Origin of the sequence: Streptococcus lactarius (assembly GCF_016642265.1) — a bacterium.
Taxonomy (GTDB): domain Bacteria; phylum Bacillota; class Bacilli; order Lactobacillales; family Streptococcaceae; genus Streptococcus; species Streptococcus lactarius.
Map to the genome: position 1 here is coordinate 1 of NZ_MRXX01000007.1, position 42,150 is coordinate 42,150.

The following is a 42,150-nucleotide window of genomic DNA, read 5'->3' on the forward strand; positions in this document are numbered from 1 at the left end:
ACCACTGCGTCTTGCTTGATAATCCAAAAACAATTGAGAGGCTAGGACTTTTGTCCCAGCCTCTTTTTTCATTATTCAATATTTGATCAATATAAATTTTGTTAGATCAATCCTTTCCTCTAGCGATGAACTGTTCATCCCCTTCTGGAATGCCTCCTTCATCTTCTATATACCGTTCTACTTCCATTCGTAAGTCGTACTTCTGGCGAAGATCTAAGATCTTTTGCATGGTTGCCGATTGATGGTGGAGATCCAGTGCTTCCTGATTGGCCCATTGGTCAATCAATAGGACCGTTTCGTTATTCTCAATCGGAAGAAAATAGTCGTATTTGAGATTCCCTTCTTTGCTTCGAATCTCAGATACAGTACCAGTTTCTATCATCTCTTTGGCAAAAGCAATCGCAGCTCCATCTTTTCCTTTGTAATAAATATTGACTGTTAAAACCATGTTATTTCTCCAATTTCTCTTTTTCTATTATTTTAAAACAAGTCTGAGGATTATCTCAGACTTGTCGTCTTATAAGGAGCAAATTAGTCATAAAGTGACTCACCATTACTTGCAATTACTTCTTTGTACCAGTCAAAGGATTTTTTCTTGTACCGAGCTAGGGTCCCTGATCCATCATCGTTGCGGTCTACATAGATAAATCCGTAACGTTTGCTCATTTCTGCAGTAGATGCAGACACAAGGTCGATACAACCCCAAGTCGTGTAGCCCCAAAGTTCTACACCATCTTCAATCGCTTCTCCTACCTGTTGCAAGTGCTGTTTCAGATAATCAATGCGGTAGTCATCTTCGACTGTTGGACCATTTGGTCCTTCTACCAAGACGTCTTTCGCTCCAAGTCCATTTTCTACGATAAAGAGTGGCAATTGATACCGATCATAGAAATCGTTCAATACTAGGCGTAGACCAACCGGGTCGATTTGCCATCCCCATTCAGAGCTGGCTAGATAAGGGTTGCTCACTCCTCCAAGAAGATTCCCCATACCGGACTCATAGTTTTCTGGATCGTGGGCTTGCACCACACTCATATAGTATGAGAAGGAAATAAAGTCAACCGTATTTTCTGCTAATAGTTCGGCATCCCCATCAGAGAAATGGATCGCAATATCATTTTCACGGAAGTAACGATTGATGTATGCTGGGTATTTCCCACGCGCATGAATATCAGAGAAAAGATAGTTTTGATTTGAGAACTCACGAGTTGCTAGGACATCTTTAGGATTTGGTGTCATTGGGTAAGCTGGCATCGCCAAGACCATACAACCGATCTTAAAATCAGGATTGATTTCATGTCCTACTTTCGTTGCCAAGGCTGAAGCGACCAATTCATGGTGAACTGCTTGATACAGATCTTGTTTCGACAACTCTTCAGCAGGTGTGGCAATCCCTCCACTCATGAAAGGGGCATGCAGGACAGAGTTGATTTCATTAAAGGTTAGCCAGTATTTTACCTTGTCTTTGTAACGGTTAAATACCGTGCGAACGTAGCGTTCATAGAACCCAATCAAATCACGATTTACCCAGCCGTTATACTGACGAGCCAAGTGCAGAGGGGTTTCATAGTGAGAAAGGGTCACCAAGGGTTCGATCCCATACTTGGCTAATTCATCAAACAAGTCATCGTAGAATTGTAGCCCTGCTTCGTTTGGCTCCAACTCATCCCCATTTGGGAAAATCCGTGACCAAGCAATAGAAGTCCGGTAAACCTTAAAGCCCATTTCTGCAAATAGAGCGATATCTTCTTTGTAGCGATGGTAAAAATCAATTCCCTCAAGTTTTAAGTTGTCAGGAGTAGGTTCTTCTGTAATCAGAGGATTGTGGTCTCCAGGTTTAGCTGGAACTCCACCTTTTGGTGTCACATCCTGAACAGAAAGTCCTTTTCCATCAACATTATAAGCACCTTCATATTGATTGGCTGCAGTCGCGCCACCCCATAAAAAATCTGTTGGAAATTTAGCCATATTCTTTCTCTTTTCTTTTGTTGTTGCTTATATTATAATAAAGCCAGAAACGACTGTCTTACACTAAACTATTCATTACTGATACTATTCTCACAAAAGGAGAACTGATGCTCAATTTAGGTAAACTCCACAAGAACATTCCTTATAAGAATGACCTGACTCCCTACTCCATCACTCGAACGATAATGGAAGAGGGCCAGCCCGACATTCTCTTTCATTGGCATACTGATATGGAAGTGGTCTATGTCCATGAAGGACAGGCCCAGTTCCATATCGATAACGATTATTTTAACAGCGAGAAAGGCGATATTATCCTCATCCGCCCCAACGCCCTCCATTCCATCCACCCAATCGGTAGAAACTATCATTTTATGGACGCAATCAACTTTCACCTGGATTTATTGGGTTACTCTACTTTAGATTACGCCTCTATCAATTATCTCCAACCTCTCTACAATGGCCAGTTGGACTTTGATCGTGTCATCAAACCTCATCAACAAGGCTATACCGAAATCCGACAACTTCTTATAGAAGCTATGGAAATCGGGTACAATCGTGAAAATTTCTTTGAGTTAGAACTAAAAAGTAAGCTCCTGTCCCTTCTTGGACTACTCTTCAAACACGGCTATGTTCACTCCAAAGAGCAGACACGTGATGCTTATCGGCGTGAAGAAAAGATCCGGACGATTATTGACTATATCAATGCCCATTACCAAGAAGAACTCACGATTGATCACTTAGCATCGCTCTGCAATTATAGTCCGACTTATTTTATGAATTTCTTTAAGAAAAATCTGGGTGTTAGCTGCATGGATTACCTCATCTCCTACCGGTTACGCAAGGCGACCGAGCTGCTCCAACATTCCAGCCTCTCCATCCTTGAGATTGCATCAGAAATCGGTTTTACAAACCTATCCAACTTCAATCGCCAGTTTAAAAAGGCCTACTATATGACTCCTAGTCACTATCGAGAAGAAAAAAGAAGCTAAAACTTATCTTAGGAAAGTATCATGATGAGATAGGATACTAGTAGAAAGATCGCATATTAAAGTGTACAATCAAAACAAGATGGAAAGGAGTTCACGAATGAGCAAGATTATTTTCCTAGATGTAGATGGAACCCTTGTGGATTATGATAATCACATTCCAGATTCAGCTAGACACGCTATTCAAGAGGCTCGTAGAAATGGTCATCTAGTCTATGTTTGTACAGGACGAAGCAAGGCAGAAATGCCAGATGACATTTGGAATATTGGTTTTGACGGCATGATCGGAGGAAACGGCTCTTACATTGAACACAGGGGTCAGATTCTTCTGCATCAGCTGATTCCATATGAGACAGCGAAACGAGTGGTCGATTGGTTGCAAGCAAGAAAGTTGGAATTTTATCTGGAAAGCAATAACGGCCTTTTTGCCAGTCGGAATTTTCGAGAAGCTGCGAGACCAACTCTACGCGCCTACGCTTTGGGCAAGGGAGCTAGCGAAGATCAAGTCTTACACATGGAGGCCGAAGATGCCTTGCATGGTTTGGTTTATGGTGGAGAGCTCTACCGCGATGACTTGAACAAAATCAGCTTCATTCTCCACTCCTATCAGGATCATTTGGATTCTAAAGAAGCCTTCCCAGAGCTAAAAGCTGGAACTTGGGGAGGACGTGGAGAAGAGGCTCTCTTTGGAGACTTAGGTATAAAAGATATTCATAAAGCCTATGCAGTTGATGTTATTCTCCAGCATCTTGGGGCCAATCGTGAAGATACCATCGCTTTTGGTGATGCTAAAGTCGATATTCCTATGCTAGAGGCCTGTCAGATTGGTGTGGCGATGGGAAATGGTGGACCAGAAATCCTTGCCATGGCGGATTTGATCACGGATGATGTCCGAGAAGACGGTATTTATAATGCTTTTGAAAAACTAGGTTTACTGTAGGAGGATCTTATGTCAAAAACTCTTTATCTCATGCGTCATGGACAGACACTCTTTAACAAACGCCATCTGATCCAAGGATGGTGCGATTCTCCACTGACAGATCTTGGAATCTACCAAGCTCAGATTGCGGGCAATTATTTTAAAGAAAAAGGCATTCAGTTTGACCAAGCCTTTAGCTCAACTTCAGAACGAGCCTGTGATACGTTAGAAATTGCCACCGATGGACAAGTCCCTTATCAACGCATCAAAGGCCTCAAGGAATGGAATTTCGGGGTATTTGAAGGAGAGAGCGAAGACCTTAATCCAGCACTCCCATACAAAGACTTTTTCGTTCATTATGGTGGAGAATCTCAACAGGAATTGCAAGATCGCATGAATCAGACGATTTCAGAACTAATGGAAAATGCAAGTGGGGAAACCATTCTCATGGTGTCACATGGAGGATCCATTGCGAATTTCGCAAGAGCCTGGAAACATTATTGGCAGGTAGACATCACCTCTCGCATGACCAATTGTTGTATCCTCAAGTTTACCTATACAGATCATATTTTTTATTTAGAAGACGTCATTCATCACGATTTCAGTGGCTGGACAGGTGATGAAACCTAGACAAGAAAAAAATCATAAACCTCGTGTGTTTATGATTTTTTTATTTTACGTATCCGAGATAGATGAATCGTCAGGTAAAGTTGCTCATCATCCGACACTTGGTAATCCCTGGTTTGTTTGAGGTGATGGGCTATTTTCTCAGTCGTCGCATAAGCAATTGGGTATTTGCATTTGAGCATGTCGAACATGTCGTTATCTTCCATCTCTCGATAGCTTGTATCCGTCAATACTCGCTCACAGAAAAATTTCAGATGAGTAATAAAGCGTTGAACATAGATATCCTCTTCATCCAGTGGAATCTCCAAGCTATACTTGACAATGGTCATGATTTCTTCCATGAGCTGTGTAAGATCACGTGCATTGGAATTCCCTTGTTGCAACTCGCTATTCACTAAGGTCAGGGCCATAAAACCAGCTTCATCATCTGGTAACTCTTGTCCTAAGTAGGTACTGAGAAGTTCTTGAGCATAGCGCCCGACTTCATATTCCTTAGGAAAGAAACGCTTGATATCCCACATGAGAAAATTTTTCATAAAAAAGCCATCACGTACTCGCTGCTCAACCCCATACATATGATCTGCGAGGCTTAAAAAAGCTTTATCCTTCAGTGAAATATCTAATTTAGACTTAGCGAAAGAAATCGCCTTATCCGCTAGCACCAAGAGTTCAACTGGAATATCTACAAACAATTCATGACTTTCTTTTGATAAGACATAGCGTTTCTCAATCGCTGACTCGTCTAGTTCTTCCCCTACTTTTTTTCCAAAGGCAAGGCCTCGTCCCATGACGATGACTTCTTGCTCTTTTTCTTCAGACAACACCACATTGTGATTGAAAATTTTAAGAATGATCATGTCTTTTTCCTTGTTCTTTCCTATCTCTAGTATATCACAATGAAAGAGCATAGAGAACGAATTCCCTACGCTCTTGATTTCTAACGAATTTCGAGGAGATTTTGCCCTAAGTCTACTTGACCACTTGCCAGTGTTTCTACCGCTTCATAGTCAGCCGAGTTGGTTACAATGACTGGTGTCACCACTGAGTATCCTGCCTCCGTGATCGCTTCGATATCAAAGGTAAGAAGCAATTGGCCTTTTTTCACTTTTGAACCTTGGACAACGTGAGCTGTAAATCCTTTGCCATCCAACTCTACGGTATCCATTCCTACGTGGATAAGTAGTTCAGCTCCATCATCCGTCGCTAAACCGATTGCATGGTTGGTAGGGAAGAGCAAGCGAATGGTTCCGTCAGCTGGTGCTACCACTTCACCCACAGAAGGCTCAATAGCGACGCCTTGACCCATAGCCCCACTTGCAAAGACTGCATCTGGAGTTTCTGAAAGCGGAACGACTTCACCTGTGATTGGGCTAGAAACGACCTGTGGTGTCGCTTCTAATTTCTTTTCGTCATTACCGTCTGCTGGTGCTACCGCTGTAGGGTCTCCAAACAAATTCGGAATCTTCACTAGCTGTGTCAAACCAAAACCTAATGCAAAGTTGGCCACAATCGCAATCAAGAAATGAACAACTGTCATGCCATTTCCAGCTTCAATGAAGGACGGAATCGCAAAGAGTCCCATACCTCCCATTGTTTGCATTTTGACATCAAAGAAGGACAAATAAGCACCGGTCAATGCACCTGAGATACAGGTCATAATAAATGGCGTACGCATTGGAAGTGTGATCCCGTAAATAGCAGGCTCTGTCACCCCAAAGAGTGCTGAAATAAAGGCTGGAATAGATAGTTGACGAACCTTCTCTTCCTTGGTACGCATCATGATGTTAACAAGAGCACCTGCCTGTGCAAAACAGATCGCGATAGAAGCAACCAAGATGACCCCTGGACCCTTTTGTAATTCCAAAATAGCCAATGGTACCAAACCCCAGTGAAGACCAAACATCACCAAAACTTGCCATGTTGCACCGAGGATAATGCCATAAATGACTGGATTGAAACCATAGATTCCTGTAAAGACTGCTCCTACTAAATCAGAAGCCCAAGACATCACTGGACCAATCACAAGGAAAGCCAATGGTACGGTTACCAAGAGAGTGAAGAATGGGACAATGAAGACCTTGACTACATCTGGAATGATCTTTTTGAAGAATTTTTCAATTTTAGAACCTGCCCAAACTGCCGCAATGATTGGAAGAACTGTTGACAAATAGCTTGAAGTTGGGAAGATAATTGGAATTCCAAAGAAGGTCGAGAAAATTTTTGATTCAATTGGAGTCCCACCAAATAAGGTATAAAGTGGCTTATCAGCTGTAAAGCTTGCGGCGATGTTTGGATACACCAAGGCAAAACCAATCGCTAAAGCTGTAAATTGATTCATCTTGAAGCGCTTAGCCGCTGTGAGGGCCAAAATCAATGGAAGAAATTGGAAAAGTCCATCTCCTGCTGCATTCAGAATGACGTAGGCCCCATCTGTTGAAGGAACCCCAAGTGCTGCCATAATAGCTACCACACCTTTGATCATACCGGCTGCAGACAAGGTACCAAGCATGGGTTGGAAGAGGCCTGATACGAGTGCAATAAAGCGGTCAAATAGATTGCCTTCAACGACATCATCGTCTGCGTCTACACTGCCTTCACCGGCAATACCAGCAACTTTCAGAACTGCATCATACACATCTGGTACATGATTTCCGATCACGACTTGGTACTGTCCTCCAGCCTTCACGACTGTGACGACACCCTCGCGTTTCATCAAATAATCTGTATCCGCCTTTGCTTCATCTTTCAATGAAAAACGTAAACGGGTGACACAGTGGACCAATTTGGTAATATTTTCCTTACCACCGACATGTGCTACAATATCTTGAGCTAATTCTGTATAATCCTTAGCCATATGGAGCCTCCTTATATTTTTTGGTTACAGGCTTGTCTCCTATTTTGAAAATAGGGTACAAAAAAACCTAAACAGATACCTAACAGAAAACAGACGCAAAAAGACTGGTTTCTATCTTGTATATGTTTAGGTTTTGCCTGCATGACCAGTAACAATCCATGAACTTAGTATACCACATAAATTTCAAAATGCAAGCGCTTTTATAAAAATATTTTGAGATTTTTTACGTCTAATCCTCTGATAGATAAAAAAATTTTTTCATTAAAGTAAAAGTCTAGTAGATTCTATCTACCAGACTTTTACTAGTCCATCACAATCATAGCTTTAATAGTCTTGCGTTCATCCATGTCTTTGTACGCCTGATCAATTTCGTCCAGGGTATAGCTATGGGTAAAGACACGACCCGGATTGATATCGCCATCAAGAACCGCTTTTAACAAAACTTGTTTGTCATAAGTAGTAACCGAGGCTGCTCCACCTGCCACCGAGATGTTTTGAGCAAAGGTCGAACCAAGGGCACGATTATTGTAATGAGGCACGCCGACAAAACCTAAACGTCCTCCATTGTGAAGAACCCCAAGGGCTTGATCGACAGCTGCTGCGGTACCGACACACTCAAGGGCGGCATCTGCTCCACCTCCGAGGATTTCACGGACCTTGGCAATGCCTTCTTCACCACGCTCAGCGACAACTGCTGTCGCACCTGACTCCAAGGCCATCTGTTGACGGTCTTGGTGACGGCTCATAAGGACGATTTGTGATGCTCCCCGCATTTTGGCTGCGATCACTGCACATTGACCAACGGCACCGTCCCCGATGACCACTACTTTGTCACCAGGCTTCACATCTGCTACACGCGCCGCATGGTAGCCCGTCGGCATAACATCTGCTAGCGTCAAGAAGGATTTGAGCATGGCTTCTGTATAATCAGACGGTTGCCCTGGGATTTTGACAAGGGCCCAGTTGGCGTATTCGAAGCGCATGTACTCCGCTTGCACCCCATCAGACCAGTTGGTACCAATATGGCGGTCACAAGTCCCATCATAGCCAGCACGACAGGCATCACACTCCCCACAACCATGGGTGAAAGGCGCAATGACAAAGTCTCCTGGCTTAACCGTTGTAATAGCTTCTCCGATTTCTTCGACGATCCCAATAGCTTCGTGGCCACTATTTTGGTGCCCCACTTCAATATCAGGATTACGGTAGTTCCATAGATCAGAGCCACAGACACAGGTACGAACGATACGGAGAATAACATCATCCGGCGCTTCAATATGTGGACGTTCTACTTCTACTAGACCCACTTGCCCAGCTTTTGTATAGACTGCTTTCTTCATAGGAACAACCTACTTTCTATTGCTTACTTATCTATAATATACACTTTTTCTCCCTTATTTTGTAAGTTCAACATCTTCTCGGTAACCCCACCACCCCATAAGAGCTGAGAAGAAAATCGCTACTGCAATAATAATAGTCATAGTCGCAGGTGTCTTGTCAGCGAAAACAGCCAAGAGAATAGATGGAATAACTCCACTACCATATTGAAGGGCACCAAGGATAGCTGCTGCAGAACCTGCCATGTCACTCGGTACTGCATTTAGAGCTGCTGCATTGGAACAAGCCGCAACAATCCCGTTCATACTAAAGAAACAAAACATGGGTACAACGATTCCCCAAAGTCCAAGGGCATTGGTCACTCCCATAAAGGCTAGAACCAAGGTAAATAGAAAGGCTAAACTAGTAGAAATCGCTAGGAGTTTCGGTAGGCTAAAGCGACTGACCAACTGACGATTGACCATACTCATCAAGGACACACCGACAATATTGACCCCAAATAAAAGTGAATAAGCTTCTGCTGGGACATGGTAAAAATTCATATAGATGTCCGAAGAACCCGTAATGAAGGCGTAGACGGCGACATAAAAGAAGGTCACACTCATGGTATAAATCATGAATTTTTTAGAAGCCAAGAGTTTGGCGTAGTTCTTAAAGCTTTGCGTTAGGGAAGCCTGGCTTCGTTCAGCGACTGGCAAGGTCTCTGGGAGAAGACGTGTCGATAGAAAGAGCATGGCTCCTACCACCGCCATAAACCAGAAAATCAGGTTCCAAGTGGAGAAACGAAGGAAGAGACCACCGAGTAGTGGCCCTAGAATTGGAGCTACAGCCATAATCATCATCAAGGTTGAAAGCATTTGTGCTCCTCGTTGACTATCGTAACGATCGCGAATCATGGCCCGACTAATCATGGGACCTGTACAAGCGCCCAAGGCTTGAAAGACTCGCCAGAAGACGACCATAGTCATAGAAGTTGATAGGGCACAACCGATGGAGCCGATAACAAACAAGAGGGTTCCAATCACCAAGGGTTTGATCCTTCCAATTCGGTCGCTAATAGGTCCCCAGATAAGTTGCGCAATGGCAAAGCCAATGACAAAGCCTGTCACTGTCAATTCTACTCGTCCGCCCAGAGCCTTTTGCATGGCCGGCATGGCTGGTAGATAAATATCCGTAGATAGGGAGGTAAAGGCCATAAAGCCACTTAGAATAATTAAAAATGATAAGGGTGTTTTTTCTATTTTTGTCATGTATGCTCCTTTTTAGTCTAGTAATGACATATATCGTTCAGCTGTTTCTGGATCCTGGTGATCATGGAAGAGACTGCTTGCTTGATCCAAGCCTTCAATGCCCTTCATTTCTTCTTCCGTCAATTCAAAATCAAACACATTGAAATTTTCTTGCATGCGTTCCTTGCGGGCGGATTTTGGAATGACCACCACATCGCTTTGGATAAGAAAACGAAGAGCAACCTGAGCTACAGACTTGCCATATTTTTCTCCGATTTCCTTTAAAAGAGGCGTATTGAAGAAATCATTGCGTCCTTCCGCAAAAGGTCCCCAAGACTCAATTTGGCACTTGTATTTTTCCAAATACTTCTTGGTTTCTTTTTGTTGCTGGAAGACGTGGGTTTCTATCTGATTGACAGCTGGTTTGATCTCTACGAAATGCTGCAAATCGATAAAGCGATCCGGTGAAAAGTTGGACACACCGATAGCACGGACCTTGCCAGCTTTATAGGCTCCTTCCATGGCACGATACGTTCCATAGTAATCGCCAAATGGTTGGTGGATGAGCAAAAGGTCAATGTAGTCGGTTTGCAATTTTTGCAAGGATTCTTCAATGGAAGCCTTGGCCTTTTCATAACCTGCGTTAGAAATCCAGATTTTTGTTGTGATAAAGAATTCTTCACGAGGAAGAACTGATTCCTTGATAGCTTCCCCAACTCCTGCTTCATTGCCATAGGCTTGAGCGGTATCAAAAGAGCGATAACCAACTTCGATAGCATCAAGCACTGCACGCTTGGTTTCATCGATCGGTGTTTGGTAAACCCCGAATCCTAATTGAGGCATTTTGACATTGTTATTTAGAGTTTTGTAAATCATGTTATTCTTTCCTTCTTTCTTTCGATGGTTCTAGTTTACATCTGATCAAGAATTTTGTACACTATCAATAAAGGAATCTACTTTTCATATAACGAAAACTAAAAGGAGTTTTTATGTTAAACCTCGAAGAACTCGAACAACTTGTCGCTTTTAAAGAATTAGGAACCCTCTCCAAAGTCGCTGAACAATTCTTGATTTCTACTCCCTCCCTCTCCCGTTCCATGCAACATGTGGAGGAAGCCTTCGGTGTACCTCTTTTTGATCGCAGTGCCAATCGGATTTCACTCAATGAAACAGGAGAGCGTGCTGTCCAAGTGGCTCGACGTATTTTGGAAACGAGCCAACAAGGCATTCATGAAGTGAGGGATTTCGACCAAAGCCTCAAGACCATCACAGTGGTCTCGGTTGCGCCAGCTCCCCTCTGGAGTCTCCTTCCAACATTAAGCAGTCTTTATCCTGACAAACAAATCCAACATAAAATTTGTACAACCAGCCAAGTGCTTGAAGCCATTGAAAAGAAGACTGCCGATCTAGTCGTCTTACCCTTTGCCTATGAGGGCGACAAGGTTGATTTTCTGCCCTATCTCAAGGAGAGTCTGGACATTGTCGTCCCTCTAGACCACGCCTTAGCTAAAGAGAGCAGCGTCAGCTTTTCAGCTATCGATGGCTATAACTTCCTTTTGATGAATCAGATTGGCTTCTGGAATGACCTTGTAAGAGAAAAGATGCCGGCTTCTAAATTCCTCGTTCAATCCAGTCGTTTTGAATTTGAAGAATTGGCCAACAATTCCACTCTGCCACGCTTTGCAACCAATCTCAGTAAAGATAGAAAGACACTTCAAGGAGAACGAGCCATCATTCCTCTATCTGACCCTGAAGCCAAAGTCACCTACTATCTGGTATCTCTAAATCCAGCTATTCAGTTATCGGAATTGACAGATGAGAAATCGGAATAAAACAAAACTCCTAGGGAATTTACTTCTCTAGGAGTCATTTTGTGTTTAATAGTGGTGAAGGGCAATTAAAAACTTAGTTCACCAATCAAAAAGCTAGCAACAACCATCTCTACGAAATATTAATTTATCATATGTCGTTTATGATAAATCAAGGCTGCTTCTAAGAGTGTAGCGATAATTGCCAAATAAAAAACTGTCTGGATCCCGAAACACTCCATCATAGAACTCATTAAAAAGACGAAAACTGAAAAAGCAAGGGTTGAAATGACTTCAAATACAGAATAAACATGCACTAACTGATTTTCATCAACCGTTTCCTGAAGGAAGACACTTTCGGGGACTTCTTTCAATTGAGACAAGAAGCCGATTCCAGCTGAAAAAAGTAAAAATGTTTCTACAGTTGAGAAAAATAGGATACTGCCTGTAATGGCTGCTATTGCGACAAGCGGAAAGAAAATACTTTTCCATTTGTGAGCTAAAAACTTTTCAGAGTAGTTGAAAACAATCATGCCTCCTAAAATGATCCCTAGAGAATAGGCTGTATTAGAGTAGCCCCAGTAGCTTTCAGTCTGTTGCAACACCTCGGTTACAAAAACAAGAATCACAGATGAAACCCAGATTGTATTAGAAAAATTCTCCAATAAATTTGCTTGTACCAATAACCTTAATGGAGGATTTTTCGCCACTAAGCTCCAACCTTTGACAAGAGTATCCAGATTGGTCTCCGCCTCTAACTGCTCTATTTTAGCCTGAGGGAGAAAGAGCATCACAAAAGTAGAGAAGAGATAAAGGAATAGGACTAGCAACATTGTAGAAAATAGGCCAACCGAAGCGTAAATAAGTCCTCCTAGCCCCCAACCAATTAATTGAATTCCCTCACCACTCATTGACAAAGCAGCATTTGCCTTTCCCAAATTTGTAGCATATCGAGGAATTACGGCATAAGAAACCGGTGCCGCAAAGCCATCTAAGATAGAAATAGCAATGACAAAGACATACATACCCAAGGCTGGTACGAATTGAAACTTGGTAAACAGGGCAACGAGAATTGCCACTAGGACTGTTTTTCCTCCTTGAGTCAAAAATAGAACTCGATTTAAGGGAATTGTTTTGGTCACCAAGGGAACTAAAAAACTTGCCACGAATGCTGACAATCCGATGAGAATTGGAACCATTGAGGTAGCAATGACCGATTTGGTTATAACAAAGAGATTTGCAATAAGGGATACCCTAAGAAAAATATCCGCTAAATTTGCAAACAATTGGGAAACTAATAATTTCACAAAGGAACGAGACATCGTATCCCTCCTTTTTATCAATCTTTACGAGATAAATCAATCACTTGATCATATTGAGCTAGGATCTCATCATCATAATGGTGAATCACCTCCACAAGGGCTTGTGGAAGACTTAGTAGGATCCTTGAAATTTGATGAGCATTCTCTTTATCCAGATTGGCTTTGACTTCATCTGCTAAAATCAAGTCACTATTGTGGTACAAACTACGAGCAATTTCTAGACGTTGCTTTTCCCCGCCAGAAAGCTGTTCCCCATATAGAAGATGTCCCTTTAAAAATGCTAAGTTTACTCGATCCAAAACCTGTTCCATCTTCAGTTTGTCTAGGGACTTCCCAAGGGTGATATTGTCTTCCAGTGACAACCCATCAAAAATATAGGAGTCTTGTAAAATATAGGAAACCGATCGTGCGATCTGCTCCTGTGCTAAAGTCTGACCATAGTAGGTCACACTCCCTGAATCTGGAGATACCTGACCATAAAGAAGGTTCAACAAGGTAGACTTCCCACAGCCACTTGGGCCAATCAGAGCAACTTTCTCTCCTTCTTTGATTTCTAAAGATAGTTTTTTAAAGAGTACTTTATCTTCAAATCGTAAAGAAACATGATCCACAACGATAGGAAAAAGAGGCACCGAAACTTGGTCACCTGTCTGCGGGCTTGTATCTTGAAGTAGAAAAGAGTAACGTGCCCTCAGTTGTTCAGTCGACTTGTAAGTATTGATAAAATAGGAAAGTTCATTGAATTGATAGCCGATATTATGGGAAACTAGATAAATTGCAACAAAGCTGGCACCAGACAAGTAATCATAATAGGTCATCACCCCACCGATAATGATTGGAACAACCGAACAAAACGCATCAATACTATTAATGAGGATATTGTTGATTGTCCGTTGTCGTTCATAGCGAATGTCTTGCTCAACTCTTTTTCCCAAAACTTTTTTAAATCGATGAAAGAAGAAATCCACGGCCCCATAATTTTGAACGACTCTTACACCACCAATTATATTGGTAGTTTGAAGGAGGTAATCCTCATTTGAGAGCGTTTTGTCATCTGAAATACGATCTAATTGTTTACTACCAATACCACTACAGAGAGCAGGAATAGAGTAAAAGCAGATAAAAATCCAACCCAGCCAAAAATTCGTTACTAGAGCATAGATCATGGAAACCATCGTAAAACCAAGAGATGAAATAATAATGACAGCTGGCTCGAGATAAGATGTTTCAAGTTGTTTCACATCGTTTTCAAGATGAGACAGAATCTCCTCTTTTTCACCATTTTTACCATACAAAAAATGGTGAAATAATTTTTCTTTCATCGTCAAGGTAAAATCTGCGACTAACCTTGCATAGTAATACCGTTTTCCAGCCAACCCAACCAGAATAATGAAATTACCAACAATCCCAACGATTAGTGCCATCCATAATTCACTCAGCGCCTTCTTTTCAAAGCTCGCCACAATCATTGATACCAACGATGGCGTGATAATAGCTTCCAGCCAGGTCACAGCAATGAAACTAAAATAGAGAAGCAAATGTTTTTTTGAAATGAATTTTTTTAACATGGCAGCTCATCCTTTCTACAGAGTCTATTAGAGAGAACTGTTCCTTATCCCATTTAGTTGGATTCTATGGACTGATTGTAAAAATTATAGCACTTCTTCTTTTGTACGGTATTTTATTCCCATATATGCTCACTAATTATTTTCATTCATCAATTTTTTCAAATGTCTTTCATAAATCGTCGCAATATGCTCGCTCCCTGCCAATTTCATGGCCTCAATACACTTTCTCATTTCGTCGATGGCACTCGTATCTCCTGTCTTTCGATAGCGATAAAAGTTTTGAGCATAGACAAATACGAGACGTTCATACATTTCCGTCTCGATGAAGAAACACTGATTTAATTGTTCCTCAAAATAGCAGGCATCTACCATTTTTTGGCGCTCAATACAAGTAATATACCCATTCAGTAACATGGTTGAAATCATACGTCGATTATTCGGAATCTCTTTGTAGAAATCCGATCTTTTAGACATCTCCCTTGCCAACACCATAAAAACCTCATGATGCAACACATCTAGGGTATTTATAAAAATTAATAACTCATAATAGCCCCAGTGCTCTACGCTGAATAGGTAATCCGTTAAATCCTTTAGGTCGTCTTCTGTATAGTAATCTTCTCCAGATAAATCCTGTAAACGAATTTTTAATAAAATGGTATTGATGTGATGAAACTTTTCCCTTTTGTCTTTCAACCCCATCTGAGAAGCAAGGAGTTTCTTCATTTCATCGATATCATGAGTCGATACAAAAAGCCTGACCTTTGTCAAGAGTTCATTCAGATCATCACGGTGAAAATCATGGACAGCATACATAAATTCATCAATCGGCACATTGATTTCATCTAAGATCAACATAAACTTTGAAATGGTTAAATCTGTCTGCCCCTTTTCAAAGCGGGAGAGTTGAGAGGTTGAAATACCTGCCTTTGCAACATCTTTCAGTCGGATACCTCTGGATTCTCGGAACTGCCTATATAGTTCTCCAAATTTCTTCATTTAGCACCTCTATCAAGCATATATGGGAAAACTTTTTCTTTTTAGTATTCTAGCATAAATTAACGAATAAAACAAAACCCCTAGAAAATCTACTTCTCTAGGAGTCGCTTCGTAATTAATGATGGTACTCTTGCTCACTTTCTAATTCCAGCTCTTCAATATTTCGCTTGTGAGCACGGTGAGTTGCTAGATCTTCATCCACTTCAATAGTGACATTTTGAAAGCCCCTCTCTTTGAGCAAGCCTCGGATAGACTCTTTACAGACCTCCATATGCTTGACATGCTCCAGACATACATGGACGATGGCATTTTTCTCCAAACCGTCCATGGTCCAAAGATTAAGCTGGTTAATACTAGCGACATGGTCCAACTCTGCCAGATCCGTCTTGATCTTCTGGATGTTCACCCCTTCCGGCACAGCATCCAGGAAAATCCTGAGCGTAGACCAAAAACGTGGAATGGCTTTTGAAAGAATAAAGAAGGAAATAGCAAGGGACAGGAGCGGATCCAGGATATACCAGTCAGTATATCGGAGAACAATGGCCATCAGGATGACGGCGACCCAACCTAGGGTGTCTTCCAAAAAGTGCAGGCTGAGAATGGATTCATTCTTGGTTTGTCCCTTACGAATGACCAGACTTGCTAAGACATTTACACTGATGGCAATGATTCCAAGCCAGAGAAGACCTTCTTCATTGACAGGTTGTGGGTGAAAGAGTTTGACCATATTTTCCAAAATCACCATACCAGACCCTGTCATCAGGATCACAGCGGTCACCATAGCCCCTAAAAGGCTAAAACGCTTGTAGCCCAAGGTATAATGGCTGTCTTCTTTCCGATTGGAAATGCTCTCTAGGAAAGCCGAGATACCAATAGCAACCGCATCCCCAAAGTCATGAACCGAATCAGCGAGAACTGCACTGGAACCAAAAATCCCTCCTGCTATAAACTCAACAATGGCAAAGCTTAGATTCAAGAAAAAAGCCAGCCAAACTGCATGTTTTGTCTTCATAATCTTGTTTCCTTTGTTATAATGGGAGTGGGACAGAATAAATTTTTATAAAAATTTATTCCTATTCCCACCCCGCAAGGCTGATTAGGTACTCTTTGAATCTAAAGAGCGAAAAAGAGACCAATCAGCTACTGCGTAAATCATTTAACTATATAGATATTCCGAGAACTGAGACTATTATCTCTTCTCTTCATTATCTATTATCCAATACTATCAACAGAAAGGGTAGAAGCAAACCGTTCGCTATGTACGTTATTGAACAGTTTGTTCAAATTGTCCATATGAAAGTTCCAGATCGTCGCATCACCAAGACTCGAAATGCTATCTATAACGCTTTTTTACAATTACTCAACCAAAAAGACTACGAAGCCATCACGGTTCAAGAAATCATTGACCTCGCTGACGTAGGGCGTTCGACCTTTTACAGTCATTATGAAAGTAAGGAATTACTCCTAGATGAACTCTGTCAACAGCTCTTTCACCATCTCTTTGAGCGTGCTGAGCACCTCTCTCCACAAGACTACCTGGCCCACATCTTTCAGCATTTCAAGAAAAATCAAGACCATGTAACCAGTCTTTTGCTTTCAAAAAACGATTATTTTATCCGGCAACTGCGAAAAGAACTGGAACATGACGTCTATCCCATGGTAGCAGACGAACTGATTCAATCACACCCCAACATTCCTCACTCCTATCTCAAGCACCTGGTCGTCAGCCACTTCATTGAAACTCTCAGCTGGTGGTTGAAAAAAGGCAAGACTTACACCGAACAAGAAGTCATCCAGTTTTATTTGGAGATTTTAAAAGTGGGCTCGAACTAGAAAGGAGTACTTTCAATGACCACCGTGCAATTTTACTTTCTATTTCCATCACTATTCATGCTTCACGAACTCGAAGAAATCGTTTGGATGCCATCCTTTGTCAAAAAAATATCAATCCAGTATCCAAACAATCGAATCCTACCTTATTACACTCCTTTTGCTTTCAATGCCATTGTCTTGGAGCAATTTCTGATCCTAATGACGTCGCTATATCTTAGTTACCAGTTTAATAACTATAGCATTTACGCGACCATCATAATCGCTTATATCTACCATGTATTAGGACATCTGATTCAAACAATCGTTATACGAAAATATGTGCCTGGATTGTTGACGGGCATTTTAACGAGTTTGTTTTCTCTATGCAATCTCAAAAATGAATTTCCAATTATACTTTATGGTTACTCTCTTTTTACCTTATTGGTTATCATTTTAAATCTTGTATTATCATTTGTGGTACTTCACAAAATGAGTCGTAGGCCTTGATATATAATCATCATATCCAAGATTTCTTCTTGAAAGGAAACCGTATGTTCTTCTCCATTCTCCTCGGCTTTTTTACAGCCTTCTTAGCCCTTGCTTTTGCTCTTCTTCATTTCATGGCTAGCCTTTCAGAATTAAGAAAGGGCAAAAATACTTTAGGAAATCGGCTTCTCCTTATCGGAAGTAGTAATGCGACCTTATCTCTCATCCTCTACTTCCTTTTGCCGATTGTTGCTTTATTCATTTGGCTAATCGGCTGTGGGTTGATTTGCTACGGAGCCTATTGGAATGGCAAGCACAAAGAAAACTTCAATCTAGCCCACCATGTCATTCGATTGGGAATCGCTCTGCTAATCACTATTTTATTAGCCCTCATATAAGAAAAGCTCAAGTTGTATCAATGAAAACTTGAGCTCTTTTATTATTCCATTCATCATCCAAAACTGCTATGCCTTTTACAGTTTATCTCCTTTTTTCTCCCCATCTTTCTATTTCTTAAAAGTAAGGACTGTTTTTCCACGTGAGCGACCATTAGCAACCTTTTCTAATGCGCTATTTACCTCTTCAAATGGATAGACTGTATCGATAGATGGTTTGATTTCTAATGTACTCAACAGGTCAGCTACTTCTTGTAATTGAGCACCATTACTTTCTACAAAAATGAAATGATAGTGAACGCCATATTTGTCCGCCATCTTATCAAATTTGCGACCTGCTAAGCCAAGAATCATCTGTTTCCATTTTGGCAGCTTCATGCGTTTGGCAAAGGCACCGTTTGGCACGGCACGAAGCGAAACAAGATGACCCCCTTTTTTCATGATAGACATTTGTTTTTCAGTCTCAGCCCCACCAAGAGTATCAAGGACGTAATCGACCTCACTGACAGTTTTTGTATAATCCTCTGTTTTATAATCGATAAAACGGTCTGCTCCTAGTTGCAACACACGCTCAGCACTATCGCTAGCGCCATTGGTGATGACTTTCAAACCTTTGGCCTTAGCAATCGGAATGCCCATACCGCCTACACCGCCTGTACCACCAGAGATAAAGATCGTCTTGCCAGCTTGAGCTCCCACGAGTTCTAGGGCCTGCATAATGGTCAAGGCAGTCAAAGGTACAGCAGCAGCTTCCTCGTCTGATAGATAGTCTGGTACCTTGGCCAGAGCCTGGCTATCGACAGCCACATATTCTGCAAAGGCACCAATATGGTCTAGTGGTAGACGTCCAAAGACACGATCTCCTACTTGAAAGTTACTAACGTTGTTCCCGATGCTTTCAACGATTCCAACGACTTCATTACCAGCAATTTGTGGGAGCTTGTACGGTACAATTATTTCAACCTCTCCACGTGAAATCATGTTATCGAGAGGATTAACCCCAGCTGCAGACACCTTTATCAAAACTTGATTTTCGTTCATAGTTGGTCTGGGCACTTCTGTGATGTTCAGTACGATATTGTTTTTATTATATTTTGTATGTTGTGCAACTTTCATGTGATTTCTCTTTTCTATTATTTTATATTTGTTGAACTTGTATCTAGTACAGATATATCTTATTTCTAGTAAAAACTGACTTGTTTAGCTTCTTGTTTTAGGCTATCAATACCATCTTCTACAGTTTGATTTGACCACTCTCTCTATCTGAAATTTTGAATGAACGAAAAGGAATGGATCTGTTTCTTAAATGTCTTTCTTCACTGGGTAATTAAGATAAATGGTATAAAGAACCGAATCCATTCCTATTGATCAAGCCATCAACACCATGAGTATGGGAATCACCACCATGGTAGCAAGGGTCGTCTCTGTCACCATGACCGCTGCGTAATCGCTATCAGCTCCGTAGAGTTTGGCGACGACTGGCGCATTGGTCATCACAGGCATGGCGGACTGAATGATAAAGACTTGCTTCATCAAGCTTGGAAGAGGTGCCCAGTAAACAATGGTCGCCATCAAGAGTGGGGCAACCACGAAGCGTCCCAACAGAATTAAGAATTGGTCTTTTTTCAGAGTCAGCTGCTTTAGTCCTGCATTGGACACTGATAAACCAATAAATATCATGGATAAAGGAGTTGTCAAATTACCCAGATACTGTAAATCACTGGCTAAAAAGGTAGGGAGCTTGATATGAAGAATCACCAAGACTAGCCCTAAGAGAAAGCCCATGAGAGGAGGAGAAAAGACTTTTTTCAGACTCGTTTTGAGATCAAACTGAGCTTCTCCCTCGCCATCCCGCTGGATCAGGTAGGTCCCCAGGGTCCAGAAAAAGGTCGTATTACACATGTAATAGATCAAAACATAGGGAATACTGGCATCCCCGAAAAGGGCTTGGTTAATGGGAAGACCCACAAAAATCGTATTGGAGTTAAAAAACATGGAAATAAAGAGGCCCCGGTGGTCTTGTCTCACTGCAAAGATCCTAGCTACTGCTGTCGCGATGCCAAGTAAAATGACCATAGACAGGGCAGGAAAACGCAGTTCTGGTAACATTTTTAGGAGGGCAGCCGCTGTAAAACGCTGTGTAATGGTGTAGAGCATATAGCAGGGCAAAGCGATTTGAGTGACTAATTTTGCGATCAAGCCACGTGACTTGTCATCAAACCAGCCTTTTTCACCTATGACAAAGCCCACTAAAATCATACCTAGAATGACCAGGATCCCTGATATACTCCTCAAAAAGATGTCCATGTTTTCTCCTTTTACTTCTTTGAAATGAGCGTTTTTCCACAAGGTCTCAAAAACTACTCTAGTATATCACAAAAAGAGGTGGAGGAACATGCCCACCTCTTGATTTTATTGATGGTTACTAGTAGCCTTTCTTGGCCGCCTTGGTCCATTGGTACCAACCAACGAGACTGTTAATAAGGTAAATCAAGAAAAACCAATAAAATGGTGGGGACTATGGCGAAAATAGATGATTCAGTTAAAAAGAAAGTTCCAGAATTGCGATTTAAAGGATTCACGGATGAATGGGAACAGCGTAAGTTGGGAGACGAAGTTCGAATAGTGATGGGACAGTCTCCTAATTCAGAAAATTATACTGATGATCCTAATGGGCGCTAAAAATGCAAAGACCTATGAAGACCTATTTTGTATTAGTCAAACAAAAGATCCAAAAGAAATGGTATATGATTATGACCATGAAACAAAGTAAAAGCAAACCGAGTGATCTGAGGAAGCACCCGATGATCATGAAACGTTATTAAACACAAAAGTCACCCATGTGAGTTCTTGCCAGAAGCTGAAGTTAATCCTTCAACCTGGAAAACCCGCAGAGGTGACTTTTTCTATACATCTCGATTTTTCTGGCAATAATCATTAACCGATAAATATGTCTGTGAATCACCCAGCGACTCCGCTATGTCCATAATCCGCGGTGGTAGTAATCCCACTCGCTGGACAAGTTCGTGATCGCTGAACAATTCCCGTGGACTGCCGGCGAAGCCAAACTTTCCGTGTTCCATAACATACACCGACTCAAACTCGGCGGCGACCCAATCCATGTCATGGGTGATGGTCACAACTTGGTGGCCCGAATCAGCCAACTCATGGAAAATTGCGGTCAACTTGCGCCGGCTTTCCAAATCAAGCGACATCATCGGCTCATCAAATAAATAAATCGCCGGATCCACTGCCAAAACTGTGGCAACGCTCAACAGCTTGCGTTCCGACAATGACAGGTCATATGGACTTTCAGCTGTTTTATCATCCAAGCCAACTCTTTTTAGAGCCGCTAAAGCCCGCTTCGTAATCGTGTCGTGGTCATCCATGACCTGCGCGACACTCCACTCCACCTCTCGTTGAACGGTCGGGTTGAAAAGCTGATCGTCAGGATTCTGAAAAGTAATCCCAACCTTCAGTAACTTTTCGACTGGTTTAAGATCATTAAAATTTTCTCCATCGATCTTAATCACACCGGTTTGTGGTGTCAGCAAGCCCGTCAACAATTTGAAGAGCGTTGATTTGCCGGCACCATTTTGGCCGACAATCGCCACCATCGGATCGGCGAAGTGTTTGTCTTCAACATCCAAGCTAAAGGACCGTTCCGGATAAGTGAACGTCAGGTGCTTCAGTTCAATTGTGGACATAACAAACCTCCTTCAGTTCAGCGTCATTCACCGGATACCGGCCATCAGCCAAGTGCCAATCCATTTTTTGAGCAAGTTGCTGGATTGTCGGGGCTGGAATCTGCCAGTCAGCTGCCAAATGATTAAACACCTCACCCGGCCTGCCCTGGGCTACCATTTGACCCTCGTGCAGCACCCACACAAGGTCGGCGACTTCGCACAAATCGTCAATTTCACTGGTGACAATGAAGACAGTCTTCTCTTTGACTTGGGCCAGCCATTGGAAAAATTGTCGGCGGCCAAGGGGATCCATCTGACTGGTCGGATCATCCATAATCAAAACAGCCGGGTTAGCCGCAATCGCCGTGGCAATTGCCAACCGCTGGATCTGACCACCGGAAAGGCTCTCGGGACGCAAATTCAGCTGTTCAATCAGCCCCATTTGCGTGGCAACTTCTTCAACCCGTTTTTGAATCAGTCCTTCAGCCATTCCCTGATTAATCAAGTCAAAGGCGATTTCATCGGCAACCGTGTCTGCCAACCCGCTTAGTTGGCCAGCTGGATTTTGCAGTACAACTCCATTCATGGCATTATAAACGGGCCAATTGTCGGACACTCGCTGGCCAAAGATGTGCCAGTCGCCCTCAATCTCAGCAGACACCATTTTGGGAATGACCCCTGCAAGCACACGGCACAAAGTCGATTTGCCGGAGTGGCTATTCCCGATAATCCCAACCACCTGGCCGGTATGAACCTCCGCGTTAATCTGACGCAGTTGTGGTTGCTCAGTACCCGGATAACGGGTGGTCAAATTTTCAATTACAATCCGTTTATCTTCGTCCATATCTTCCACCCAATCAATAAAATTGCCAATCCAGTCAGACCAATGTGCAGCGTTCGCGACAGGCGATACACGCGCTGGGAAGTTCTGACAGTCCTGTTGAGATTATCAAAACCTCTCAGCTGGAGAGAAATCGACCGCGTCATCGATTGATCCAAGGTCTTAATCACCAATGGAATTAGAACCGGCAGGACTGACTTTAATTTCTGAATCAACGTTTTTTGCGGATTGGTTCCGCGAACTTTTTGTGCCTGCTGGATTTTCCGCATATTGCGCATCATTTCCGGCAAAATATAACACACCGACATCAGAACGTAGACGGTTTTATAAGACAATCCGGACAGTTCCAAATAGGCCGCGTTTTCTGAAATACTCGTGGTCACCATAAAAAAGCCACTGGTCAAAATAATCACCAATACTCGACAACCCAGAGTGGTGGCGTAAATCAGGCCTTCTTTGTAGAACGACACCCCAAGCACAGAAAACAGCACAGTTTGATTCCGACTGTAAAATAACCCTTGGATGATCAGCATGGTGCAAATCAGAAACAGGCTGAATCCCAGCGCCTTAAAGATGGTAGAACTCAATTTGGAAAATAACAATAGCAGTGTTGCGACAAGAATTAGTCCGGCCTGAAGCAATAAATTCATACTGGCAAAGCTCAACAACGTCATGTCCAAGATGAACAAGAGCTTAGTAATCGGATCGATCACCTGGTACCACTTGAACTTGACCCGTGGCGCTCCAGAATTCAATGTTTGATCAGTCATCATTTATCATCGCTAAAGAAGTGCATCATCCGCTTCGGCAGCTGACGATAGATGAAGAATGCCAGATAGGCCACGCAGACTTTATCCAAAATATCCAAGACAAACTCATCGATAAATGAGGCCAGCCACACTGGTGCATGATTGGCGACCATTACCGCAAACAATGAGTCACCCCAAGCTATACCGGTCTGACCACCCCAAAAGATGACGTTGAGTGGCGTTGAAATGACAGCTGAAACGATGGCAATAATAATAGCAGAAACAAATACTCGTCGCGCTGACGAGAACCACCCCTTGGCGTGCAAAACTCCGACAGCAATCCCAATTCCGATGCTGGTAATCGCATACACGGTTGAAATTGGCGATAAGGTCAGCCCATAGATCACATTGTTGATGAAACCACTGATGGCACCGGCAACTGGCCCAGCCAACATGCTGGCAAGAAAGGTTCCCAAAGACCCCAGCCAAACGGGCAACTTTAACCCCTCCGCCAAGGCTTTGGCAACATAGTTAATCCCCACGGCAGCGGGAATCAAAGTCATGGTGGCAGCACTTAACTTAAACTTCCACATACTGGTACGATGAATCGGTTCTGTTTTCATATTCTTCTCCTTTTGTTTTTAAAGAGCCGTGTCTGTTTAGACTTTCGGACGCAACGCTCTAAAGATTTTTATGCTTGAACTGTCATCATTTTAGCAGAATCACCTTAGTCGACATCGGATCTTCTCCTTAAAAACACTTGTTCAACAGTTCACAATTAATCATACTCTCTTTCCCTAAAATGTCAAGGTTTTTCTGAATTTTTCTTAAAAATGTTCGGAAAATGAATTTCAACTACTCCCCTAACCCTGATAGGAAGGGTTGTAACTCCCATCATCCGATCATTTAAGGCTAGAAGAACAAAAACGAGGCTGGGACAAAAGTCCTTGCCTCTTAATTGTTTTTGGATTGTCAAGCAAGACGCAGTGGTTGAGTGGGCTCTACTACGCTGATTTCATCAGCTTTTACAGCCCTACTCAACTGTGCGGAGGTGGGACGACGAAATCGAATTCTAACGAATGACCGATTTCTGTCCCACTCTCGCTTCATTTTAGGCTAGCTTATTTTTTCTTTTTCTTCAAAATATAAGCAGCGATACTTGCCAAGACAAAGGCTAAGACAAGACTAATGATAGAGATAGTCGTACCCGTATTTGGTAAGAATCCTAAGATTTTGCCTGGTTTCTTCGGCTCTGGTTGGCTTGGTTTTTTCGGTTCAGGTTGGCCTGGTTTCTTCGGTTCAGATGAACTTGGTGGAGTTGGTTGTTTTGGAGTTTCTTTTGGAACATGTTTATTGGTAATCACCACATTTCCTTTTTCATCCTCAACTTTACTTGCTTCATAACCTTTTGGAACATCGATTTCTTTAACTGTATAGTTAATGACTTGGCCGGCTTTCTTCTCATCTAAGTCTGAGAAGGTATGGGTCCATTTATTGTCTGCTGACAATTCAACCGCTTGACCAACTTTTTCATCCCCAGCATACAATTGAACCTTAATCGTTTTTGGACGGAGGCCATCTTGGTTATTGGCATCTTCCCAGTTTTTGGTAACGGTGAGGCTTGTCTTACCAGGTTTGTAGCTATTGGTGATCGTCGTTCCATCAATCTTAGTGGTGTAATTATCCACTTTGTCCTCAGTCACTGTGTAGACAACTTTTTGACCATCTTTGTAGACTGGTAGGTCTGTGAAGGTATGCGTCCATTCATTTCCTTGACCAGCAAGATCGATTGCTTGCACTTCTTTTCCATTGGCTAAGAGGTGAACCTTGATAGTTGTAGGTCGAAGACCGTCTTGGTTATCGGCATCATCCCAGACTTTTTTGACGGTAACGGTCGTTGTCTCAGGAGTGCGTTTGTTGGTGATGGTTGCTTTTCCATCAGTGAAGCTGGCTTCTTCTGTATCAACCGTATAATGAGTTGGTACTTTCACTTCTTTGACCGTATAGGTATTGAGCTTGCCATTGCTGTCTTTATCCGGAAGGTTTGTAAAGTGGGCTTTCCAGTCTGTTGCAGCAGAGACAGCGACTGGTTTTCCTTGCGCTTTTCCATTTTTGTAGAGTTGGAATTCGACACTTTCTGGGCGAAGCCCTTCTTGGTTGTCTTGGTCATCCCAAACTTTTGAAGCTTCAAGATCGATATACTTGATATCTGCTTCATTCGCGATTTCTAGAGGAAGAGCTTTTGAGCCGACAGCTTTTCCATCCACCGTGACGTGGTAGATTTGCTTGTCTGCATCATAGGCCACAACCACTGCATGTTCTGTTGCATCCAACTTGTAATTTGCAGGTGCTTGTGTTTCTTTGAGCGTATAGGTTCCTTCTGTCAAGGTACTAAATGAAAGTTCCCCGTTTTTATCAGAAGTAGCCGTCGCAACAATTGCACCATTCGCATCTGTCAAGGTGAATGTAGCACCTTGAAGGGCTTTTTTCGGATCGTCTTTATCGACTTTCTTGACTTGGAAAGCTGCTGAGAAGATTTGTGCTGTTACGGTATTTGACTCACGGTTTCCTTGGTGGCCTTTGGCCTTGTATCCAAATTGGTTATGGGCTTGAACTACACCTGAACGTCCACCGTTGTCTTCATTATCTTTGGTACGTTTTTGCATCAAGTCTTTGACGTCTTTTGTCAACTCAGTTGGGTTGACGACTGGAACACCAAAGTTTGCTTCGCTACGTGCTGGGATCGTCGTGCCTTTATTAGCCACAAACTTGATACCCGTCACTTGGCTGTAATCTGCCACAGCTGTCATCCAGATATCTCTATCTGCAGCCTGCTCCATAGTGTCACTTGTGACGCTAGGGTCTTTCGTGTAGTAGACTGTCCAGCCTTCAGGGGCAGATACAGGTCCACGGAGGCTAACCGTATATTCAGTCAAACGATTTGAACCATCCAGAGTATTGACATCATGTACTTTTGGTAGGGCATCGTAAACAATTCCGTCTTCGACTGGCTTGTCTGTATTGTTTTTAATGGTGATCTTATAGTTAAAGGTTTCACCAGGTTTGAAGGTACGAGTAACAGTAGATGCATCGGATAGATCATCATTTTTTGCGATGTATTTGCGGGCATAGATCCCTTCTGCTGCGACAATCGTATAATTTGATTGAGCATAAGGAATCTTATCGGTTGTTGATCCATTCCCGTTTAAGTCATAGACATCTTCGGTAACTCGATCAGGGTTAGCATTTTCAAGATCGTGGATCCCGTTTCCTGCTACATAAAGCTTGTTGGTAAAGGTCCCACCGTCGTCTTTCCCTTTTAATTTTGCATAGATAAATGGTAGACGAACTTGGCTATTATTTTCAAGAGAAGCTTTAATAAACTTTTTCTGATCCAAATGCATCACAATAGCCGTGCGACCAGAGTTGTGATAGTTTTCAATGACATCATAGCTCTTGAAGGAGTTCATACCTCTATCGCCAGAGGAAAGGTATCTATCAAGATCTTTAAAATCGACATCCAAAGTATTGGGATCATAAAGATCGATCACCCGAAGATCCCCATAATTCTTATCAGGATCAAGGATAACTCTTGTTGCTACCAGACCGAAACGAATTGTCTTCCCATCTGTGTATTGGACATCGTTATAATCGGTCGTTTTTGAAATTTCAAAGCTTTCCTTCATAGGGATCAGGTTGAAAGTCCAATCCGCCGACTGATCTTTGGCAACATTTGACTGTGTTTTATAGGTCACACGTCCTGTGTTCTTGTAGACATTTTTGGTCGCATCAGCTTCATCGTAACGAGTTTTTTCTGGATCCTTAAAGCTTGTATAGCTATTGAGGCGAATTCCTTGACCAGATGGAAGGACAAAATCATCCTTCATTTCCATCCGCCAGCCTACAACCGTTCCATACTTGGTCAAATCAATTTGACCGTTTCCATCTTTATCTGCTTCTGACTGAATTTCTTTCGTACTACCATCTTCCATGGTCAGGATGATTCGTTTGACAATGGTATGGATTTGCTTCCCAATACCATAGCCTCCTTCCAGCAGACGTGTATAATCGATCTTGGTAAACTTCAAGCGAGGGTCCACAGTCTCATCGTAAAAAACGAAATTCTTCTGCGGTGCAACGGTATTGTTGGCATAACTTAAGATCCATTTATAATTAGCAGACTTGTATTCCGTTGCGTCATAAACATCCCCATCCGCCCGTTTAGCAAAGCTTCCAGCACCTTCAAGGTCACGTGAAGTCAAACGGAAAATAAGGGAATCTTCCGCTGTAATATCGGGTTCTCCCGCTCCACGGTTGGCAGGAATTCCTACGATGCTACCAGTATTGGTCAAATCCTTGCTAAGAACGTCCTTGAGGGTTTGGTCTTTTTCTAAGACCAAATCAGGGAATTTCAAGTAGAGGTAACTTGTATCCTTGATTTTGGTCATAAATTCTTGGTGATAAGCTGCTGGATTGTCATTTGCATCCGCCTTGAAAGTCTTCGTAACGGTACCATCCCCATTGTCTACCCAGCCTTCAGACTTGCTTGTATCAAGAACAGCTGTACGAGTCTTCCCGCTCTTATCTGTATAGGTTGGCAACTTATCAGTGATCGTCGCTGATTCTAACTGACGGTATTGACCACCGTATTGACCACGCATTCCGTCCAATTGGAAGGCAAATGGAACAGAAGATGGTGTCTCAATATAGTTCTTTCCATCCGCACCTTTGACAATCCCTGGCATTGCTTCCGCATAGTCCTTAGACATGGCTTCGTTCAAGTTTTGGTTGATGTACTTGGTGAAACGATAGTCGTTGTACTTAGGCTTCCAAATGATATCATTGAGCGCTGTTTCTTGCCCATTGATGTTCAAGGTTCCTGTGATATCTAGCGAGTAATTCGTCGGTGGATACCCAATTGTAAACTTCCCGATAAAGGGCAAGGTCAACACTTCTGATTTTTGGTAATTTTTAAAGCGAAGGGTGACTAGATAGTCATCACCAACTTTTGTGACCGTTGGTTGATCATGCTCTGAGGCACTATTAAAGTCTGGAATACTGACTTCTCTTAGGTACTTACCTGGCACCTTCAAGTTAATAGTGACATCGTTAATGTCGGTTGTCAAATTTTTTGGGGTAATCTGGATATAGCCAGACATGGTATCCCCTGTAAAATAGGACATGCCACCTGGATGGTCTTGTTTATCCCCGTACAAGAGGGTAACATCCAAGGCTCCATTATCTCCAACTGCTAGCTGGTTGGCAAAGGCAGTTACAGCCCCTTGACCAATCTGGCCTAGCATCATAAGAATCGTTAAAATGGCAAAACCTTTTTTCAAAAAGTTTTTCCATAATAAACTGATCTTCTTCATTATTTATCTCCTTTTGTTGTTATCCGCCTACTTCATTCAGCTTTCTTATCTATTTTATCATAGGTTTTTTCTTTAAAATAATTTTTTTGAAATACAATTGTAACATGTTTGTAATATAGACACTTTTTCCATAAATGTCTATATTACAAGTTGCTATTCGACCTGATTTCCCCTCCTTGCTATTCAAGGGCAAGAAAATAAAACAGTGATAACCTGGTAAAATAAAGATGATACAAGTGACATAGAAGGACTCCTTGTAAAGGAAATAGATCGGACAACTTCCTCCTTTCAAGCTACCTTTCCAGCCTTATTTTTGGTATACTGAATACATAATGCAACCTTCAGCTGAGTTACTCAAGCACGAGCTTACATAGCCTCCTTACAAATTCCATCAAAAACGGAGGGTCCCTAAAAGGGGTGCTCTCTCAATTTTCAAAGAAAGGATTCCTAATGAAACTGATTTTTTTACATGGACTAGGGCAGGATGTCCTCTCTTGGCAAGGCGTTCAATTTGCTCTGTCACCCCTGCACTCAAAAACCTTTGATATATTCTCTCATCCAACTGAAAGCTACCAGGAGGTCAAAGAAAGGCTAATGGAGCGCCTCCAGCAGGAGAGCGAACCTTTTATTTTGGTCGGTCTCTCTCTCGGTGGCGTTCTCGCCCTTGATCTTTCTAAACAAGACTTTCCGCAGCTCAAGGGTTTGGTACTTGCAGGGACACAATACAAACTCAACACCAACCCCCTCTATCGGCTCCAAATCCTCCTTTTTCGTCTCCTTCCCAAGCATTTCTTTGAAAAACAAGATGCCGATAAGCGCCAGATGCTCCAAATCCTAACGGAACTAAAGGGACTGAATCTAACTGCTGTTGCTAAGTCTTGTTCTCTTCCTACCCTAGTCGTTTGTGGAAGTAGGGACTGGGCCAATCGGACCTCTTCTAAAAAGTTGACCAAGCTCCTGCCTAAGGGCCACTATCAAGAAATCGCAGACGGAGGCCATCTACTCAATACCGAAAAACCCTATGAACTCGCGCAAGTCATTAAGGAGTTTGTTGCTGGGTTTTAAAATGAAGAGGCTGGGACAAAAGTCCTAGCCTCTCAATTATCTTTGGATTGTCGAGCAAGACGCAGTGGTTGAGTGGGCTCTACTACGCTGATTTCATCAGCTTTTACAGCCCTACTCAACTGTGCGGAGGTGGGACGACGAAATCGAATTCTAACGAATTACCGATTTCTGTCCCACTCTCTTTTTTTAGAAATATTTGAGAATTGCTTGATAGTTATTTGAAAAGCAAGCTGTATACTAAGAGTGTAAAGAAAACAACAAGTCATTTGGACGAAGGAGAAAACCATGGAAAAAGTATTAGAAATTTCCCATTTGAGTAAAAAATTTGGTCATCAATATGCCTTAAATGATGTGAATCTCACCATTCGCAAAGGCGACGTCTATGGCCTGATCGGTAAAAATGGCGCAGGGAAAACCACCCTCATCAAGGTCATCACCCAGCTAATTCAAGAAACTGACGGAAGCGTCTCTCTCTTTTCTTCTACAAATCGTTCCCAGTGGACACAAGCCCTGAAACGAGTCGGATCCGTCATTGAGAGTCCTGTAGCTCACAAGCATATGACCGCCTATCAAAACCTGGTCTACTATTGCAAGGCTCGCCATATTCCCAACCCCGACCAGGTCATCAAAGAAACCCTGAACTATGTGGGCCTGAACAATACTGGTAATAAGAAATTCCGTGATTTTTCACTGGGGATGAAACAACGGTTGGGAATTGCCATCGCGCTCATTGCCAAACCCGACTTCCTCATTCTAGATGAACCCATCAATGGTCTCGATCCAGTCGGAATCAAGGAATTACGTCAGATGATCAAGCGCCTCAATGATGAACTCGGCATGACCATCCTCATTTCCAGTCACATCCTGTCCGAACTTTATCTGGTTGCCAACCGCTTTGGCATTGTCGACCAAGGACGCCTAATCAAAGAAATTAGCAAGGCTGAATTCGAGGAGCAAGGTGAAGACTACATCATCCTCAAGACCAGCCAGCTAGCCCTTGCGAGTCAACTGATTCAAGATCAACTCCATCACCGTATCAAGGTCATCGATAAGGATGGAGAAATCCATATCTTTGGACAGACTCACGATATTAAAGTCATTGTCAAAGCCATCGTTCAAGCGGATATTGACGTGGACGAAATCTACTATGCCCGCCAAGATCTGGAAAAATTCTTTACGGACTTGGTAGACTAGTCAACCCACCGTCTTGTATTACTTATCCCACCCATTTCATTTAGGAGATTTATCATGTTGCATACCATTCAAGCAGATTTTTATAGACTTTTTCGCTCCAAAGGCTTTTGGATTACAGAAGCCATTCTCGTTCTCAATATCCTATCTGGAGTCATCTTTGGAGCTAGCGGACACGTCGGTGTCAATACGGAATCCAAATTACCCCAAGCGACAGAAGTTTGGACGGGCTTTAAAGCCTTGACCAACTACTCCTCCAGCATCAGTGTGACGATTCTCTTTACCATTATTGTCACCACCTTGGTCCTGGGAACAGACTTAACACAAAACTTATACAAGAATAGTCTGGCCTATGGCGTTTCTCGTGCCAGCTACTACTTTGCCAAAAGTGCCGTTGTTCTGACCATTGCTCTTTTCCAATTTCTTGTTTCTTATGGTCTCGTTTTCTTGATTGCGACCCTCTACAATGGACTTGGTACCATGCCTGAACACTTCTTCGCTCATTTTGGATTGACCCTTCTGATTCAGCTACTCTCCACCTTGGCTTGGGTCAGCATTATTTCCTTCCTCCTTTACGCCAGCCAATCCATCACCTTGGCCTTCGTTGGCTACTTCGTTGGAAATATCTTCTTAAGCCTTCCTGCGCTTTTCTTTAAAGACATCGACATTCTCCACTATCTAAACTTGGAATTCCAATATTCCATGGTCCAAAGTACGACAGCAACCAACAATACCCTCTCTATCGCCCTTGGCTTCATCCTTGTTTTCGGCTTCCTAGGACTCGCTACCTTTAAACACAAAGATTTATAAGAAAAAGGCTTGACGATTGGTCAGGCCTTATATTGAAGACAAAGTAATTTTAGAAACTTTCCATAGGTGAGTACGGACGTCAGCGAACTTCAAAGAAGTTCCATGACTTAGTTTTGAGTCTCTTCTCTCTTTAATTTCTGAGCTCAGGCTAAAACAGTTCCCCGAACTGTTTTACTCTCAAAACTCCCGAGTGCCTGAAACTATTGTGTTTCAGGCACTTTTCTCACAGCGGAAAGTTTTAAATTTTCTTAAATGACTATAAATAAAAATCTTTTTTTTGAAAAGTATCTAGCTGTTTTAATGTAAAATAATATTTTGTCTACATCTGCTCAAACCTTTTTTCTTAGTGTAATGGTCAAGATAAACCAATCTGCCTCCGTCGCCAGTTGCAAGTCTCCCCCTAAGATCTCTACAAAATTTTGAATGATGTAGAGCCCCAAGCCAGAAGACTCTTCTGTATCCGACAGATTTTCAGAGTAGAATCGACTAGCCAGTTGGTCTAAGTGCTGGATCGGTTGTTGCACAATATTGCGCAGCTCGACCCGAATCTTCTCCTCATCAGAAGTCAGGATCAACCGCGCCTGATCCTTTCCATGCTTGAGAACATTGCTGAGCATATTTTGCAAGAGGCGCCCCCAAAGCTCCGGATCGGTAGCATAATGAAGGTGCTCCTCTATCTCCACTTCTAAGGCAATCCCCGCCTCAGACAAGCTATCGTAATACTGGAACAACTGCTGGGTTAGCACTTGGCTGAGATTAATGTCTGAAATCCGAGGCTGGATGGCTCCCTCCATCAAGCGTCTGTACTCCAAGAGAGATTCCAAGCGTTTTGAGACAACTTGAAGATTGGAAGCAATTTTCTTCAGTTTTTCCTCTTCTTGCGTCCCGCTCTTGATAATTTGTTGGGTATACCCCGACGCAATGGTCAAAGGCGTCCGAATATCGTGAGCAATATTACTGATGGCCATATCTAAAGTTTTCTTCTCTTGAAAGGCAATCCGATTGGTCCGTTCGATCTGTTCAAAGAGATCACTGATCTGCTTGGTCAAGGCGACCAATTCTTTTTTTGAGACCTGAGATGTCAACCGTACCCCACTCCCATTTTGGAGCTTCTTTTGGATTTGCTCCTGCAAATCCTCTAAGGAAGAAAGTAAGCGAACATAGCCCAGTCCCAAGAGAAGGACAAGGACGACTAGAACTAGAACCAATCCCCACATTACTGGTCTCCTTTCAAGCGAACTCCCAAGCCCCAGACGGTTTCAATATAGTCCTCATCTGGATCGAGCTGAGCAATTTTCTTTCGGAGGTTGCTCAACTGGGCATTGAGCGTATTATCTCCAGGCAGATAGACTTCTTCCCAGACCGCTTCATACAATTCTTCCTTAGTAAAAATCTTCTTTGGATGCGCCAGTAAGGTCTCAAAAATTTGAAATTCTTTTTTGCCCAAGCGAAGCGTTTTTGCTCCAGACTCCAGTTCAAAGCTTTCTGGATTCAGGACTAGATTTTTAAAGGAAAGCTTTTGCGACGCTTGAGCTTCCTGTGCTGGAGAGACGTGATTTCGCAGCTGCACCGTCACCCGAGCTGCCACTTCGTCCAGATTAAAGGGCTTGACGATATAATCATTGGCACCTGCAAGGAGATACTGGCTAATGAGGTGTTTGTCTCCAAGAGCGGTCATCATGATGACCGGCACTTGACTCTGCAAACGGATCTCCTCCAGGACCTGATCGCCATTTTTCCCAGGAAGCATGATATCGAGAAGAACCAAATCAATGACTTCTTGCTGGAAGAGCCGCAACCCTTCTGTACCTGAAAAAGCCTGAAGCACCTCATGGTCTTCACTTAAGAGACTATACAAAATTTCTTGGATATCATTATTATCCTCGATTAATAAAACTCGTGCCACTTGCCTCACTCCTTTTTCCTTTGAATTCCAAATCATTTCTATTCCTCTAGCCTATCAAATAAAGGGACCTTCGTCAATGAAAATCTGATAAAATCCTATAGTACCCCTACAATTCTGCATGTTCGGTCACCACAAGATGAACTTGACTATCCTTTCTTTCAAAGGGTATAATAGGACCAATGACAAAATAGGGAGACCAGTTTATGAAAAATAATGCTAAAACTAAAATCAGCCTTGTATCCATCCTCGTCATCCTGGGCGTTGCTGCAAGAATGATGCGAGTCATCCACCGCCAGCAAATCAGGGAGCAAAACAGACAAACCATTCAAACGACTAAAAAGGTTGCAGAGTTTCAGAAAACACTAGACGAGGAAGAAACGAAGAAACGGAACGAAACCTTCAACAAGATTTATAATGAATCCCTTGTTCAGAATAAGTTTGAGCAGTGGCAAAAAGTCGATGAACTTCATGGTTTGGGACAAAGAACTGGGCAATTTTATATCTATAACTTTGAAAAAAAAGAAGAGATTCTCTTAGAGAATACTGATCAAGCATTTGTTCTACCTATTCGAGATAAGAGTGATAACGTCACATTTCAGGCTATCTTCGCCCACAAGGACGGTCAGTGGCAAATCATGAAACCAGACGGAAGTTCGCAGTTGCAACTAGGAGAAGCTAGCATTACCGCTGAATCTAAGTTTGTCATCGAAAACAATGTCTTAGATTACGACCAGTAAATCAGTAAGTACTTGCCTTAACTACAGACAAAAAGCTTAGGACCCCAACTTGTGGTTGGAATTCTAAGCTTTTTAGTTTGCTGCCAGAGAGTCATCCAGAAGATGGTTTAGCTCTAGAGGAGACTTTCATTTAACAGAAGCTCCATTGGTCGCAATGACTTCTTTGTACCAATAGAAGGATTTCTTGCGCGAACGAGCTAAGGTTCCCTTGCCTTCGTTGTCCCGATCGACATAGATGAAGCCGTAGCGCTTCTTCATTTCTCCAGTCCCGGCAGAGACCAGGTCAATACAGCCCCAAGTCGTATAGCCCCAGAGGACAACACCATCTTCGTTAATGGCATCTCGCATGGCCTTGACATGGGCAGCCAGGTAGTCAATCCGGTAATCATCCTCGATTTTCCCCGCTTCATTTGGCGTATCGACTGCTCCAAGCCCATTTTCCACGATAAACATTGGCTTTTGATACCGATCCCAGATGGTATTGAGGGTAATGCGGAGACCAAGAGGGTCAATCTGCCAACCCCATTCTGAACTTTCTAGGTAGGGATTCTTCAGAGAAGCAAAGATATTGCCCGCTGTTTTCTCCCTTTCAGCTGGATCACCCGAAGCGACCCGACTAGCATAGTAGGAGAAGGAAATAAAGTCTACCGTATGCTCTTTCAATAATTGAAGGTCCTGCTCGGTCATCTCAACCGTAATCCCCTGACGCTCCCACTCTTTCTTAGCATAGTTTGGGTATTCCCCACGCGCCTGCACATCGATGAAGAAATAGTTCTTGCGGTCTTCTTCTAGACCAGCCCAGACATCTCGCGGAGCACAGGTATGGGGATAGTTTTGCCCTGCTGCCAGCATACAGCCAACCTTGTTGTTCGGATCAATCTCATGGGACAGCTTAGTGGCAATGGCTGAAGCGACCAACTCATGGTGAGCCGCCTGGTATTTGACTTGTTCCTCATTCTCCCCTTCTTCAAAGCAGAGACCCGCTCCCATAAAAGGTGCGTGGAGGATCATATTGATCTCATTAAAGGTCAGCCAGTAGTTGACCAAGCCTTTGTAACGAGTGAAGAGCGTTCGGCAGAGACGTTCGTAGTATTCTAACATCTTACGACTACGCCAACCTCCATACTCGGTGATCAAATGCATGGGACAGTCAAAGTGGGTAATGGTCACCAAAGGCTCAATGCCATACTTGTGACATTCCTTAAAGAGGTCTTCATAGAACTGGAGACCTGCTTCGTTTGGCTCCAGTTCATCCCCTTGTGGGAAGATCCGAGACCAGGCAATGGACAAACGATAGGTTTTAAAGCCCATTTCTCCAAAAAGGGCAATGTCTTCCTTGTAGCGATGGTACATATCAATGCCATCTTTAGCTGGGTAAAAATAGCCCTCTTCAAAATCGAACATCTTTTTCTGACCCGTGATAATCGCGTGACGATCAGGTCCAATTGGTACCACATCCACATTGGCCAAGCCACGGCCATCCTCATTATAAGCTCCCTCACACTGGTTAGCAGCCGTCGCTCCACCCCAAAGGAAACCATCTGGAAATTGAAGTTTGTATGTCATCTCTCTACCTCACTTGATTTGATAGGTCTATTATATCCCTCTTTAACCCGAAAGTCTTACAAGATCCTAGGAAAAACTGATACTATTCTAAGAAAACTCCTATACATGCGCAACAGAAAAAGACCGGATTGCTCCGGTCTTTCAATAGTTCATATTCGCACATTCTGTTTTAAGAATCATTATGGTTAACTTCAAATGACTATGCGCCATTATTTCATTCTATAAAAATCAATCACTAAACCAGCAGGGCCTTTAACTAGCAGGGATTCTGTTCCCCAATCCGTCACAGCTGGCCCATGTAAAATCTCAATCCCTAATTCTTTCAAACGCTTTTGATTCTGTTCCAAATCTTCAACTTCAATGTGTAGGATGATTCCTGACTGAAAATTTTCCAGAGGTATCAAATGGCTTTGTGAGAACATAAGACAATGACTGCCAATCGTGAACTGAGCAAAACTATCATCAGCATAATCTGCCTTTTTATCCAAGATATGCTCCAGTTCAGCACAGACTTGGGGAACATTTGAAACAATAATATCCAATTGATTTAAATTCATTTACTATCCTCCAGAAAAAGACCGGATAACTCCGGTCTTTTTAAGTTCCACGAGAGAAATTATTTGATTGCGCGTGATTGCAAACCTTCTTCTTCCAAGAAGAGGCGGAATGGTACGAGTTCTTCTGCTTCGTATTTTTCCTTGAAGGCTTTGATAGCTTCTTCTGAGTGTTGTTTTGGATCCAACTCAAGTACTTCTACTGGAAGTGGACGGTGTTGAGTGATGCGGGCATCGATCACAACTGTCTTACCTTCTTTGTTGAGTTTCACAGCTTCTGCAACAACAGCATCGATATCTTCGATACGGTCAACTGTAAATCCAACAGCTCCTTGCGCTTCAGCGATTTTCGCATAGTCAGCATTTGTGAAGTCACAACCAAACAAGTGTTTGTTTGTATCTTCGTATTTGTCCTTGATAAAGGCATATTTACCATTTGAGAAGACAACGTTGATAACTGGAAGGTCGTATTGAACGTTTGTGATCACGTCTGGGTAGCACATGTTGAATGCACCGTCACCCATGATGTTCCATACTTGGCGATCTGGATTGTCTTTCTTAGCAGCGATACCACCAGGAAGGGCAATACCCATTGTCGCAAAGAGTGGAGATGTCCGCCACATGTTCTTAGGTGTCATGTGAAGGTGACGAGTAGATGTTTGAGTAGTGTCACCGACGTCGATTGAGTAGATAGCGTCTTGATCAGCGTATTTGTTGATAGCGTTGTAAACTTGATACAATTGCAATTCACCCTCAGTTTTACCTTCGAGTTTGTTCATGTAATCACGCCAGTTTTGGTTGTTCTTCACGTTAGCACGCCACCATGGAGTAGATTCAACTGGATTCACTTTGTCAAGGATTGCTTTAGCTGCTTGACCTGCGTCACCAAGGATTGAAGCGTCAAGGGCGTGACGTTTACCAAGTTTGTAAGGGTCGATATCCACTTGGATGAATTTTTCAGTGTTCTTGAAGGCTTCGTAAACTTCAGCAAATGGGAAGTTTGAACCAAGGAAAAGAACTGTGTCTGCTTCAAAGACCACTTCGTTGGCTGGCTTCCAACCAACACGGTAAGCAGAACCTGTCAAACCTTCGTAGTTCCATTCGAACGCTTCAAAGTTTTTACCAGTTGTGATGATTGGTGCTTTGATTTTACGTGACAATTCAGTGATGACATCACCAGCACCAACTCCACCGAAACCAGCATAGATCACTGGGCGTTCAGCATTGTTCAAGATTTCAACCGCTTTGTCAATTTCAGTTTCATTCAAAGCAGGAGCGATAAATGAACGTTCATATGAACCTGATCCGTAGTATGAGTTTTCGTCGATTTCTTGGAAACCAAAGTTTACTGGAATTTCAACAACCGCTGGACCTTTTTTAGAAACAGCAGCACGGCAAGCTTCGTCAATGACTTTTGGCAATTGTTCTGCGTAAGCTACACGTTTGTTGTATACAGCGATACCGTTGTACATTGGGTTTTGGTTCAATTCTTGGAAGGCATCCAAGTTCAATTCATTCACTGGACGTGATCCAAGAATGGCAAGAAATGGAGTGTTATCCATCGCTGCGTCATAAACACCATTGATCAAGTGAGTCGCACCAGGTCCACCTGAACCAACTGCAACCCCGATAGAGCCACCAAATTTAGCTTGCATAACCGCTGCAAGTGCACCAGTTTCTTCATGGCGAACTTGCAAGAAACGGATATCTTTGTCTTCAGCCAAAGCGTCCATCAATGAGCTAAGTGTTCCTGATGGGATACCGTAGATAGTGTCTACGCCCCATGTTTTCAATACGTTCAACATTGCTGCAGATGCAGTAATTTTCCCTTGAGTCATTCTAACTCTCCTTTATTTCTAATTTGATCCTGAAAAATGAAGCACAGCGCTTCTACTTCATCTTTGCGATCAAAGCTCGTCTTGAAAATGAATTTATTCTGACTATTCTCATGAAAACGATTTACAAAACGATTACAGTACTAATTTATCACAAAGAGATTCACATGTATAAGGATCTGCTCAGAGATGCTCAATCCCTATTACATAACAGATGCTGAATTTGAGAATTTTTCACAAACTATCTTATAATAGGATATTTTATTATAAAATCCATGCACCCGTTTTCCCTTGTGGTTGTAGGAAAAGACAAAAAAGTGGTACAGAATCTTAAATGAATTCTGTACCATTTTTTTATTGAGTCTAATCAATTTTCGCAACATTGAGAAGCAGCGAGCTAGTCAAAACAGACAAAGAACTAAGGGCCATGGCAAGACCTGCTAGTTCTGGATTGAGGGTCAATCCCAGTCCTACAAAGACCCCGGCAGCAATTGGAAGCCCAAGGATATTGTAGATAGAGGCCCAGAAGAGATTGAGTAAGATCCTGTGGAAGGTCTTTTGACTCATGTCAAAGGCGCGCACAACGCCAAGCAAATCATTTTGCGTGAGCACGATGCCACCGGACTCGATCGCAATATCCGTTCCAGATCCCATAGCGATCCCCACATCTGCGATCGAAAGAGCAGGAGCATCATTGATCCCATCTCCAACAAAGGCTACCTTACTGCTTTCTTGCAGTTTTTGGATGGCGCTAGCTTTTTCTTGAGGAAGGACATCAGCAATGACGGTGTCAATTCCCACTTGCTTAGCAATAGCTTGGGCCACCCGTTCATTATCCCCCGTTAACATAACCGTTTTCAAGCCCCGTTCTTTGAGCTTTTTGATCGCTTCTTTTGAGCTGGCCTTCGGAGCATCTTGAATGGCAATCAAGCCAATAACTTGCCCATCCACAGACAAACTGATAACAGTTTTGGCCTGCTCTTGCAACTCTACCATCCGTTTTTCAAGCTCCGGATCCATCGCTGTCCCGTCATGAAGTTTGCCATTTCCCAAGGTCACCAACTGCTGGTCGATCTGACCTTGGACCCCTTTTCCTTCAATCGCTTGGAAGTTTTCCACAGGGGATAACACCAAACCTTTTTCTTCTGCTTGGGATAACACCGCTTGGGCTAGTGGATGTTCTGAAAAAGTTTCAAGACTAGCAGCCAGTGTCAAGACACGCGCTTCATCTCCTACAACATCGGTTACAAGTGGTTGGCCAATGGTAATAGTCCCTGTCTTATCAAACACAACGGTTTGAATCTTTTGCACTTCTTGAAGAACTGTTCCATTTTTAATCAGAACCCCCATCTTGGCACTACGGCCGGTTCCGACCATCAGGGCTGTTGGGGTTGCTAAACCAAGGGCACAAGGACAGGCAATAATGAGGACAGAAACTGCATAGAGCATGGCCTCTTGAAGCGACGCGCCCAGAAGCACGGACCAAACCCAGAAAGTCACAATGGCCAAAATCGTCACCACTGGAACAAAGATACCTGAAATCTTATCCGTCAAATCTTGAATAGGAGCACGACTGGATTGGGCCATTTTGACAAAGTCCACAATTTGAGATAAGAGGGTCTCACTACCGACTTTTTCAGCCTTAAAGAGAATGGTCCCATTGCTGTTGATAGTGGAGCCAATCACTGCATCACCAACTGATTTTTCCACAGGTAAGCTTTCACCTGTCACCATCGACTCATCAATGGTCGTACTTCCTTCTACAATCGTCCCATCAACTGCGATCTTTTCCCCAGGACGGACCCGAATCAAGTCACCAATTTGGATATCTTCCGCCGCCACCTCGACATAGTTCCCATCACGGAGAACTTGAGCCGTTTTTGCCTGCAAATCCAACAACTTTTCCACAGCCTCGGAGGCATTGTTACGCATCCGTTCTTCAAAGATTTGCCCTAAGAGGATAAAGAAGATGATAAAACCCGCAGCCTCAAAGTATACTGGCTGACCAGTAAAAAGTGCAAATACACTATAGACATAGGCTACCAGGGTTCCAAGAGCTACCAAGGTATCCATATTGGAATGGTGCTTCTTAAATGAGGCCCAGGCACTCTTGATAAAAGGTACTCCTGCTACCAACATGATCGGCGTTGTCGCTAGAAAGTTTCCCCAGCGATTGACTGGATGAGATACAAGTCCTGCCCACATCCCGATCATCAAGATCAATAAAGGAAGGGTAAAGATACTAGTAATCCAAAAGCGATCCCGTAAACTTAAGACACGACGGCGTTTTTCCACAACCGTGTAGGAACCCTTTTGCATCTTCATTCCACAAGAAAACTCAAAGTCCCCTGTTTCTGTCGGGGTAAAGGATATCACCTTATCCACACCGACTTCCAAAGGCTCTAAAATCCCCTGATCTTCAAACAAAATTTCCTTGTAACAGCCGGAAGGATTGACCCGATGAAAGGTGATTTCAGCAGGGATCCCTTTTTGAAGTTGAAATTCTTTGGGACTATAGCCCTTTTCTGCTGTAATACGGATCTTTTGCACTCCGTTTTCCACAACTGCTTTTTGTTTTTCTACCATACCTACTCCTTTATTCCACAATCATTTGACCATGCATCATGTTCATTCCACATGAAAACCCATATTCGCCCGCTTTTTCTGGCGTAATTTCAATGACATGTTTTTCACCTAAAGGCAAATCTTCATGAACGCCAAAATCTGGAAAGATCACTTGAGCCAGACATGAAGATGGATCCTTGCGATGAAAGATGATCCGGGCTGGAACATTCTTTTTCAGGACAATGGTTTCAGGCGAATAGCCCCCCATGACTTCGACTTCAATTTCTTGATAACCTGATTTCTGACGAGCTTGGCCGCTTACCTTTTCATGCTCTGCAAAGAACCACCAAGCAATAAAAGCAACCCCAAGTAAACAAACAATACTAATTAACAATCCAAACATTGAAATTCCTTCTTTCTATTACATACAATTGCAAGGGACTGTTTCGACAGCCTCTGCTTTCTTTTCTTCCAGGACCTGCTGCAGCTGATTAAGATCTGCAAGCGTAAAGTCACTCTCCTGAATCAAGTTTTCAAGCACCTGGACAATTCTTTTTGAGCAAACCTTGTCTTTCACCTCCTCAACCACCAAGTCTAAACTCTGGTCCTGCTTCAACAAAGCCGAGTAGACAAAGGCTTTGCCAGATTTTTCTCTGGTCAGACAGCCCTTTTCAACCAAGCGCGTCAAGAGGGTCTTGATGGTCGACTTCGACCAGTCAAAGCGCTCGGACAAGACGGCAATCAAATCCGTGCTGGTCTGCTTGCCTTCCATCCAGATAATCTTCATGATGCGCCATTCTGCATTGGAAATTTGCATGACCTCTCCTTTCTAAATCTACATTTGTAAACCTTATGATGTTATTTTACACCTAAGATTTACATTTGTCAACAAAAAGTTTTAAAAAAAAAACAGAGAGTGGGACAGAAATCGGTCATTCGTTAGAATTCGATTTCGTCGTCCCACC

38 protein-coding genes are annotated in these 42,150 nt (G+C 42.7%); 12 read left to right on the plus strand and 26 right to left on the minus strand.

Annotation, left to right across the window (positions count from 1 at the left end; genetic code table 11):
- Nucleotides 1–106 precede the first annotated feature (106 nt).
- Both BTU61_RS05495 and BTU61_RS05500 read right to left on the minus strand, forming a co-directional pair.
- The gene (locus BTU61_RS05495; protein ID WP_200772684.1) at nucleotides 107–448 is read right to left on the minus strand and encodes an antibiotic biosynthesis monooxygenase family protein; all 342 of its coding nucleotides are present in this window, start codon (nucleotides 446–448) and stop codon (nucleotides 107–109) included.
- Between the two features lie 83 nt (nucleotides 449–531).
- On the minus strand, nucleotides 532–1,968 hold the full coding sequence (locus BTU61_RS05500; RefSeq protein WP_200772685.1) for a glycoside hydrolase family 1 protein: 1,437 nt from the start codon (nucleotides 1,966–1,968) through the stop codon (nucleotides 532–534).
- A 107-nt stretch (nucleotides 1,969–2,075) separates the two neighbouring features.
- Here BTU61_RS05500 and BTU61_RS05505 point away from each other — a divergent pair, with 107 nt between their 5' ends.
- The 3 genes from BTU61_RS05505 (at nucleotide 2,076) to BTU61_RS05515 (ending at nucleotide 4,503) form a co-directional block, all read left to right on the plus strand.
- Complete coding sequence (locus BTU61_RS05505; RefSeq protein WP_200772686.1) at nucleotides 2,076–2,957, plus strand: AraC family transcriptional regulator; 882 nt, start codon at nucleotides 2,076–2,078, stop codon at nucleotides 2,955–2,957.
- Between the two features lie 97 nt (nucleotides 2,958–3,054).
- Nucleotides 3,055–3,894 (plus strand): Cof-type HAD-IIB family hydrolase, encoded by an 840-nt coding sequence (locus BTU61_RS05510; RefSeq protein WP_200772687.1) that lies wholly within the window; start codon nucleotides 3,055–3,057, stop codon nucleotides 3,892–3,894.
- A 9-nt stretch (nucleotides 3,895–3,903) separates the two neighbouring features.
- Nucleotides 3,904–4,503 carry a histidine phosphatase family protein gene (locus tag BTU61_RS05515; RefSeq protein ID WP_200772688.1) on the plus strand — a complete coding sequence of 200 codons (600 nt, stop codon included), beginning with the start codon at nucleotides 3,904–3,906 and terminating at the stop codon, nucleotides 4,501–4,503.
- A gap of 29 nt (nucleotides 4,504–4,532) precedes the next feature.
- Here BTU61_RS05515 and BTU61_RS05520 read toward each other — a convergent pair whose 3' ends face one another.
- The 5 genes from BTU61_RS05520 to BTU61_RS05540 form a co-directional block, all read right to left on the minus strand.
- On the minus strand, nucleotides 4,533–5,357 hold the full coding sequence (locus BTU61_RS05520; protein WP_200772689.1) for a PRD domain-containing protein: 825 nt from the start codon (nucleotides 5,355–5,357) through the stop codon (nucleotides 4,533–4,535).
- An 80-nt stretch (nucleotides 5,358–5,437) separates the two neighbouring features.
- Nucleotides 5,438–7,354 carry a beta-glucoside-specific PTS transporter subunit IIABC gene (locus tag BTU61_RS05525; RefSeq protein WP_200772690.1) on the minus strand — a complete coding sequence of 639 codons (1,917 nt, stop codon included), beginning with the start codon at nucleotides 7,352–7,354 and terminating at the stop codon, nucleotides 5,438–5,440.
- Between the two features lie 302 nt (nucleotides 7,355–7,656).
- Nucleotides 7,657–8,694 carry a zinc-binding dehydrogenase gene (locus tag BTU61_RS05530; RefSeq protein WP_200772691.1) on the minus strand — a complete coding sequence of 346 codons (1,038 nt, stop codon included), beginning with the start codon at nucleotides 8,692–8,694 and terminating at the stop codon, nucleotides 7,657–7,659.
- 54 nt (nucleotides 8,695–8,748) lie between these two features.
- On the minus strand, nucleotides 8,749–9,942 hold the full coding sequence (locus BTU61_RS05535; protein WP_200772692.1) for a multidrug effflux MFS transporter: 1,194 nt from the start codon (nucleotides 9,940–9,942) through the stop codon (nucleotides 8,749–8,751).
- A 12-nt stretch (nucleotides 9,943–9,954) separates the two neighbouring features.
- A complete protein-coding gene (locus BTU61_RS05540) occupies nucleotides 9,955–10,797 on the minus strand; it encodes an aldo/keto reductase (protein WP_200772693.1) in 843 nt (280 codons plus the stop codon).
- A gap of 113 nt (nucleotides 10,798–10,910) precedes the next feature.
- On the opposite strand from BTU61_RS05540, the gene BTU61_RS05545 reads away from it, so the two are divergent.
- A complete protein-coding gene (locus BTU61_RS05545; RefSeq protein ID WP_200772694.1) occupies nucleotides 10,911–11,753 on the plus strand; it encodes a LysR family transcriptional regulator in 843 nt (280 codons plus the stop codon).
- A gap of 119 nt (nucleotides 11,754–11,872) precedes the next feature.
- On the opposite strand, the gene BTU61_RS05550 is transcribed toward BTU61_RS05545, so the two are convergent.
- The 4 genes from BTU61_RS05550 to BTU61_RS05565 form a co-directional block, all read right to left on the minus strand.
- Nucleotides 11,873–13,051 (minus strand): ryptide export MFS transporter, encoded by a 1,179-nt coding sequence (locus tag BTU61_RS05550; protein WP_200772695.1) that lies wholly within the window; start codon nucleotides 13,049–13,051, stop codon nucleotides 11,873–11,875.
- Between the two features lie 17 nt (nucleotides 13,052–13,068).
- Nucleotides 13,069–14,619: a streptosactin export ABC transporter GggC gene (gene gggC / locus BTU61_RS05555; protein ID WP_200772696.1), complete on the minus strand. Its 1,551-nt coding sequence runs from the start codon at nucleotides 14,617–14,619 to the stop codon at nucleotides 13,069–13,071.
- A gap of 132 nt (nucleotides 14,620–14,751) precedes the next feature.
- Nucleotides 14,752–15,615 carry a helix-turn-helix domain-containing protein gene (locus tag BTU61_RS05560; protein ID WP_200772697.1) on the minus strand — a complete coding sequence of 288 codons (864 nt, stop codon included), beginning with the start codon at nucleotides 15,613–15,615 and terminating at the stop codon, nucleotides 14,752–14,754.
- Nucleotides 15,616–15,730: 115 nt separating this feature from the next.
- A complete protein-coding gene (locus tag BTU61_RS05565; protein ID WP_200772698.1) occupies nucleotides 15,731–16,627 on the minus strand; it encodes a cation diffusion facilitator family transporter in 897 nt (298 codons plus the stop codon).
- A gap of 281 nt (nucleotides 16,628–16,908) precedes the next feature.
- Between BTU61_RS05565 and BTU61_RS05570 the strand changes: the two genes are divergently transcribed.
- The 3 genes from BTU61_RS05570 to BTU61_RS05580 are packed head-to-tail and all read left to right on the plus strand — an operon-like array spanning nucleotide 16,909 to nucleotide 18,311.
- Nucleotides 16,909–17,448 carry a TetR/AcrR family transcriptional regulator gene (locus BTU61_RS05570; RefSeq protein ID WP_234700100.1) on the plus strand — a complete coding sequence of 180 codons (540 nt, stop codon included), beginning with the start codon at nucleotides 16,909–16,911 and terminating at the stop codon, nucleotides 17,446–17,448.
- A gap of 15 nt (nucleotides 17,449–17,463) precedes the next feature.
- Entirely contained in the window at nucleotides 17,464–17,934 is a 471-nt protein-coding gene (locus tag BTU61_RS05575) for an HXXEE domain-containing protein (protein ID WP_200772700.1), read from the plus strand.
- 44 nt (nucleotides 17,935–17,978) lie between these two features.
- A complete protein-coding gene (locus BTU61_RS05580; protein ID WP_200772836.1) occupies nucleotides 17,979–18,311 on the plus strand; it encodes a glucuronide permease in 333 nt (110 codons plus the stop codon).
- 108 nt (nucleotides 18,312–18,419) lie between these two features.
- Here the strand turns inward: BTU61_RS05580 and BTU61_RS05585 are convergent, their stop codons facing one another.
- The gene (locus BTU61_RS05585; protein ID WP_200772701.1) at nucleotides 18,420–19,424 is read right to left on the minus strand and encodes an NADP-dependent oxidoreductase; all 1,005 of its coding nucleotides are present in this window, start codon (nucleotides 19,422–19,424) and stop codon (nucleotides 18,420–18,422) included.
- Nucleotides 19,425–19,676: 252 nt separating this feature from the next.
- Nucleotides 19,677–20,615 (minus strand): AEC family transporter, encoded by a 939-nt coding sequence (locus BTU61_RS05590; protein WP_200772702.1) that lies wholly within the window; start codon nucleotides 20,613–20,615, stop codon nucleotides 19,677–19,679.
- 213 nt (nucleotides 20,616–20,828) lie between these two features.
- Between BTU61_RS05590 and BTU61_RS05595 the strand changes: the two genes are divergently transcribed.
- Nucleotides 20,829–20,990, plus strand: a complete 162-nt coding sequence (locus BTU61_RS05595; RefSeq protein ID WP_001062367.1) for a hypothetical protein — start codon at nucleotides 20,829–20,831, stop codon at nucleotides 20,988–20,990.
- A gap of 224 nt (nucleotides 20,991–21,214) precedes the next feature.
- Here BTU61_RS05595 and BTU61_RS05600 read toward each other — a convergent pair whose 3' ends face one another.
- From BTU61_RS05600 to BTU61_RS05620, 5 genes are all read right to left on the minus strand, one after another.
- Nucleotides 21,215–22,015 (minus strand): energy-coupling factor ABC transporter ATP-binding protein, encoded by an 801-nt coding sequence (locus BTU61_RS05600; protein WP_200772703.1) that lies wholly within the window; start codon nucleotides 22,013–22,015, stop codon nucleotides 21,215–21,217.
- Nucleotides 22,002–22,838 carry an ABC transporter ATP-binding protein gene (locus BTU61_RS05605; RefSeq protein ID WP_200772704.1) on the minus strand — a complete coding sequence of 279 codons (837 nt, stop codon included), beginning with the start codon at nucleotides 22,836–22,838 and terminating at the stop codon, nucleotides 22,002–22,004. The genes BTU61_RS05600 and BTU61_RS05605 overlap by 14 nt, the downstream gene beginning before the upstream one ends.
- Nucleotides 22,814–23,605 (minus strand): energy-coupling factor transporter transmembrane component T, encoded by a 792-nt coding sequence (locus BTU61_RS05610; protein WP_200772705.1) that lies wholly within the window; start codon nucleotides 23,603–23,605, stop codon nucleotides 22,814–22,816. Before BTU61_RS05610 ends, BTU61_RS05605 begins: the two co-directional genes overlap by 25 nt.
- Nucleotides 23,605–24,207 (minus strand): ECF transporter S component, encoded by a 603-nt coding sequence (locus tag BTU61_RS05615; protein ID WP_200772706.1) that lies wholly within the window; start codon nucleotides 24,205–24,207, stop codon nucleotides 23,605–23,607. Before BTU61_RS05615 ends, BTU61_RS05610 begins: the two co-directional genes overlap by 1 nt.
- A gap of 498 nt (nucleotides 24,208–24,705) precedes the next feature.
- Entirely contained in the window at nucleotides 24,706–28,956 is a 4,251-nt protein-coding gene (locus tag BTU61_RS05620; RefSeq protein WP_200772707.1) for a Cna B-type domain-containing protein, read from the minus strand.
- 450 nt (nucleotides 28,957–29,406) lie between these two features.
- Between BTU61_RS05620 and BTU61_RS05625 the strand changes: the two genes are divergently transcribed.
- The 3 genes from BTU61_RS05625 to BTU61_RS05635 all read left to right on the plus strand — a co-directional run bounded on the left by BTU61_RS05625 (nucleotide 29,407) and on the right by BTU61_RS05635 (nucleotide 32,022).
- Nucleotides 29,407–30,021, plus strand: coding sequence for an alpha/beta fold hydrolase (locus BTU61_RS05625; RefSeq protein ID WP_200772708.1), 615 nt, complete (start codon nucleotides 29,407–29,409; stop codon nucleotides 30,019–30,021).
- Between the two features lie 285 nt (nucleotides 30,022–30,306).
- The gene (locus tag BTU61_RS05630; protein ID WP_200772709.1) at nucleotides 30,307–31,215 is read left to right on the plus strand and encodes an ABC transporter ATP-binding protein; all 909 of its coding nucleotides are present in this window, start codon (nucleotides 30,307–30,309) and stop codon (nucleotides 31,213–31,215) included.
- 54 nt (nucleotides 31,216–31,269) lie between these two features.
- Nucleotides 31,270–32,022, plus strand: a complete 753-nt coding sequence (locus BTU61_RS05635) for an ABC transporter permease (RefSeq protein WP_200772710.1) — start codon at nucleotides 31,270–31,272, stop codon at nucleotides 32,020–32,022.
- Nucleotides 32,023–32,351: 329 nt separating this feature from the next.
- On the opposite strand, the gene BTU61_RS05640 is transcribed toward BTU61_RS05635, so the two are convergent.
- Together BTU61_RS05640 and BTU61_RS05645 are read right to left on the minus strand one after the other, a co-directional pair.
- Nucleotides 32,352–33,239 (minus strand): sensor histidine kinase, encoded by an 888-nt coding sequence (locus BTU61_RS05640; protein WP_200772711.1) that lies wholly within the window; start codon nucleotides 33,237–33,239, stop codon nucleotides 32,352–32,354.
- Complete coding sequence (locus BTU61_RS05645; RefSeq protein WP_200772712.1) at nucleotides 33,239–33,928, minus strand: response regulator transcription factor; 690 nt, start codon at nucleotides 33,926–33,928, stop codon at nucleotides 33,239–33,241. Before BTU61_RS05645 ends, BTU61_RS05640 begins: the two co-directional genes overlap by 1 nt.
- 203 nt (nucleotides 33,929–34,131) lie before the next feature.
- On the opposite strand from BTU61_RS05645, the gene BTU61_RS05650 reads away from it, so the two are divergent.
- On the plus strand, nucleotides 34,132–34,665 hold the full coding sequence (locus BTU61_RS05650; RefSeq protein ID WP_200772713.1) for a hypothetical protein: 534 nt from the start codon (nucleotides 34,132–34,134) through the stop codon (nucleotides 34,663–34,665).
- 126 nt (nucleotides 34,666–34,791) lie between these two features.
- Here the strand turns inward: BTU61_RS05650 and BTU61_RS05655 are convergent, their stop codons facing one another.
- From BTU61_RS05655 to BTU61_RS05680, 6 genes are all read right to left on the minus strand, one after another.
- Nucleotides 34,792–36,231, minus strand: a complete 1,440-nt coding sequence (locus tag BTU61_RS05655; protein WP_200772714.1) for a 6-phospho-beta-glucosidase — start codon at nucleotides 36,229–36,231, stop codon at nucleotides 34,792–34,794.
- A 209-nt stretch (nucleotides 36,232–36,440) separates the two neighbouring features.
- Nucleotides 36,441–36,788, minus strand: a complete 348-nt coding sequence (locus BTU61_RS05660; RefSeq protein ID WP_200772715.1) for a VOC family protein — start codon at nucleotides 36,786–36,788, stop codon at nucleotides 36,441–36,443.
- A 59-nt stretch (nucleotides 36,789–36,847) separates the two neighbouring features.
- Nucleotides 36,848–38,623, minus strand: coding sequence for a pyruvate oxidase (gene spxB, locus BTU61_RS05665; protein WP_200772716.1), 1,776 nt, complete (start codon nucleotides 38,621–38,623; stop codon nucleotides 36,848–36,850).
- Nucleotides 38,624–38,983: 360 nt separating this feature from the next.
- On the minus strand, nucleotides 38,984–41,206 hold the full coding sequence (locus BTU61_RS05670; RefSeq protein ID WP_234700096.1) for a heavy metal translocating P-type ATPase: 2,223 nt from the start codon (nucleotides 41,204–41,206) through the stop codon (nucleotides 38,984–38,986).
- 10 nt (nucleotides 41,207–41,216) lie between these two features.
- Complete coding sequence (locus tag BTU61_RS05675) at nucleotides 41,217–41,588, minus strand: cupredoxin domain-containing protein (RefSeq protein ID WP_187538784.1); 372 nt, start codon at nucleotides 41,586–41,588, stop codon at nucleotides 41,217–41,219.
- Nucleotides 41,589–41,606: 18 nt separating this feature from the next.
- Nucleotides 41,607–42,002, minus strand: coding sequence for a CopY/TcrY family copper transport repressor (locus BTU61_RS05680; protein ID WP_073949806.1), 396 nt, complete (start codon nucleotides 42,000–42,002; stop codon nucleotides 41,607–41,609).
- Between the last annotated feature and the right edge of the window lie 148 nt (nucleotides 42,003–42,150).

Excerpts from the sequence above, each read along its gene's own strand:
- BTU61_RS05495 (WP_200772684.1), bottom strand. The coding sequence starts at position 448 with ATGGTTTTAACAGTCAATATTTATTACAAAGGAAAAGATGGAGCTGCG.
- BTU61_RS05500 (WP_200772685.1), bottom strand. The coding sequence starts at position 1,968 with ATGGCTAAATTTCCAACAGATTTTTTATGGGGTGGCGCGACTGCAGCC.
- BTU61_RS05505 (WP_200772686.1), top strand. The coding sequence starts at position 2,076 with ATGCTCAATTTAGGTAAACTCCACAAGAACATTCCTTATAAGAATGAC.
- BTU61_RS05510 (WP_200772687.1), top strand. The coding sequence starts at position 3,055 with ATGAGCAAGATTATTTTCCTAGATGTAGATGGAACCCTTGTGGATTAT.
- BTU61_RS05515 (WP_200772688.1), top strand. The coding sequence starts at position 3,904 with ATGTCAAAAACTCTTTATCTCATGCGTCATGGACAGACACTCTTTAAC.
- BTU61_RS05520 (WP_200772689.1), bottom strand. The coding sequence starts at position 5,357 with ATGATCATTCTTAAAATTTTCAATCACAATGTGGTGTTGTCTGAAGAA.
- BTU61_RS05525 (WP_200772690.1), bottom strand. The coding sequence starts at position 7,354 with ATGGCTAAGGATTATACAGAATTAGCTCAAGATATTGTAGCACATGTC.
- BTU61_RS05530 (WP_200772691.1), bottom strand. The coding sequence starts at position 8,694 with ATGAAGAAAGCAGTCTATACAAAAGCTGGGCAAGTGGGTCTAGTAGAA.
- BTU61_RS05535 (WP_200772692.1), bottom strand. The coding sequence starts at position 9,942 with ATGACAAAAATAGAAAAAACACCCTTATCATTTTTAATTATTCTAAGT.
- BTU61_RS05540 (WP_200772693.1), bottom strand. The coding sequence starts at position 10,797 with ATGATTTACAAAACTCTAAATAACAATGTCAAAATGCCTCAATTAGGA.
- BTU61_RS05545 (WP_200772694.1), top strand. The coding sequence starts at position 10,911 with ATGTTAAACCTCGAAGAACTCGAACAACTTGTCGCTTTTAAAGAATTA.
- BTU61_RS05550 (WP_200772695.1), bottom strand. The coding sequence starts at position 13,051 with ATGTCTCGTTCCTTTGTGAAATTATTAGTTTCCCAATTGTTTGCAAAT.
- gggC (WP_200772696.1), bottom strand. The coding sequence starts at position 14,619 with ATGTTAAAAAAATTCATTTCAAAAAAACATTTGCTTCTCTATTTTAGT.
- BTU61_RS05560 (WP_200772697.1), bottom strand. The coding sequence starts at position 15,615 with ATGAAGAAATTTGGAGAACTATATAGGCAGTTCCGAGAATCCAGAGGT.
- BTU61_RS05565 (WP_200772698.1), bottom strand. The coding sequence starts at position 16,627 with ATGAAGACAAAACATGCAGTTTGGCTGGCTTTTTTCTTGAATCTAAGC.
- BTU61_RS05570 (WP_234700100.1), top strand. The coding sequence starts at position 16,909 with ATGAAAGTTCCAGATCGTCGCATCACCAAGACTCGAAATGCTATCTAT.
- BTU61_RS05575 (WP_200772700.1), top strand. The coding sequence starts at position 17,464 with ATGACCACCGTGCAATTTTACTTTCTATTTCCATCACTATTCATGCTT.
- BTU61_RS05580 (WP_200772836.1), top strand. The coding sequence starts at position 17,979 with ATGTTCTTCTCCATTCTCCTCGGCTTTTTTACAGCCTTCTTAGCCCTT.
- BTU61_RS05585 (WP_200772701.1), bottom strand. The coding sequence starts at position 19,424 with ATGAAAGTTGCACAACATACAAAATATAATAAAAACAATATCGTACTG.
- BTU61_RS05590 (WP_200772702.1), bottom strand. The coding sequence starts at position 20,615 with ATGGACATCTTTTTGAGGAGTATATCAGGGATCCTGGTCATTCTAGGT.
- BTU61_RS05595 (WP_001062367.1), top strand. The coding sequence starts at position 20,829 with ATGGCGAAAATAGATGATTCAGTTAAAAAGAAAGTTCCAGAATTGCGA.
- BTU61_RS05600 (WP_200772703.1), bottom strand. The coding sequence starts at position 22,015 with ATGTCCACAATTGAACTGAAGCACCTGACGTTCACTTATCCGGAACGG.
- BTU61_RS05605 (WP_200772704.1), bottom strand. The coding sequence starts at position 22,838 with ATGGACGAAGATAAACGGATTGTAATTGAAAATTTGACCACCCGTTAT.
- BTU61_RS05610 (WP_200772705.1), bottom strand. The coding sequence starts at position 23,605 with ATGACTGATCAAACATTGAATTCTGGAGCGCCACGGGTCAAGTTCAAG.
- BTU61_RS05615 (WP_200772706.1), bottom strand. The coding sequence starts at position 24,207 with ATGAAAACAGAACCGATTCATCGTACCAGTATGTGGAAGTTTAAGTTA.
- BTU61_RS05620 (WP_200772707.1), bottom strand. The coding sequence starts at position 28,956 with ATGAAGAAGATCAGTTTATTATGGAAAAACTTTTTGAAAAAAGGTTTT.
- BTU61_RS05625 (WP_200772708.1), top strand. The coding sequence starts at position 29,407 with ATGAAACTGATTTTTTTACATGGACTAGGGCAGGATGTCCTCTCTTGG.
- BTU61_RS05630 (WP_200772709.1), top strand. The coding sequence starts at position 30,307 with ATGGAAAAAGTATTAGAAATTTCCCATTTGAGTAAAAAATTTGGTCAT.
- BTU61_RS05635 (WP_200772710.1), top strand. The coding sequence starts at position 31,270 with ATGTTGCATACCATTCAAGCAGATTTTTATAGACTTTTTCGCTCCAAA.
- BTU61_RS05640 (WP_200772711.1), bottom strand. The coding sequence starts at position 33,239 with ATGTGGGGATTGGTTCTAGTTCTAGTCGTCCTTGTCCTTCTCTTGGGA.
- BTU61_RS05650 (WP_200772713.1), top strand. The coding sequence starts at position 34,132 with ATGAAAAATAATGCTAAAACTAAAATCAGCCTTGTATCCATCCTCGTC.
- BTU61_RS05655 (WP_200772714.1), bottom strand. The coding sequence starts at position 36,231 with ATGACATACAAACTTCAATTTCCAGATGGTTTCCTTTGGGGTGGAGCG.
- BTU61_RS05660 (WP_200772715.1), bottom strand. The coding sequence starts at position 36,788 with ATGAATTTAAATCAATTGGATATTATTGTTTCAAATGTTCCCCAAGTC.
- spxB (WP_200772716.1), bottom strand. The coding sequence starts at position 38,623 with ATGACTCAAGGGAAAATTACTGCATCTGCAGCAATGTTGAACGTATTG.
- BTU61_RS05670 (WP_234700096.1), bottom strand. The coding sequence starts at position 41,206 with ATGGTAGAAAAACAAAAAGCAGTTGTGGAAAACGGAGTGCAAAAGATC.
- BTU61_RS05675 (WP_187538784.1), bottom strand. The coding sequence starts at position 41,588 with ATGTTTGGATTGTTAATTAGTATTGTTTGTTTACTTGGGGTTGCTTTT.
- BTU61_RS05680 (WP_073949806.1), bottom strand. The coding sequence starts at position 42,002 with ATGCAAATTTCCAATGCAGAATGGCGCATCATGAAGATTATCTGGATG.